Source organism: Kitasatospora albolonga, assembly GCF_039535905.1.
Lineage (GTDB): Bacteria > Actinomycetota > Actinomycetes > Streptomycetales > Streptomycetaceae > Kitasatospora > Kitasatospora albolonga.
Genome location: NZ_BAAAYB010000149.1, coordinates 115,344 through 171,515 on the forward strand (window position 1 = coordinate 115,344; position 56,172 = coordinate 171,515).

Genomic DNA, 56,172 nt, shown 5'->3' on the forward strand with positions numbered 1-56,172 from the left:
GGCCGGCCGGTTCGTGGTGGAGAGCGCCGGGACGTGGGGGCACGAGGGCGCGCCGATGGAGGCGCACGCCGCCACCGTGCTCGGTGAGTACGGGGTGGCCTCGGACAACTTCGCCGGGCGCGAGCTGCTCGACGAGCACGTGATCGACGCGGACCTGGTGCTGACCGCCACCCTGGACCACCGCGCCCAGGTGATCTCGATGGGGCACGCGGCGGGCCTGCGCACCTTCACCATCAAGGAGTTCACCCGGCTGGTGCGGCGGATCGACCCGTCCACCCTGCCGGACCCGCGCAGCGGCGCCCAGGCCACCGAGCGGGCCCGGGCGCTGGTGCGCTCGGCCGCCGCGCTGCGCGGCTGGCTGCTGGCCTCCTCCCCGGAGTCGGACGAGGTGGACGACCCGTACGGCGCGCCGATCGGGATGTTCCGCAACTGCGGCGAGGAGATATTCGACGCCCTCGACCCGGTGGTGACGGCGCTGACCGGCGTGGCCCGCTGACGCTGCCGCCGCCGCGGGGGTCCCCCGGCCGGGCGAGGCCCGGTTGGGTGCGTTGACGGGCCGTCGGGTGCGGCCCGTCCTACGCTGGTGGTGCCGCCCCACCGCGCCGCCGCCCGGGAGCACCCCATGACCGTCACCTCCGATGTGCAGCTCTCCTGGGAGGCGCCCGCCGCGCTGCGGCTGGCGGACCCTCAGATGGCCGACCTGCTGGCCGCCGAGGCCGGGCGCAGGGCCGAGACGATCCAGCTCCTGGCGGGGGAGAACCTGACCAGCCGGGCGGTGCTGGCGGCGCTGTCCGGGCCGCTGGTGGACAAGTACGCCGAGGGCTACCCGGGCCGCCGCCACCACGCCGGCTGCTCGCTGGCGGACGCCGCCGAGCTGCTCGCGGTGGACCGGGCCAAGCGGCTGTTCGGCGCCGAGCACGCCAACGTCCAGCCCCGGTCCGGCACTTCGGCGGTGCTGGCCTCGTACGCGGCGCTGCTGCGGCCCGGTGACGTGGTGCTGGCGATGTCGCTGGAGCACGGCGGGCACCTGAGCTGCGGCTCCAAGGCGAACTTCTCCGGCCGCTGGTTCGACTTCATCGGCTACGGCGTCCACGAGCAGGACCACCTGGTGGACTACGAGCAGGTGCGCGAACTGGCCCGGCTGCACCGTCCCAAGGCGATCATCGCGGGTGGCATCTCCTACCCCCGGCACCTGGACTGGCGGGCCTTCCGGGAGATCGCCGACGAGGTGGACGCCTACCTGATCGCCAACGTCTCCCAGGTCACCGGTCTGGTGGCGGCCGGCCTGGCGCCCTCGCCGGTGCCGTACGCGGACGTCACCGTGGCGGCCACCCACAAGCTGCTGCGCGGGCCGCGCGGCGGGCTGCTGCTGTGCGGGGAGGAGCTGGCCGAGCGGGTGGACCGGGCGGTCTTCCCGTTCAGCCAGGGCGGGGCGGCGATGAACGAGGTGGCGGCCAAGGCGGTGGCGTTCGCGCAGGCGGACACGCCGGAGTTCGGGGTGTACCTGCGGCGTGCGGTGGACGGTGCGCGCTCCTTGGCCCGGGAGCTGGGCCTGGCGGGGGCCGCACCGCTGACCGGCGGGACCGACACCCACCTGGTGACCGCGGACGTCGGTCCGCTCGGCCTGACCGGCCTGGAGGCCGAACGCCGCTGCGCGGCCGCCGGACTGGTGCTCGGCAAGTGCGCACTCCCGTACGACCCGGCGCCCGCCGCGGTTGGCTCCGGCATCCGGCTCGGCACCGGCGCCGCGGCGGCCCAGGGGATGGCCGTCGAGACCATGGCCGAGCTGGGCGGACTCATCGGGCGGCTGCTCACGGCGGGCCCCGATCCGGCGGTCGGGGCGCGGGTGCGGGCCATCGCCGGGGAGCTCGCGCGGAGCTGACGGGGCGCCGGATCCAGGGCGATCCGGGGCTGTTTCCCGGATCGGGCACCCGGTAAGGCGAACCGCGGTGCACACGCGGCGCGTCCGACTCAATAAGGTGTGCTCCGTGACGACGACGCACCTCGAAACCCGGGCAGCCACGGGGGTACCTTCGGTATCCGACCGTCAGACCGTCACACCGGAGGCCAGTGGTGCGTGAGTATCTGCTGGTGCTGTTCGTCACCGCGGCCGTCACCTACCTGCTGACCGGCCCGGTGCGGAAGTTCGCCATCCTGGCCGGCGCCATGCCGCCGGTCCGGGCGCGCGACGTGCACCGCGAGCCGACCCCCCGCCTCGGTGGCATCGCGATGTTCGGCGGGCTCTGCGCGGGCCTGCTGGTGGCCTCCCAACTCACCAAGCTGAGCGGCCTGTTCATCCAGGCGGCGGACATCCGGGCGCTGCTCGCCGGGGCGGGCATCATGTGGCTGCTCGGCGTGCTGGACGACAAGTGGGGCGTGGACGCCCTGGTGAAGCTCGGCGGTCAGATGATCGCGGCCGGCGTGATGGTCTGGCAGGGCGTCACGGTGATCTCGATCCCGGTGCCGGGCATCGGCCCGGTGGCGGTCACCCCCACCATGGGCATGATCATCTCGGTCACCCTGGTGGTGGTCATGGTGAACGCGGTGAACTTCATCGACGGCCTGGACGGCCTGGCGGCCGGCATGGTCTGCATCGCCGCGATGGCGTTCTTCCTCTACTCGTACCGGCTCTGGTACGGCTACGGCATCAACGATGCCGCCCCCGCGGTGCTGTTCAGCGCGGTGCTGATCGGGATGTGCCTGGGCTTCCTGCCGCACAACCTGCACCCGGCCCGGATCTTCATGGGCGACTCCGGCTCGATGATGCTCGGCCTGATGCTGGCGGTGGCCGCCATCTCCATCACCGGCCGCGTCGACCCCGACCTGATCACCGCCCAGACCGGTTCGCAGACCGCCACCGTGCACGAGCTGGTGCCGATCTACATCCCGCTGCTGCTGCCGCTGACCGTGATCGCGCTGCCGCTGGCCGACCTGCTGCTCGCGGTGGTCCGCCGCACCTGGGCGGGCAAGTCGCCGTTCGCGGCGGACAAGCAGCACCTGCACCACCGGCTGCTGCTGGTCGGCCACTCGCACAGCCGGGCCGTGCTGATCATGTACTTCTGGGCCGCCCTGATCGCCTTCGGCACCGTCGCCTTCTCCGTCCCCGGCCGCGGGCGTGCCCTGGTGCTCGGGATGGCGGGGCTCTGCCTGCTCGGCATCGTGGTGCTGCTGATGCCGCGCTTCCGGCCGCGGGCCCCGCGTGCGGTGCAGGCCTTCGTGCCGCCCCGGTACCGGAAGGCTCCCGAGCCGCAGGTCACGGAGGTTTCGGCCGAGGTGGCGCTGTCCGCGGAGGACGAGGAGCTGCTGGGCCGGCTCGGCACCGGTGCCACCGCGGTCGGCGGGGCCCGTCACGGCGGGCAGGGCTGACGACGCGTTCCCTGACGGGGCGTCAACTGCCGTCACCCGTACGGCGGCACCGTTGCTCCCTTGGTGTGACAGGTACCACACCCGCATGGTAAAGCTCTAATCAAATAGTTTGTGATACCGTTCACGAGTACCGAGTACGCGCCGAAAGACCTGACAGGTGGAGGACTTCCGTCCCTGGTCAGGCTTCCTCGACGGGCTCGCCGTCGGGCGGCCAGGTCAGCGGCTGGACGTTCTCGGTACGGTCCCACACCGCGTCCCAAGCGCCGTCCCCCGTTCTCGACATGCCGCCGGAGTTGCCGACATGCCGTCCCACGACGCCCGGATCCCCCTCCGCGGCGCCGCAATCCCCACTGCGGTCGCCGGGGCCGTCGCCACCGTGATCTCCACGGTGGTGGTGGGCAGCAAGGGGTTGATCGGTGCCCTCTTCGCGACCCTGCTGGTGCTGGCGTTCTTCGCCTTCGGCCAGGTCGCGCTGGACCGGTTGACCAGGAACAACCCGCACATGCTGATGGCCGGCGCGCTGCTGGTGTACACCACGCAGATCCTGCTGGTCGGCATCGTGCTCGCGGTGTTCAAGAACACGACGCTCTTCGACACCAAGGCGTTCGCCTTCACGCTGCTCGGCTGCGTTCTGATCTGGACAGGCTTCCAGGTCCGCGCCGGGATGAAGGCCAAGCTCTACTACGTGGAGACCAACTCCTCGGCGAAGAAGGACGACAAGCCGTGAGCCGGCCTGCCTGTCCCTCGCACGAGGGGGGCGGTGTTTATGCCCTCCTGACGGACTGCTATCGTCCGTCGCGACGAACGAGTACGGGAAGCGGCCAGGTCCCTCCGCCTGACGGACGGATCGCCCCCCGGGCTCAGACAGTCTTCAACGATCCCGCGGCTCCCGAGGATGCCGCGCCGGGTCGGCGAGATCCCCAAGTTCCAGTGCCGCACCGTGGTCGAAGGCCACGCCGACACACCGAGGTTGCCGTAACCATGCGTCATGACGAAGGAGTCTGTGGTGTCTGCTGACGTGAAGCAGCTCGCCTCTGAGGCCGGGTGCCACCTGTTCTCCGGTTGCGGCTTCCCTGCCCCGGGTCTGAACGAGTTCCAGTTCAAGCCGATCTTCACGGTCGGTGGCGTCGAGTTCAACAAGCCGATGCTGCTGGCGTTCATCTGCGCCTTCCTGGTGATCGCGTTCTTCTGGGCCGCGTTCGCCAAGCCGAAGCTGCTCCCGGGCAAGCTGCAGCTGGTCGGTGAGATCGGCTACGACTTCGTCAAGCGGTCCATCGTCCTGGAGACGATCGGCAAAAAGGGCGAGAAGTACGTCCCGATGTTGGTCTCGATGTTCTTCTTCATCTGGATCATGAACATCATGTCGATCATCCCGTTCGCGCAGTTCCCGGTGATGTCGGCGATCGCCTTCCCCGCGGGCCTGGCGGCCGTGGTCTGGTTCACCTACATGTTCCTGACCTTCAAGACCCACGGCTTCGTGGGCGGGTTCAAGAACCTCTGCTGGCCGTCGGGCATCCCCGGCTGGGTCATGTTCATCCTGGTGCCGATCGAGTTCTTCTCGAACATCTTCGTGCGCCCCTTCACGCTCGCGGTCCGAGCCTTCGCGAACATGTTCGCGGGCCACCTGCTGATCGTGATGTTCTCCATCGCCTCCTGGTACCTGCTCAGCCCGAGCATCGGCGCGCTGTACGGCTCGGTCTCCTTCGTGGTGACCATCGGCCTGACCGCCTTCGAGCTGCTGGTCCAGTTCCTGCAGGCCTACATCTTCGTGATGCTCGCCAGCAGCTACATCGCCGGTGCCCTCGAAGAGGCGCACTGAGCCCGGCAGCCGCTCGGCTGCTCACTCCCCAAGATCGCCCGGTGGCCAACCACCACCGGCTCACCACCCCGCAAAGGACATGAAATGTCGCAGCTCGCTGAGGTCTACGGTTCCGTCGCCTCCATCGGTTACGGCCTCGCCGCGATCGGCCCCGGCATCGGCGTCGGTCTCATCTTCGGCAACGGTGTGCAGGCCATGGCCCGTCAGCCCGAGGCTGCCGGCCTGATCCGCTCCAACATGTTCATCGGCTTCGCGCTGACCGAGGCGCTCGCCCTCATCGGCATCGTCATGCCGTTCGTCTTCGGCGCCGGCAAGTAATTCTCCGTAATTACCTGTCGTAGCCCTTTTCGACGAAAGGTTCAGATATGAGCGCCTCCGTGGCTCTCCTCCTCGCGGCGGAGGAGGGGGAGAAGATGAACCCCCTGCTGCCCGCGTGGCCCGAGATCGTCATCGGCCTGCTCTGCTTCTTCATCGTCTTCGGCATCCTCGGCAAGAAGCTCCTGCCCAGCATCGAGAAGGTGCTGGCGGACCGCCGGGACGCGATCGAGGGCGGCATGGAGCGCGCGGACGCTGCTCAGGCCGAGGCCCAGGCCCTGCTTGAGCAGTACCGTGCCGAGCTGTCCGAGGCGCGTCACGAGGCCGCTCGCATCACCGAGCAGGCTCGTGAGCAGGGCGCCGCCCTGATCGCCGAGATGCGCGAGGAGGGCCAGCGTCAGCGCGAGGCCATCGTCGCCGCCGGTCACGCGCAGATCGACGCGGACAAGAAGCAGGCCACCGCGGTCCTGCGTCAGGACGTCGGCTCGCTCGCCGCGCAGCTCGCCTCCCGCATCGTCGGCGAGTCCCTCGAGGACTCCGCCCGGCAGAGCGGCGTGATCGACCGCTTCCTGGACGACCTGGAGGCCAAGGCCTCTGCGGCCCAGGGTGCGTCCAAGTGATCGGCGCCAGCCGTGAGGCCCTGGCCGCCGGCCGGAAGAACCTCGAGAGCCTGACCGACGCCACCTCGGTGGACGCGGCCAAGCTGGCCGAGGAGCTCACCGCCGTGACGGCGCTGCTGGACCGCGAGGTCTCGCTGCGCCGGGTGCTGACCGACCCCTCGCGGGACGGTCAGGACAAGGCTCAGTTCGTCACCACGCTGCTCGGCGGCCAGGTGTCCGGCGAGACCGTCGACCTGCTGTCCGGCCTGGTCCGGTCCCGCTGGTCCGGCGGCCGCGACCTGGTCGACGCGGTCGAGGAGCTCGGCGCCTACGCCGAGGTCATCGCGGCCGACAAGGCCGGCCAGCTGGACGACGTCGAGGACGAGCTGTTCCGCTTCGGACGGATCGTCAGCGGCTCGCACGAGCTGCGCAGCGCCCTGACCGAGCCGAAGGCCGGCGGCGCCGCCAAGGCGGAGCTGATCAAGAAGCTGCTCGGCGGCCGGGCCAACGCGGGCACCGCCCGTCTGGTCACCGCTCTGGTCACCAACCCGCGCGGACGTAGCCTGGAGCAGGGCCTCGAGTCCTACTCGAAGCTCGCCGCCGCCCGGCGGGACCGTGTGGTGGCCCTGGTCACCACCGCCGTTCCGCTGACGGACGGTCAGAAGGACCGCCTGGCGAACTCGCTGGGTCGGCTCTACGGCCGCCAGGTGCACCTGAACATCGACGTGGACCCCACGGTCCAGGGCGGTGTGAAGGTGCAGATCGGTGACGAGATCATCGACGGCACCGTGTCGAGCCGCCTCGAAGGCGCTCGCCAGGCCCTCGAAGGCTGACGCACCAGCACCATCCGACCCTCGGTCGGGAACCGGTTCCGCAGGAGCCGGCAAAACGTACGGCCGGTTCGCACGACCCGGCCGAGAGTCGAATACTTGCGGCCCTCAATGGCGGGCCGAGGATCGCAAACTAGGAGAGCAGGGAAGCCTGATGGCGGAGCTTACGATCCGTCCGGAGGAGATCCGGGACGCGCTGGCCGGCTTTGTCCAGTCGTACCAGCCGGACGCCGCCTCGCGTGAAGAGGTCGGCACGGTCACCGAGGCCATGGACGGTATTGCCAAGGTCGAGGGCCTGCCCTCGGTCATGGCCAACGAGCTGCTGAAGTTCGAGGACGGCACCCTCGGCCTCGCGCTGAACCTCGAGGCGCGCGAGATCGGTGTCGTCGTCCTCGGTGAGTTCAGCGGCATCGAGGAGGGCCAGACGGTGCACCGCACCGGCGAGGTCCTCTCCGTCCCGGTCGGTGACGGCTACCTCGGCCGCGTCGTGGACCCGCTGGGCAACCCGATCGACGGTCTGGGCGACGTCGCCTCCACCGGCCGTCGCGCCCTGGAGCTGCAGGCCCCCGGCGTCATGGTCCGCAAGTCGGTGCACGAGCCGATGCAGACCGGCATCAAGGCCATCGACGCGATGACCCCGATCGGCCGCGGCCAGCGTCAGCTGATCATCGGCGACCGCCAGACCGGCAAGACCGCGGTGGCGATCGACACGATCATCAACCAGCGCGACAACTGGAAGTCGGGCGACCCGAAGAAGCAGGTCCGCTGCATCTACGTCGCCGTCGGCCAGAAGGGCTCCACCATCGCGTCCGTCCGCGGCGCCCTGGAGGAGGCCGGCGCGCTGGAGTACACCACCATCGTGGCTGCTCCCGCCTCCGACCCGGCCGGCTTCAAGTACCTCGCCCCGTACACCGGTTCGGCCATCGGCCAGGAGTGGATGTACGACGGCAAGCACGTCCTCATCATCTTCGACGACCTGTCGAAGCAGGCCGAGGCGTACCGCTCCGTGTCGCTGCTGCTCCGTCGTCCGCCGGGCCGCGAGGCCTACCCGGGTGACGTCTTCTACCTGCACTCGCGCCTGCTGGAGCGTTGCGCCAAGCTCTCCGACGAGCTGGGCGCCGGCTCGATGACCGGTCTGCCGATCATCGAGACCAAGGCCAACGACGTCTCGGCGTACATCCCGACCAACGTCATCTCCATCACCGACGGCCAGTGCTTCCTGGAGTCCGACCTGTTCAACGCCGGCATCCGCCCGGCCGTGAACGTCGGCATCTCGGTCTCCCGCGTCGGTGGCTCCGCCCAGATCAAGGCCATGAAGTCGGTCGCCGGCCGCCTCCGCCTGGACCTGGCCCAGTACCGCGAGCTGGAGGCGTTCGCCGCCTTCGGTTCCGACCTGGACCCGGCCTCCAAGGCGCAGCTGGAGCGCGGTGCCCGCATGGTCGAGCTGCTGAAGCAGGGCCAGTACCAGCCGTTCCCGGTCGAGGAGCAGGTCGTCTCCATCTGGGCCGGCACCACCGGCAAGCTGGACGACGTCCCGGTCGCCGACATCCGCCGCTTCGAGCGCGAGTTCCTCGACTACCTGCGCACCTCCAAGAAGGAGCTGCTGGCGGGCATCGTCGAGACCTCGAAGCTCGAGGACGGCACCATCGACGCGCTGACCGAGTCGATCGCGTCGTTCAAGCAGGGCTTCACCACCGCCGACGGCAAGCTGCTCGGCGAGCAGGCCTGAGTCCGGTAGCGAGGGAAAGGACGTAACGACCCATGGGAGCACAGCTTCGGGTCTACAAGCGCCGGATCCGCTCTGTCACCGCGACGAAGAAGATCACCAAGGCGATGGAGATGATCTCCGCGTCGCGCATCGTCAAGGCGCAGCGCGCGGTGGCCGCCTCCACTCCGTACGCCGATGAGCTCACCCGGGCGGTGACGGCGGTGGCCACCCGGTCCAACGCCAAGCACCCGCTGACCACCGAGAAGGCCGGCGCCACCCGCGCCGCCGTCCTGGTGATCACCGCGGACCGCGGTCTGGCCGGTGGCTACTCGACCAACGCCATCAAGGCCGGCGTCGCGCTCACCGCGCGGCTCAAGGCCGAGGGCAAGGACGTCGCGACGTACATCGTCGGCCGCAAGGGCGTCTCGTACTACAACTTCCGCAACCTTGAGGTCGCGGGGTCGTGGACGGGCTTCTCGGACAAGCCGACCTACGGCGACGCCAAGGCGGTCTCCGCCGACCTGATCGCGGCCTTCACGGCCGAGGTCGGTGGCGTGGACGAGCTGCACCTGGTGTCGACGAAGTTCGAGTCGATGCTGACGCAGACCGCCCAGGACGCGCGTCTCCTGCCGCTGAAGCTGGACGAGGTCAAGCTCAGCACGGAGAAGCCGGCCAAGGCCGAGATCTTCCCGCTGTACGACTTCGAGCCGTCGGCCGAGGGCGTCCTCGACGCCCTGCTGCCGCGGTACGTCGAGAGCCGGATCTACAACGCGCTGCTGCAGTCGGCCGCTTCGGAGCACGCCGCTCGCCGGCGCGCGATGAAGTCCGCGACCGACAACGCGGGAGAGCTCATCAAGTCGCTCACGCGGCTTGCCAACTCGGCCCGTCAGGCCGAGATCACCCAGGAAATCAGCGAGATCGTCGGCGGTGCCAACGCCCTCGCCGACGCTAGCCGCGGGAGCGAATGAGAATGACCACCACTGTTGAGCCGACCACGGCGACGGGCCGCGTCGCGCGGGTCATCGGCCCGGTCGTCGACGTGGAGTTCCCCGTCGACGCGATTCCGGACATGTACAACGCCCTCAAGGTCGAGGTGGACAACCCCGACGGCTCGGGCAAGAAGGTGCTGACCCTCGAGGTCGCCCAGCACCTCGGCGACGGCCTGGTCCGCGGCATCTCGATGCAGCCGACCGACGGTCTGGTCCGTGGCGCGCAGGTCTCCGACACCGGTTCGGCGATCTCCGTCCCGGTCGGCCAGATCACCAAGGGCAAGGTCTTCAACGCCCTCGGTGAGGTCCTGAACGTCGACGCGGCCGAGTTCGAGGCCCAGGTCGAGGTCAAGTGGCCGATCCACCGCAAGGCGCCGAACTTCGCGGACCTCGAGTCGAAGACCGAGATGTTCGAGACCGGCATCAAGGTCATCGACCTGCTCACCCCGTACGTCCAGGGTGGCAAGATCGGTCTGTTCGGTGGTGCCGGTGTCGGCAAGACCGTTCTGATCCAGGAGATGATCTACCGCGTCGCCGAGAACTTCGGTGGTGTGTCGGTGTTCGCCGGTGTCGGCGAGCGCACCCGTGAGGGCAACGACCTCATCCACGAGATGGTCGACTCGGGCGTTCTGGACAAGACCGCGCTGGTCTTCGGCCAGATGGACGAGCCGCCGGGCACCCGTCTGCGGGTCGCGCTCTCCGCGCTGACCATGGCGGAGTACTTCCGTGACGTCGAGCAGCAGGACGTGCTCCTGTTCATCGACAACATCTTCCGGTTCACCCAGGCCGGTTCCGAGGTGTCGACCCTGCTCGGCCGCATGCCCTCCGCGGTGGGCTACCAGCCGAACCTGGCCGACGAGATGGGCCTCCTCCAGGAGCGCATCACCTCGACCCGCGGTCACTCGATCACCTCGATGCAGGCGATCTACGTCCCCGCGGACGACCTGACCGACCCGGCCCCGGCCACCACCTTCGCCCACCTCGACGCGACGACGGTTCTGTCCCGTCCGATCTCGGAGAAGGGCATCTACCCCGCCGTCGACCCGCTGGACTCCACGTCCCGCATCCTGGACCCGCGCTACATCGCGCAGGACCACTACGACACGGCGATCCGCATCAAGGGGATCCTGCAGAAGTACAAGGACCTCCAGGACATCATCGCGATCCTCGGCATCGACGAGCTGTCCGAGGACGACAAGATCACCGTGCACCGCGCGCGTCGGATCGAGCGCTTCCTCTCGCAGAACACCTACGTGGCGAAGCAGTTCACCGGTGTCGAGGGCTCGACCGTCCCGCTGTCGGAGACCATCGAGGCCTTCAACCGCATCGCGGACGGCAAGTACGACTCCGTCCCGGAGCAGGCCTTCTTCATGTGCGGTGGCATCGAGGACCTCGAGCGCAACGCCGCCGAGCTGGCCAAGAAGTAACCAGCCCGGCCTGATGGCTGACTGACCGTGAGGGGTGGTCCCCGTCCCTGGGGGCCGCCCCTCACGGCTCAGAGCCCGCCGTGTGACCGGAGTTCCGCTGTGATCCCGGTCATCTCCGTGTCCTTGGTTTCCTGCCGGGGCCGCGGGCCCGTTATTCTTACCGCAATCGCCGGGTCATCCGGTGGTTGCAAGAGCCTAGGAGCCCACGTTGGCTGAGCTGCACGTCGAGCTGGTCGCAGCCGACCGCAAGGTGTGGTCCGGTGCGGCCACCATCGTCGTCGCCCGTACGGCCTCCGGTGACACCGGCATCATGCCGGGTCACACCCCGGTGCTGAGCGTGCTGGAGAGTGGCCCGGTCACCATCCGCACCACCGATGGCGGCACCGTCATCGCGGCCGTGCACGGCGGCTTCATCTCCTTCGCCGACAACAAGCTGTCGCTGTTGGCGGAGATCGCCGAGCTCGCGGACGAGATCGACGTCGCCCGCGCCGAGCGCGCGCTGGAGACCGCGAAGAGCGAGCTCGACGCGCACGCCGAGCGTCGCGCCGAGGTCCGCCTCGTCGCGGCCGGCCGCCGCAAGGCCGCCTGAGTTCCAGCAGTACGTACGACCGACGGTCCCGGGGACGCGAGAGCGTGACCCCGGGACTGTCGTATCAGTTGGTAGGTCAGTGCCGGGTCGTTGATACGACCGGCAAACGGGGATGCGGGTAGCGAGGAGGTCGGTGAGCATGGTCCTCGCCCTTCTGGTGTGCGCGGCGGTCGTGGCGCTCTGTGTGCTCGGATTGGTGGCCTTCGCGGTCCGCCGCCGGGTGATCCAGCGAGTAGGCGGAACGTTCGACTGCAGTTACCGCCTCAAAATGCCCGCGGACGCCTCCACGCAGCCCGATCTCGACGAGAACGGCCAGCCCACCTCGGCCCCGGTCCCCGTGACCGACGGCAAGGGGTGGGTTTTTGGTATCGGCCGCTACAGCGGTGACTCGATCGAGTGGTTCCGGGTCTTCTCCTACGCGCCGCGCCCGCGCCGGGTGCTGCCGCGCCGCGAGATCGAGGTGCTGGGCCGGCGCTACCCGGAGGGCCAGGAGGAGCTGGCGCTGCTCTCCGGTTCGGTGGTGCTGCGCTGCCTGCACAACGGCGCCCCGCTGGAGCTCGCGATGAGCGACGACGCCCTGACCGGCTTCCTGGCCTGGCTGGAGGCGGCGCCTCCCGGCCAGCGGGTCAACGTCGCCTGACGGGACCACACTGGGTGAAGGGGGGCTCTTCGGGAAGGGAGCCGACCATGTTGACCCAGGGGAACGTCTCCACCACCCTCCCGGTGGTGGACCTGGACCGGGCCAAGAGCTGGTACCAGGAGAAGCTGGGGATGACCCCGGCGAAGGAGATCGAGGGCGGCGCGATCTACGAGGTGGCCGGCAGCTCGATCCTGCTGTTCCCGACCTCGATCGCCGACCGCGGCGGGCACACCCAGGTGGCCTTCGAGGTGCCGGACCTGCGCGCGGAGATGGCCGAACTCCGGTCCCGCGGCGTGGTGTTCGAGGAGTACGACCTGCCGGACTACAAGACCGTGGACGGCGTGATCGAGTGGCCCGGCGGAGCCTCGGCCTACTGCAAGGACAGTGAGGGCAACCTGATCTGCGTCAACGAGTTCCGGGGCTGACCCGGCGGCCGGGTACTAGGCTGCGGCGCATGGTCAACCTCACGCGCATCTACACCCGGACCGGTGACGACGGCACCACCGCGCTCGGCGACATGAGCCGCACCACCAAGACGGACCCCCGGCTGGTCGCCTACGCGGACGCCAACGAGGCCAACGCCACCATCGGGGTGGCGCTGGCCGTCGGGCAGCTCCCCGAGGACGTGGCGGCGGTCCTGACGCGGGTTCAGAACGACCTCTTCGACGTCGGCGCGGACCTGGCCACCCCGGTGGTGGAGGACCCGAAGTACCCGCCGCTGCGGGTGCTCCAGTCCTACATCGACCGGCTGGAGGGGGACTGCGACCACTACCTGGAGCAGCTGGAGAAGCTGCGCAGCTTCATCCTCCCGGGCGGCACCCCCGGCGCCGCCCACCTGCACCTGGCCTGCACCGTGGTGCGGCGGGCCGAGCGGGCCACCTGGGCGGCGATCGAGGAGCACGGGGACAGCGTCAACCCGCTCACCGCGAAGTACCTCAACCGCCTCTCCGACCTGCTCTTCATCCTGGCCCGGGCGGCCAACAAGGAGCGCGGCGACGTGCTCTGGGTGCCGGGCGAGAACCGCTGACGGCTGGTCAGAGCAGGCCGGGGGACTTCTCCTTCTTCTCCTGCTTGGGCCAGATGGTGTAGCTGGCGGCGATCACCAGGTTGATGCCGGTGACCAGGCCCATCCGCTGGTACCAGGCGTTCAGCGCCCGGGTCCGCTCGGCGTCGCCGACCAGCCAGGTCACGCCGGCGATCAGGCCGACGGTGATGACGGCGGCGATCGCGGTGCGGGCGAAGATCCCCCACTCGTGCGCGGCCCTCGCGGCGCCGTACTTCGGCGGCTTCGGGGGCCGCGGTCCGCCGGCGAAGCGGTGCTGGAAGTGACCGTCGGCCCAGGTCACCATCATGTGGCCGAAGGCGATCGAGAAGCCGACGTAGCTCGCGGCCAGGCCGTGGGTCCAGCTCGCGGTGGTGCCGCCGCGCAGGTCGACCAGGGTGAGCGCCAGGATCACCAGGTCGATCAGCGGCAGGCCGAGCAGCAGCGCGGTGCTGACGGTCCGCCACCTCAGCAGGTAGCGGGCGGCCAGGGCGAGGGCGAGCAGGACCCAGAACCCGACCTCGCCGGCGACGATCAGTGTGACGATCACGGTGTACCTCCCTGGCAGTCAGCCTCCCAGGGGGCCGGGCGGCCGGTCATCGTCGGCTGCGCGGAGACCGGGGTGCACCTTTCGATGTACGGGGCTCCTCCGTACGGCGGGTCGGTGCGGGCCGGGGCGGGATGGTGAGATGGGGCGGTGCTCAACCTCGACCTCACCCCGCGGCAGGAGGACCGGGCCATCGCGCTGGGCAGCCTGCTCGGCGGGCTGGTGCTGATCGCCTTCGGCGCGTACGACCGCTCCGCCACGCTGCCGGTCTGGGCGGTGCTGCTGCCGCTGGTGGCCCTGGCGGTGCTGGAGCTGTTCCGCCGGACCCATCCGGTCTGGACGGTCAGCCTCGGCGGGCTGCTGATCGGCGTCGTGGTCTGGGCCGGCTCGCTGGCCGCCTCGCTGGTGATGTACACCGACCTGCTCTACGCGGCGGTGCTCTACGGCTCGCCCCGGATGTCCAAGGTGCTGCACCTGACCGGGATGGCCACCACGGTGGTGCTGGGCTCGCTGGCCGGGCTGTACACCACCTCGGTGGCGCAGGCGCTGCTCGCGGTGGTGGTCTGCGTGCTGGTCTTCCTCGGGCCGGTGTGGACGGCGGACCTGGTGCGCAAGCACCGGGACCGGGCCGAGACGGAGCGGCTGCGGGCCGAGCAGACCGCGCTGCTGGCGGAGCTGGACCGGCGCGAGGCGGTGGTCGCGGAGCGGGCCCGGATGGCCCGCGAGCTGCACGACGTGGTGGCCAACCACCTCTCCGCGATCGCCATCCACGCCACCGGCGCCCAGGCCCTGGCACGCCGTCAGGAACGCGACCCCGAGGACCCGCTGCTGGCCGCGATGGCGGTGATCCGGGAGAACAGCGTGCAGGGCCTCACCGAGATGCGCCGGATGATCGGCCTGCTGCGCGCCGGGGACGCCGAGGAGAGCCACGCCGCGCCCCGGTTGGAGGCGGTGGACAGCCTGGTCGCCAAGGCCGCCGAGAGCGGCCGGGCCGCGGGGCTGGGGTTCCGGCTGACCGAGCGGGGCGAGCGCGGCGAGCTGCCGGCCCCGGTCGAGCTCGCCGCCTACCGGATCGTCCAGGAGGCGCTCACCAACGCGCTCAAGCACGCCGCACCGGGTGAGGTGGAGGTCCTGCTGGCCCACGGGGCCGAGGAGTTGGAGATCCGGGTGGAGAGCCCGTACCGGGCCGGCGAGGGCCGGGGGCTGCCCGGGGCCCGGGCCGGGCTGGTCGGGATGGCCGAGCGGGCCGGGCTGCTCGGCGGCAGCTTCGTGGCGGAGCCGGTGGAGCGGAGCTGGGTGGTGCGCGCGGTGCTGCCGCGCGAGCCGGGGACGGGTGCGAGGACCGGGGGACGGGCGTGACGGACGTGGTGCGGGTGTTGGTGGCGGAGGACCAGGCGGCCGTCCGGGCGGCGCTGGTGATGATCCTGCGGACCGACCCGGGGATCGAGGTGGTCGGGGAGGCGGCGGACGGCGAGGAGGCCGTCCGGCTGGCGCTGGAGCTGCGGCCGGACGTGGTGCTGATGGACGTTCAGATGCCGCGCCTGGACGGGGTCGCGGCCACCCGCCGGGTGGTGGCGGCCGATGCCGCGCGGGTGCTGGTGCTGACCACCTTCGACCTGGACGAGTACGTCTACGGCGCGCTGCGGGCCGGGGCGGCCGGCTTCCTGCTCAAGGACCTGGAGGCGGACGCGCTGATCGAGGGCGTGCACACGGTGGCCCGCGGCGACGGGATGCTCGCCCCCTCGGTGACGCGCCGTCTGATCGCCACCTTCGCCCGGCCCGGGCGGCCCGACCAGCCCCGGGCCCGGGAGGCCGTGGCGGCGCTCACACCCCGGGAGCGGGAGGTGCTGGCCTGCCTGGGCGCCGGGCTCTCCAACGGGGAGATCGCCGGGCGGCTGGAGATGGCCGAGGCGACCACGAAGACGCACGTGAGCCGGATCCTGGCCAAGCTGGAGCTGCGCAGCCGGGTGCAGGCCGCCATCCTGGCGCAGGACTTGGGGATGGTGCCGGAGTAGGCGCGCAGGTCGGACCCACCGTGGGCACGTCAGCAGCATCACACTGCGCAATCGCACCACACGGGCTCCGTGGGCACTAGAGTCCGGCGCGTGAGCGGCGCGGCTCCGGTGGGTGATCCCTGCCCCGAGCCGCCTTCAGGAGCTTAGGGGTAGCCATGAGCAACGTAGCGGACCAGCGGATCGCCGTCATCGGCGCGGGTCTGATGGGCGCGGGCATCGCGCAGGTCTCGGCCCAGGCGGGGCACCAGGTGGTGCTGCGCGACGTGACCGACGCCGCGCTGCAGCGCGGCCTGGACGGCATCCGCGCCTCGTACGAGAAGTTCGTCTCCAAGGGCAGGCTGACCGCCGACGAGGCGGAGGCCGCGCTCGGCCGGATCACCACCACCACCGACCTCGGCGCGGTCTCCGAGGCCGACATCGTGGTCGAGGCGGTCTTCGAGCAACTCGACGTCAAGGAAGGCGTGTTCCGCGAGCTGGACAAGCTCGCCAAGGACGGCGCCGTGCTCGCCTCGAACACCTCGGCCATCCCGATCACCCGGATCGCCGCCGCCACCGGGCGCCCCGAGTCCGTGGTCGGCGTGCACTTCTTCTCGCCGGTGCCGCTGATGAAGCTGGTCGAGCTGGTCCGCGGCTACAAGACCAGCGACGAGACGCTGGCCCGGTCCCGCGCCTTCGCCGAGGGCGTCGGCAAGGAGGTCGTGGTGGTCAACCGCGACGTGGCCGGCTTCGTGACCACCCGTCTGATCACCGCCCTGGTGGTCGAGGCGGCCAAGCTGTACGAGACGGGCGTGGCCAGCGCCGAGGACATCGACACCGCCTGCCGCCTCGGCTTCGGCCACCCGATGGGCCCGCTGCAGACCGCCGACCTGACCGGCGTGGACATCCTGCTGCACGCGGCGCGCAACATCTACGCCGAGACCCAGGACGAGAAGTTCGCGGCGCCGGAGATCATGGCCCGCATGGTCACCGCGGGGGACCTCGGCCGCAAGAGCGGCCAGGGCTTCTACGACTACCAGAAGTGAGCCCCGGGCGGCGGGGGAGTGGGTGAGCTTGCTCACGACCCCGCCGCGCACGGGTGATTTGGGTGGGAATCGAGCGTGGGTGTGGGGCTCGACTGCGTATATTCCCTCTATTCCATCGGACGGGTGAAGTTGGCCCGGAACCGGCGCGGACCAGCAACCTGAACGGCTGATCCGCCGTCAGATGGGTGAGGGGGAGACGGCATTCCGATTGTCCTGACCGCTCGGGCGACCGCGGAGGAGGAGAGCGTGCACATCACCGGCGACCACCGGCGCCTGGCCATCCAGGGCCGCCTCGACGTCCGCAGCGCCGCCGACGCCCGTGCCCGCCTGCACCAGGCGGTCGACGGCGGGCACGGCGACCTGGTCCTCGACCTCGCCGGCCTGGAGTCCTGGGACGCCACCGGCCTCGGCGTCATCATGGGCACCCACCGCAGGGCGGGGCGCCTCGGGCGCCGTCTGGTGCTGCGTGCCGTCCCGGCCCAGCTGCAGCGCCTCCTGGTCGCCACCCGCCTCCACCGCATCCTCGCCGTCGAGGGCACCGTCCCCGACCCCTACGGCACCACGCTGCCCGTCGTCCTCTGACGCATGCTCCCGCCGGCCGTCGGCAGGGCAGCGCCCCAGGGGCGCGAGGAACTGCGCGCAGGGGAACGGCAACGCCTGCAACTGGCTCGCCTGCCCCGATCCAACGCTGGGCCGCCTTCCGCACTCGCGCAGTTCCCCGCGCCCCCGGTGTAGCCACTTTCGTGCCCCGGGTAGAGGCCTCGGAGACGGGTGTGCGAGAGTCTCCGGTCAGACAGTCGGCCTAGACGGGGCGGAGCGAGATCGTGAACCAGCCATCCGGTGACGTCCGGCAGGAGGCGCCGCGCCAGCGGAGCGGTGAGCTGGTCACCGGTGACTGGCTGCTGGTGGTGGGAGGGGCGGACGGGTCGGAGTTCCGGCCGTGCCCGCCGGAGTGGCGGCCGCAGCCGCGGCGGGTGGTGGCGGACAGCCACCGGCCGACCGCCGCCGCGGTGGGGCCGCTCGCCCTGGGGAGCGCCGCCGCGGACCAGCCGCTGCTGGACCGCGAGGCCGACGTGGCGCAGCTGCTGGGCCTGCTCGCGGAGGGCCGTTCGGTACGGCTGGTGGGCCAGGGCGGCTCCGGCCGGACCGCGCTGCTGGGTGCGGTGGCGGACGCCGCCGGCGAGCTGGCGCCGGACGGGGTGGTGCGCCTGACCGGGCACCGCCGGACCTCGTCCGATCTGCTCCAGGACCTGTACGCGGCCACCCACCGGTCGGCCCCGTTCCGCCCTGACCAGGACCAACTGCGCGACCTGCTGGCCCCGTTGGGCGCCGTGGTGGTGATCGACGACGTCGAGCCGAGCGGTCCCGAGCTGGAGGAGCTGCTGGCCGCCGCGCCGGACTGCGCGTTCCTGGTCTCGGTCGCCCCCGGCAGCCCCCAACTGCCGCCCGGCTCAAGGCTGCTGGACCACCTGGTGGGCGGGCTGTCCCGCCCCGCCTGTCTGAACCTGGTGAGCCGGCTGGCGGGCCGGCCGCTGGACGAGCACGAGCGGGCCTGGGCGATCGACCTCTGGTTCGAGTCCGAGGGGCTGCCGCTGCGCTTCGTGCAGGCGGCCGCCCTGCTGCGCCAGCGGGACGTCGAGGTGGACACCCTGGTCGCCGAACACGAGGACCGGGGGCGGGTGTTCGGCCTGGTCAAGGAGGTCGCCCGGCCGGAGGACCCGGCCGAGCTGGAGGGGGAGCTGCGCCGTTCGGTGCCGCTGCCCTCGGTGGCCGAATCCGCGGCGCCGACGCTGCGGCTGGCGGCCGGGCTGAGCGAGGCGGCCCGGGCGGTGCTGCTGCTGGCGGTGGCGCTCGGAGGGGAGTGCCCGACCGCCCCGCACCTGCCCGCGCTGATCGACGTGGGCCTGGGCGAGAGCGCCCTGCAGGAGCTGACCGATTGCGGTCTGGCGGTCTCGATCGGGGGCCACCACCGGCTCACCGACGGGGTGTTGGAGACCCTGGCGGAGCAGTGGGAGCCGGGCGAGGTGGCCTTCGGGGCGGCCCGGCACTTCTCCTGGTGGGTGGGGCACAGCTCGGTCAGCCCGGCCCAACTGGCCGCCGAGGCCGAGGTGGTGGTCGGTGCGCTGCTGGCCGACCGGGCGGCCGGGCGGCCGGAGGAGGTGCTCCGGCTGGCCCGTGCGGCGGCGCCGGCCTTCGCGCTGTCGCTGCGCTGGGGCGCCTGGGAGCAGGTGCTGGAGATCGGCCTGGAGGCGGCCCGCGAACTCGGCTCGCCGACCGAAGAGGCCTGGTTCCACCAGGAGTTGGGCGTGCTGGCGGCCTGCACCGGGGTGACCGGTCCGGCCATCGGGGAGCTGGAGGCGGCGCTCTCGCTGCGGGCCTCGGTGGAGGAGGCCCGGGGCACCGCCGCCGGGCGCCGGATGCTGGCGCTGCTGCGGGCCGGGTCCGGTCGGGCGATCGAGGGCGCGGGGCGTCCCGGCGGGGGGCGGCGGCCCGTGATGCGGGCGATCGCCGCCCAGGTGCCGCTGCGGTTCCGCAAGAAGATCCTCCGCGGCGGCCGCCGCCGTGCCGCGGTGGCGGCCGGGGCGGCGGTGCTCGCGGTCGGCGTGCTGGGGACGGCGGTGGGCCTGAGCCTGGCGCGGTCGGACGAGCCCGGCCGGGGCGGCCACAACGGGGTGCTGGACGAGGGCGTCTACACCGGTGACGTCAGCATCGCCCCGGGCACCACGCCCACGCCGAGTCCGACGGCCACCTCGGCAGCCCCCTCGCCGAGCGAGTCGGAGAGCCCGAGCCCGTCCGCGAGCCCGTCCAAGAGCGGTACCCGCAAGCCGAGTTCGAGCCCGAGCAAGTCCTCGACGCCGACCACTCAGCAGCCGAGCCAACCGCAGCCGACGACTCAGCCGCCCGCTACCAGTAAGCCCCCGACGACGCCTTCGGCCTCCTCGACGCCCCCGACGACGCCGTCGCCGAGCTCGACGCCTCCGACCAGTCCGTCGCCGAGTGACCCGACCACGCCGGGGTCGCCCTCGGCGTCCTAGAAGAGCTTGAGCTTGTCGTCGTCGATGCCGCGCAGCTCGTCGTAGTCGAGCACCACGCAGCCGATGCCGCGGTCGGTGGCCAGCACCCGGGCCTGCGGCTTGATCTCCTGGGCGGCGAAGACGCCCTTCACCGGGGCGAGCAGCGGGTCTCGGTTGAGCAGCTCCAGGTACCTGGTCAGCTGCTCGACGCCGTCGATCTCGCCGCGGCGCTTGATCTCGACGGCGACGGTGGCGCCGTCGGCGTCCCGGCCGAGGATGTCCACCGGGCCGATCGCGGTGGGGTACTCACGGCGGATCAGGGTCCAGCCGGTGCCGAGCACCTCCATGCGGTCGGCCAGCAGCTCCTGGAGGTGCGCCTCGACGCCGTCCTTCACCAGGCCGGGGTCCACGCCGAGCTCGTGCGAGGAGTCGTGCTGCACCTCCTCCAGGGTGATGATCAGCTTCTCGCCGGCCTTGTTGGTCACCGTCCAGACGTCGCCGTCCTGCTTCAGGGAGCAGGGGGGTGACATCCAGTTGAGGGGCTTGTAGGCCCGGTCGTCGGCGTGGATGCTGACGCTCCCGTCCGCCTTGACCAGGATCAGGCGGGTCGCGGAGGGCAGGTGGGCGGAGAGCCGACCGGCATAGTCGACGGAGCAGCGGGCAATGACGAGACGCATGGTTGACCACGCTAGCCCAGCGGGGCCAGTTGAAGCGAAACCGCGACGGACGGGTGATGAACCCGCGTGAACGGCGAAACATGGAGTCTGCACACCGCCCCGCGCCGTAGCTCCACGGGTTGTCCGGCGGGTGGGGGTCACTCAACGGGGACGGAGCACTTCGATGAACGATCCGACGGGATTCGGCCAATCTGACGGGGCACGCGGCGATTGCGGTTCGAATCGGGGGATTCCCCGGCCGTACTGACGAGCGGATGTCACTCTGTGGTGAGCGGTCGTAGCTTTCCACAACTGCACCAGCGGCACCAACGGCACCAACGGCACGACGTACGACCACCCCGGCGGTCCGCCCGGGGTGGACCGCGAGAGGAGAACCCATGTCGCTCGACGTCTCACCGGCCCTGCTGGAGAAGGCCGAGAGAGGAGAGGTCGACGAGAGGGAGTTCGTCGACTGCGTCCGAACCTCCCTGCCGTACGCCTGGGACCTGATCAGCTCGCTGGTCGCCCAGGTGCAGGTGGACGGCACCGACTTCGCCGACAACCAGGTACCGCCGCCCAGCGAGCAGGCCCGGGGCCAGCTGCTGCGGGCGATGGCCAGCGACGCGATCCGGGGTGCCCTGCAGCGGCACTTCGGCGTCCGGCTGGCGTTCCAGAACTGCCACCGGGTCGCGGTCTTCGCGCCCTCGGAGCAGAGCGACGAGCGGTACCACCGCTTCACCTCGGTCCGGGCCCAACTGCTCAACCAGTCCGATGAGTTGCGGGACTGCTGAGGCCTGACCGCCGAACTGCCGGGACGCCGGGCCGCCTGCACCAGGGCCCGGCGTCCTGACGTTCGCTCAGTCCAGCTGGGGGAGCACCTCGGTGCCCAGCCGGGCGATGTTCTCCATGGTCGCGGCGTGCTCGCCCGAGCCCTCGGCCAGCAGGGCGAAGCGGCGGATGCCGGTCCGCTCGGCGGTGGCCAGCAGCCGGTCCGCGGCCTGCCGGGGCGTGCCCACCGCGTGCAGGTCGCAGAGCAGTTCGGTGTACTCGCGCGGATCGCGCATCCGGCGCTCCCGGCCGTCCACCGTGCGGTGCGCGCCGAGCCCGTGCTCGAACCAGCCGGGCATCGCGGCCAGCAGCCGGGCCCGGGCCGTCGCCGTCCGGTCCTCGATCTGCACCACTCCGGCGGCCATGTGCTCCCGCTCCACCCGGGCCAGTTGCTCCTCGCCCCGGCCGCACTCCCGCCAGGCGGTCCGGTAGGCCTCCAGCATCAGCGACTTGTCCTCGTCGCCCGAGTGCATCCCGAGCAGCATCGGCAGCCCGCGCTCGGCCGCCGCCCGGACGCCGGCCGGCGAGGTGCAGGCGGCGATCACCGGCGGGCCGCCCTGTGCCGGGTCGGAGGTGACGGAGTGTCCGCCGATCGGCAGGGCGCCGTCCACCGCTCCGCCGCCCGGCCGCTGACGGGGGAAGCGGGTCAACGGCCTCCCGTCGAGCCAGTCGGCCAGGTCGGCCGGGCGCGGCCCGGTCGCGCGGGGCACCACGTCCACGGCCGGGAAGCTGAACTGCGGCCCCTGGGCCCCGACCCGGGTGCCGCGCAGCCAGCGCAGCAGCAGGTCGAGCCGCTCGCCGAAGCCCTCCTCGTACGCGGCCGCGCCGGTGCCGAACACCGCCAGGTCGATCCACGGCCCGCCCCGGCCCACGCCCAGCGTGAACCGGCCGTCGGAGGTCAGGTGGAGCAGCGCGGCCTTCTCGCCGAGGGCCACCGGGTGGGTGGTGGAGAGCACGCTGACCGCCGTGCCGACGCCGATCCGGCGGGTCCGGCCGAGCAGCAGGGCGGCCAGGGTGGCCGCGTCCGGGCAGACGCCGTAGGGCACGAAGTGGTGCTCGGCCAGCCAGACCGAGTCCAGGCCGGACCGTTCGGCGGTCTCGGCGGCGGCGACGGTGCGGCGCAGCACCGCACCGTGGTCCTGGCCCGGGAACTGGGCCGAGAGCAGGAAGGCGCCGACCCTGAGGGAGTCGGTCCCCGACGCGTCGCCCAGCAGCGGTGCCGGGGGCAGGTCGAGCTGAGGGGTGGTCAGTTGGTCGGTGTCGGTCATCGGATGGCCTCCTCGGGTGCCGCAGGGTCTGCGAGCCCCGCCTTGTCCCTCGTTGAGTAACCGATGTCATGTGCCATTGGCACTCGGAACGCCCCGATTCGCGGAAGATCGGGTGGATCTCCCCGGAAAGCCTGAGGCGCCGTCGGCCCGCGTGGTAGGGCTGCGGGGCGGGGTGGTGCGCCCCGTACCCTGGAGGACCAGACCGTCCGCTCCGTCCGAGAGGTGCCCGCCGTGTCGCCCCGCCGCAAGCCGCCCCGCAGTCAGGCCGCCCCGGAGGAGCCGTCAGGCGTGCCGTTCGGCGGCACGCTGCGGCGGGTCGAGGAGTTCGGCGGCGAGGACTGGGTGGTGCAGACGATCCCGGGCACCTCGGGCCGCTTCTACCGCTGCCCCGGCTGCGACCAGGAGATCCCGCCCGGTGTCGGCCACGTGGTGGCCTGGCCCGCTCACGGCGCCGGCGTGGACGACCGCCGCCACTGGCACCGCGCCTGCTGGAGCGCCCGTGAGCGCCGCAGCAGCAACGTCCAGCGCGGCAGGAACGCCCCCCGCCACTGAGGCGGAGGGCGTTCCGTGAGGGTGACGTGCCGTCAGGCGTCGCGCTTCTTGAGGACCAGGATGCCGCCGGCGATGGCGGCCACGGTCCAGGCCAGGCAGATGAAGAAGCCGGTCCAGGGCCCGTACGGCTGGCCGGACTGCTCGTAGACGGTGATCATCCGGGAACCCGCGTAGTCCGGGAAGTACCGGGCGACGTTCTTGGCGTACGGCACCGCCGACAGGATCGGCGAGAGCAGGAAGAAGAACGGCACCAGCACGCCCAGCGCCAGCGTCTGGTTGTGCAGCATGGCGGTCACGCCGGCCGCGAACAGGCAGAGCATGGTCAGGTAGAGCGCCGCCCCGATCACCGCGCGCAGCACGTTCGGCGCGCCGATCGTGGTGGAGTGGTCGCCGAGCACCGCCTGGCCGACGAAGAAGGTGATGAAGGCGGTGGCCAGCGAGACGGCCAGCGCCAGCGCGCCGAGCACCGCGGCCTTGCCGAGCAGCAGGGTCCCCCGCTGCGGGACGGCGGCCAGGCTGACCCGGATCATGCCGGTGCTGTACTCGTTGCCGACCGCCAGCACCCCGAACACGATGATGGCCAACTCGCCCAGCAGGATGCCGGAGAAGGCCGTCCCGGTGGCGTCGAAGGGGGTGCTGGAGCCCCGGGTGAACTCGTCGAAGTTCAACTTGGTGACCAGCGAGAGCAGCCCGCCGACCACCAGGGTGATCAGGAAGGTCAGGGCGAGCGTCCAGATGGTGGAGCGGACGCTGCGGATCTTGGTCCACTCGGACTGCAGGACGGCGGGGAACGACGCCATCAGCTGTTCTCCTTCCAGCCGGCGCCCCAGCCGGCGCTCTGCGGGGCGGCGGTGCGCTCGGGGGCGGCGCCGCCGCGGCCGTCACCGGCGTGGTACTGCACCGAGTCGGCGGTCATCTGCATGAAGGCTTCCTCCAGCGAGGCCTGCTGCGGGCTCAGTTCGTGCAGCGTCACCCCGTGCGAGGCGGCCAGCTCGCCGATGTGGGCGAGGTCGCCGTCCTCGATCTCGTAGGCGCCGTCCGGCCCCGGGGTGGCGTTCAGCCCGGCGCCGTGCAGCGCGGTGAGCAGCTGCTCCACGTGCGGGGTGCGGACCCGGACCGCCGAGCGGGAGTTCTGCTTGATGAACTCCGCCATCGAGAGGTTGGCCAGCAGCCGGCCGCGGCCGATCACCACGAGGTGGTCGGCGGTCAGCGCCATCTCGCTCATCAGGTGGGAGGAGACGAAGACGGTGCGGCCCTCGGCGGCCAGACCCTTCATCAGGTTCCGGATCCACAGGATGCCCTCGGGGTCGAGCCCGTTCACCGGCTCGTCGAACATCACGATCTCCGGGTCGCCGAGCAGCGCGGAGGCGATGCCGAGCCGCTGCCCCATCCCGAGCGAGAAGCCGCGCGAGCGCTTGCGGGCCACGGCGGTCAGCCCGACCAGCGCGAGCATCTCGTCCACCCGGGCGCGCGGGATGCGGTTGCTCTGGGCCAGCCAGAGCAGGTGGTCGTACGCCGTCCGGCCCGGGTGCACGGCCTTGGCCTCCAGCAGCGCGCCGATGTACTTGAGCGGCTCGCTGAGCTGCCCGTAGCGCTTGCCGTCGATGGTGACCCGGCCGCTGGTCGGGCGGTCCAGGTCGAGGATCATCCGCATGGTGGTGGACTTGCCCGCGCCGTTCGGCCCGAGGAAGCCGGTGACCACCCCCTGGGGGACCTGGAAGCTCAGCCGGTCCACGGCGACGGTGTCGCCGTAACGCTTCGTCAGCTCGTGCAATTCGATCATTTGCGCTCCCTCACTCTCCGTCAGGCTATGACAAAGCGGACAGAGCAGCGCGCTGCTGCGGCCGGTCGGTGTGCCGCCATACGGTGGGCACCATGACTCTCCCCGCTCACGGCACCCACGGCGTCGGTACGCCGCTGGTGCTCCTGCACGCCTTCCCGCTCTCGGCCCGGATGTGGCAGGCCCAGCTCGCCCCGCTCGCCGACGTCGCCACCCTGATCACCCCCGACCAGCGCGGCTTCGGCGCCACCCCCGTCGGCGACGCGCCGCCCTCGCTCGACACCGTGGCCGACGACCTGGTGGAGCTGCTGGACGAACTGGGCCTGGAGCAGGCGGTGTTCGGCGGCCTCTCGATGGGCGGCTACGTCGCGATGGCGCTGGCCCGCCGCCACCCCGAGCGGATCGCCGGACTGCTGCTGGCCGACACCAAGGCGACGGTGGACACCCCCGCCGCCAAGGCCAACCGGGAGCGGATCGCGGGGGCCGTGCTGGCCCGGGACAGCGTGGCGCTGCTGGCCGAGGAGAAGATCGAGGACGGGCTGCTCGGGCCCGGCACGGACCCCGAACTCACCTCCCACGTACGGGAGATGATCGCCGCCGCCTCGCCCGCCGGAGTGGCCTGGGCCCAGCGGGCGATGGCCGCCCGGCCCGAGTCGCTGGCCGCCCTCCGGGCCCTGGACGTGCCGGCGGCGGTGGTGGTCGGCGAGCACGACGCCCTCACCCCGCTGGCCGAGGCCCGCCTCATCGCGGAGGCCCTCCCCGGCGCCGAACTCACCGTCATCCCGGGCGTCGGCCACCTGAGCTCCCTGGAGGCCCCCGAGAGCTTCAACGCCGCCGCCCGGGCCCTCCTCCGCCGCTGCTGACCCGACAGGCCGTCAGCGGCCCTCTGACGGCCCGCCAGGCAGTGGCCTCAGGGGCGCGGGGCTCTGCTGATCGGCGGCTCCGCCGCGGGGCGCGCGGGGGAACGGCAGCACGGGCAACTGGCTCGCCTGCCCCGACCTGGCGGTGGTCCGCCTTCCGTACTCGCGCAGTTCCTCGCGCCCCTGAGCAGCTGCCCTGCCGGGCGTCGCCGCGCATGCCAAAGGGCCCGCACGACCTCCCCGGAGGGGGTGTGCGGGCCCTGAGGGTGGGTCAGCGGGACTGCTGGGCCGGGACGCCGAGGGAGTCGTCGGTCGGCAGCGAGGCGGCCGCGACGGCGGCACCCGTGAGGGTGGCGAGCATCTCGCGGACGTTGGTGAGCTGGGCGTTGATCGAGTCGCGGCGGTTGGTGAGGGCCGCGAGCTCGCGCTCGGACTCGCTGCGGATGCGGTCGGCCTTGGCGTTCGCGTCGGCCACGATGTCCTCGGACTGGCGCTGGGCCGTCTCGACGGTCTGGCGGGCGCGGCGCTCGGCGTCGGTGCGGAGCTTCTCGGCCTCCAGGCGGAGCTGCTCGGCGCGGTGCTCGATCTCGGCGAGGCGCTTCTCGGCCTTGGCCTGACGGGCCGCCAGGTCACGCTCGGACTGCTCGCGGCGCTTGGCCAGGTTGGTCTCGAACTCGAGGGCGGCCTGGGCGGCCTTGGTGCGGGTCTCCTCGAAGAGGGCGTCCGCCTCCTCGCGCTTGTTCTGAGCGTCCTTGTTGGCCTCGGCGCGCAGCTGGGCGCTGTCGCTCTTCGCCTTGTCGACGATCCGCAGACCCTCGTCCTCGGCCTTGGCCTTGCGGTCCTTGGCGTAGTTCTCCGCCTCGGTGCGGACCTGCTGAGCGGCGGCCTCGGCCAGCTCGCGGTGCTGCTCGGCGGCGCGGTGCGCCTCGTCGCGCAGGTCCTTGGCCTCCTCCTCGGCGAGGCGGAGGATCTTCTCGACCCGGGCACCCAGGCCGGCGTACGAGGGCTCCTGCTCGGAGACCGCGGCCTGCGCGCTCTGGGTCTCCAGGTGGAGCTCCTCGATGCGCTTCTCCAGCGCGCCGATCCTGGTCAGGGCGGAGTCGCGGTCGGCCACCAGCTTGGTGATCCGCTCGTCGACCTGGGCACGCTCGTACCCACGGCGCACCAGGTCGAAGCCGTGAGGGGAGTGACTGTCGCTCATGGGGTTCTGGGCTTCCTGTCGTTAACCGCTGAGGTGGTTGAGGGAATCCTGACACGTTATCGGAGTGTCTACGGCGAAACGCCGTTGCTCCACGGACAATGTCCGCTCAATCGGGTGGTGCGCTGCCGGTGCGATTGCCCCCCGAACGGGGAGAACCGACACCGGCACCGGCCTTCGCCGCCCCGTCCTTCTTGCCACTGCTTCCCCCGTTGGCCTGGGCGACCGGTGACGGCGCCTCGAAGGCCTCCAACGCGGACAGGACGTCCTGCACCCGAGAGATCTCGGTGTTGATGTCCTTGCGCCGGCGGACCAGTTCGTCCAACTCCCGGCGGCCCTCGTCGGTCACGCGCTGCGCCTCGGCCTTCGCCTCGGCCAGCATCCGCTCGGCCTCCTCGGCCGCCAGCGCGAGCTGCTCCTCGGCGGTCTCGTCGGCCCGCTTCAGCCGCTTCTCGGCCTGGTCGGAGGCGGCCTCCAGCTGCTGCTCGGCCTCCTCCTGAGCGGCCGTCAGCTTCTGCGCCGCCTCCTCCTCGGCGGCGGCCAGCGCGGCCTCCGCGTCGGTGCGCAGCCTGTCGGCCCGCTCGGTGGAGGCGGCGAGCTTCTGCTCGGCCTCCTTGAGCAGGCCCTCCGCCTTGCGGACGGCGGAGATGCGCACCTTGCCGGCCTCGGCGGAGGCCTCCGAGGTGAGCTCGGCGGCCTTCTCCTCGGCGTCGGCGACCAGCTTCGCCGCCTTCTCCTCGGCCTCGGCGACGGCCGTGGTGGCCTGCTCCTCGGCCTCGGTGAGCTGTTCCTGAGCCGCCGTCACCAGCGCGTCCACCCGCTCGCCGGCCGACTTCATGGCCTGCGCGTTCTCCTTGCGGGCCCGCTCGTGCAGGGCCTCGATCTCGGAGTCGGTGCGCTCGCGCAGCTCCTCGGCGCGCTCGCGGATGCCGGTGGCGTCCCGGCGGGCCTCGGAGAGCAGCGCGTCCGCGTCGGCGCGGGCGCGCTCCACCTCGGCCTGGCCGGCCGCCTCGCCGGCCGCGGTGAGCCGCTCGGCCTCCTTGCGGGCGGCCGCGACCATCGCGTCGGCCTGCTCCTCGGCGGCGGCGGTGGTGGCCAGGGCGGTGGCCTGGGCGTCCTCGCCGAGCGACTCGGCGTCCGCGAAGGCCTTCTCCAGCACGGACTTGGCCTGCTCGCGGGTGGCCCGGTCGAACTGCTCGGCGGCCTCGCGGGTCTCCGCGTCGTAGGCGTCGGCCCGGCCGCGGGTGGCCGACTCGTAGTCCTCGGCCAGGGTGCGGGTGGCGAGGGCGTACTCCTCGGCCTCGGCCCGCAGCGCGGCGGCGAAGTCCTCCGCCTCGGCGACGGCCGCGGCGCCCCGCTGCTCGGCCTCCGCCGTGGTCCGGCGGGCCTCCTCCTCGGCCTCGGCCCTGGTCCGCTCGCCGAACTCCAGCGCGTCCTGGCGCTCGGCGCGGGCCTCGGCGCGCAGCTGCTCGTCGTAGGCCTCGGCCTCGGCCCGGTCCCGGGCGATGGTGTCGGCGGTGCGCTCGCGGTCGGCGGCGAGCTCGGCGGCGATCCGCTCGCGCAGCGCGGCGGTCTCCTCCTCCGCGTCGGAGCGCAGCGCGGCCACCTCGGCCTCGACGGCGGCGCGCAGCGCCTGCGTCTCGGCGGCGGCCAGCTCGCGCTGCTCGGCGGTCTCCAGCTCGGCCAGCTCGCGGGTGTCGGCGGCCTCCCGCTCGGCGGCTGCGCGCAGTTCGGCGATCTGCTGGGAGGCGGCTTCGTGCAGTCCGGCCACGGACTGCCGGACCTCGGCGGCCTCGTCCTCGGCGGCCGAGACCAGCCCGGCGGCCTCCTTCTCGGCGTTGGAGCGGAGCTCGGCCAGCTCGGTGGTGGCCAGGGCCCGCAGCACGCCGACCTCGGTGACGGCGGCGGCCGCCTCCTCCTGGGCCTGCGCCAACTCCCGGGCACCCTCGGCCCGCAGCTCCTCGGCCTCCCGCCCGGCGGCGGCCAACTGCTCGGCCACCTCGGCGGCGGTGCGCTCGCGCAGCTCGGTGGTCTCGGTGCCGGCCTCGGTGCGCAGCGCGGCCACCTCGGCCTCGACCGCGGCGCGCAGGGCGTCGGTCTCGGCGGCGGTGCGCTCGCGCAGGGCGTCGGTCTCGGCGGCCGTGCGCTCGGCGAGTTCGGTGGTCTCCCGGGCGGTGCGCTCGGTGAGCTCGGCGCTCTCCCGGGCGGTGCGCTCGCGCAGCTCGGTGGTCTCCGCCTCGGCGGCGGCCCGGAGTTCGGCGGTCTCGGCGGCGGTCCGCGTGGTGAGCTCGTCCGCTTCGAGCGCGGCGGCCTCCCGGTCGGCCCGGGCGGCGGCCAACAGTTCGGCGGTCTCGGTCTGCTCGCGGTCCAGCGCGGTCTGCGCCTGGGCCCGCTCGCGGCGGCTCTCCTCGCGCAGCGCCTCGGCCTCGGTCTCGGCCTCGCCGCGGCGGCGGACCGCCCAGGCCTCGGCCTCGGCGCGGTGGCCGTCGGCCCAGTCGGAGGCCTCGGTGCGGGCGGCCTCGGCGGCGGCCCTGGTCTCGGCAGCCAGCGCCTCGGCCGCGGCCTGCGCCTCGGCCCGCACCCGCTGGTCGAACTCGACGGCCTCGCGCCGGAGTTCGGCGGTCTCCCGCTCCGCGGCGGAACGGTTCTCGGCGGCCGCCGCCTTGGCTGCGGCCAGTGCGTCCTGGCCGCGCTGCTCGGCGGTGGCGGTGACCTTGCGGGCCTCCTCGCGGGCCCGGGTCAGGGTCTGCTCGGCCCGGCCCTGGGTCTCGGCGGCCCGCTCCTCGGCCTCGGCCCGCAGCCGCTCCAGCTCGGCGGCGGCCCCGGCCCGCAGCTCGTCCGCGTCGGCCTTGGCCTTGGTGAGCAGCTCCTCGGCGGTCTTCGCGGACTCCTCGATCCGGAGCACCGCCTGGCGCCGGGCCTCGCCCTCGACCCGCTCCGCCTCGGTGGTGGCCCGTGCGTGCAGCTCCTCGGCCTCGGCGCGCAGCCGCTCGGCCTCCTGGTGCGCCCGGGTGAGCTGCTCGCGGATCGCGGCGGCGTCCTCCTGGGCGGCGTTCTGTGCCTGTTCGACGGCGGCCTGAGCCTCCGTCAGCAGCTGGTCGGCCTCCTCGGCCGCCTCGGTGCGCAGCCGCTCCGCCTCGGCGGTGCCGGCCGCGACGGCTTCGGCCGCCTCCCGGGCGGCCCGGGCGACGGCCTCCTCGGCCTGCTTGGCCGCCTTGGCCAGGTGCAGGGCCGCGTCCTTGGCGCCCTCCGCCCGGCCGGCCTCGCGGGCCTCCTCGTGCAGCCGGGCGATGGCGGCCTCGGCCTCGGCGCGCTGCTCCGCGACGGCCCGCTCGGCCTCGGCGCGCTGCTCGGCGATGGCCGCCTCGGCCTCGGAGCGCAGCTCGTTCGCGACCGACTCGGCGGCACCGCGCAGCCGCTCGCCCTCCTCGGCGGCGGCGGCCCGGGCGGCCTCGGCCTCGGCCTTGACGGTGGCGGCCTCGGCCTTGATCCGGTCGGTCTCCTTGGTGGCGGTGGCCACCATCCGGGCGATCTCGGCCTTGGCGGTCTGCGAGCGCTGGTCGGAGGCGGCCTCGCCGTCGGCGACCAGCCGCTGGACGGCGGCCTCCGCCTCGGCCAGCTGCTGCTCGGCGGCGGCCTCGGCCTGCGCCCGCAGCTCGGCGGTCTCCTGGCGGGAGCGCTCGGCCTCGGCCAGCACCTCGGCCCGCAGCCGCTCTATCTCGGCCTGGGCGGTGCCCAGCGCCTCGGTGGCGCGCTGCTGGTCCTCGGCGGCCTTCAGCTTGAGCTGGCTGATCTCGGCCTGGGCCTCGTCCAGCCGCTGCTCGGCGGCGGCCTGGGCCTCGGCCAGCCCCCGCTCGGCGGCGGCCCGGGCCTCCACCAGGCGCTGTTCGGCGGCGGCCTGGGCGCCGGCCAGCTGCTGCTGGGCCTCGCCCGCCACCGCCTCGGCCTGGGCGTTGGCCTGCTGGGCCTGCTCGGAGGCGGCCCGGAGCAGGCGCTCGGCGTCGTTCTGGGCGCGCAGCAGGGCGGCCTCGGCGGCGGCCTGGGCCTCGCCGCGGGCGGCGTCCACGTCGGCGGCGGTCTGCGCGCGGGCCTGGTCGGCCAGCGCCTCGGCCTCGGCCCGGGCGGCGGCGACCAGTCGGTCGCACTCGGCGCGGGCGTCCTGGAGCAGGCGCTGGGCCTCCTGCTCGGTGCCGGAGCGGGTCTGCTCGGCCCAGGCGACGTTCTCGTTGACGTGCCGTTCGGCGCTGTGCCGGAGCTCGGCGAGCTCCTCCTCCAGCTGGCGGCGGCGGGCGTTGTACTCCGCCTCGATGCGGGCGGTGCGCTCGGCCGCCTCGGCCATCAGCCGCTGGGTGGCCTGCTGGGACTCGTGCAGCTGGCGCTCGGCCTCGGCACGGAGCTGCTGGGCCTGCATCTCGGCGTTGCGGAGCATCTGCTCGGCCTGGCCGGAGACGGAGTCGAAGGCGCGCGGCTGGGCGAGCTGCCGACGGGATTCGTGCAGCTTGGCCCGGAGCACCTCGACCTGGTAGGCGAGGTCCTCGGCATGCTGGACGGTCTTGTCCCGCTCCTTGCGAGCCCGATCCAACTCGGCCTCGAACTGGGAGAGGTGATCGTCAGCCTCGTAGCGGTCGTAGCCCCGCACTCCGCGGTCCCATCCATCTCCTGGTCGCGTCCTCGACCCGGCCCTCGCGACCCCCGTGGCGGGGTCGTTCCGGCTGGTCCTTGCAGCCGTGGCGGGTGCCACGGTCGGAGCCCGGGGGCGTCCGGCGCGCGGTCGTTCCGCGCTCCGCCGTCCGGGTGGACTCCTGAGCGAACTCTTGCCTGTGGAGAATGGTGACAGATCCGAACTGCGACCGTGTCGTCGCGCCCGGTTGGTGGACTCCCCTTGAGCCGGGACCAGCCTCGGCTGCCCCCGTCATCGGCCGTGCCCGCAGGACCGGTCCTCCCCGGAGCTCCGCGCACCCGGGCATTGTAGTGGGACGGCCTGCGGAGGGAATGGCCCCGGTGCGCTTTTCGGAGGTTACTGACGGGTCGCCACCCGGTGGACGGTGCGGGGCCGTACGGGCACGACCCCGCCCCGGGCTCAGTGGGCCTCGTGCGCGCCGCCCTCGGCGGAGGTGACCAGCTCGGTCAGCACGCCGCCGCAGTCCTTGGGGTGCAGGAAGGTGATCCGGGAGCCCATCGAGCCGATCCGCGGCTCCTCGTAGAGCACCCGGACGCCCTTGGCCTTGATGTCGGCCGCGTCGCCGTCCACGTCGGCGGTGCCGAAGGCGATGTGGTGCACGCCCTCGCCGTTCTTCGCGAGCCACTTGGCGACGGTGGAGTCCTCGCGGGTCGGCTCCAGCAGCTGGAGGTAGGACGCGCCGCCGTCCGAGGTGTCGTTGATCTTGAGCATGGCCTCGCGGACGCCCTGCTCCTCGTTGACCTCGCTGTGGAAGACCTCGAAGCCGTAGGTGGCGCGGTAGAACTCGACCGTCTTGTCGAGGTCGAAGCAGGCGATCCCGATGTGGTCGATGCGGGTCAGCACGGCTGGCCTCCGGGGGAGAGAGTGAGGGGTTTGGAAGGTGGGTACCAGTGCAGCGCACCGAGTTGACGCAGCGCCAGCACGTCACGTGCGAGCCTGCTCACAATTCACCGGCCCGTGCTGACACAGTGTTGACCGATGGGTGACACGTGCCGCTGATCACACCTCGGCTCCGGTGACGCCCGGGTTACGGCTCAGTACATTGAGGCGGCATCCCCACACCCTCATGCCTGACGCGCGAAGGGGCTCGTCTCATGACTACTTCAGTGATCGTCGCCGGTGCCCGGACCCCCATGGGGCGGCTGCTCGGTTCGCTCAAGGGCTTCTCCGGCGCCGATCTCGGCGGCTTCGCGATCAAGGCCGCGGTGGAGCGTGCGGGCCTGACCCCGGACCAGGTCCAGTACGTGATCATGGGCCAGGTGCTCCAGGCCGGCGCCGGCCAGATCCCGGCCCGCCAGGCCGCCGTCAAGGCCGGCATCCCGATGAACGTCCCGGCGCTGACCGTCAACAAGGTCTGCCTCTCCGGCCTGGACGCCATCGCGCTGGCCGACCAGCTGATCCGCGCGGGCGAGTTCGACATCGTGGTGGCCGGCGGCCAGGAGTCCATGACCAACGCCCCGCACCTGCTCCCGAAGTCCCGCGAGGGCTTCAAGTACGGCGCGATCGAGATGCTCGACTCGATGGCCCACGACGGCCTGACCGACGCCTACGAGTCCATCCCGATGGGCGAGTCCACCGAGAAGCACAACACCCGTCTGGGCATCGAGCGCGAGGTCCAGGACCGGCTCTCCGCGCAGTCCCACCAGCGCGCCGCCGCCGCCCAGAAGAACGGCGTCTTCGAGGCCGAGATCGTCCCGGTCGAGATCCCGCAGCGCAAGGGCGACCCGGTGCTGTTCTCCCAGGACGAGGGCATCCGCGCGGACACCACCGTCGAGGGCCTCGCCAAGCTCCGCCCGGCCTTCACCAGGGACGGCACCATCACGGCCGGCTCCGCCTCGCAGATCTCCGACGGCGCCGCCGCGGTGATCGTGATGAGCAAGGCCAAGGCCGAGGAGCTGGGCCTGAGCTGGATCGCCGAGATCGGCGCCCACGGCAACGTCGCGGGCCCGGACAACTCGCTGCAGTCGCAGCCGTCCAACGCGATCAACCACGCCCTGTCCAAGGAGGGCATCGGCGTCGAGGACCTCGACCTGATCGAGATCAACGAGGCCTTCGCCGCCGTCGCGTACCAGTCGATGCTGGACCTCGGCGTCTCCGAGGAGAAGGTCAACGTCAACGGCGGCGCGATCGCGCTGGGCCACCCGATCGGGATGTCCGGCGCCCGCCTGGTGCTCCACCTGGCGCTGGAGCTCCAGCGCCGCGGCGGCGGCACCGGCGCGGCCGCCCTCTGCGGCGGCGGCGGCCAGGGCGACGCCCTGATCGTCCGGGTGCCGCGGCAGAGCTGAGCGTAGGTGGTCATCCCGGGGGCGCGGGGAACTGCGCGCAGGGGAACGGCAGCACCGGCAACTGGCTGATGGAGCCTCAGTTGCAGGTGAGTGGCCTTCCGCCTCGCGCAGTTCCTCGCGCCCCCGGGCGTAACCACGTACGTTCCCTGCGCCCTGCGGGGCGTGACCACGATCGAGGAGTGCGAAATGGTCGACGTTGCGGCGCTGGTCGAGCAGGCCCGGGAGGGCCGGCCGCGGGCCGTGGCGCGGTTGATCTCCCTGGTGGAGAACGCCGCGCCGCAGCTGCGCGAGGCGATGGCGGCCCTGGCGCCGTACACCGGGCGGGCGTACACGGTGGGGCTGACCGGGTCGCCGGGGGTGGGGAAGTCGACCTCCACCTCGGCGCTGGTGACGGCGTACCGCAAGCTCGGCAAGCGGGTCGGCGTGCTCGCGGTGGACCCGTCCTCGCCGTTCTCCGGCGGGGCGCTGCTGGGCGACCGGGTGCGGATGCAGGACCACGCGACCGACCCGGACGTGTTCATCCGCTCGATGGCCACCCGGGGGCACCTGGGCGGGCTCTCCTGGGCCGCTCCGCAGGCGCTGCGGGTGCTGGACGGGGCGGGCTGCGAGGTGATCCTGGTGGAGACCGTCGGGGTCGGGCAGTCCGAGGTGGAGATCGCCGCGCAGGCGGACACCTCGGTGGTGCTGCTGGCCCCGGGGATGGGCGACGGGATCCAGGCGGCCAAGGCCGGGATCCTGGAGATCGGTGACGTCTTCGTGGTGAACAAGGCGGACCGGGACGGCGCGGACGCCACCGCCCGGGAGCTGAACCACATGCTGGGCCTGGGCGAGGCCCGGGCGGCGGGGGACTGGCGGCCGCCGATCGTGAAGACCGTGGCGGCCCGCGGCGAGGGCATCGACGAGGTGGTCGAGGCGCTGGAGAAGCACCGCGCCTGGCTGGCGGAGAGCGGTGAGCTGACGGTCCGCCGGCGGCGCCGCGCGGCGGACGAGGTCGAGGCGATCGCGCTGTCCGCGCTGCGGGCGAGGATCGGCGACCTGCGCGGGGACCGGCACCTGTCCGCACTGGCGGAGCGCGTGGCGGCCGGCGAGCTGGATCCGTACGGTGCGGCCGACGAGCTGGTCGCCGGGCTCACCGAGGCCTGAGACGCGCGTCGGCCGGACACCCGGGGGTGTCCGGCCGACGGTGCGTCAGGCGCCGGTCAGCTGCGGCCCTTGAGGCCGCGCAGGTGCTCCGCGACCGGGGCGAGGGCGGCGAACAGGGCGTCGATCTGCTCCGGGGTGAAGCGGTCGATGAAGTGGTGCCGGACGGAGCGCACGTGGTCGGGGGCGACCTTGCGCAGGATGTCCCAGCCGTGCTCGGTGAGGTGGGCGAAGAGGCCGCGCCGGTCGCCCGGACACTCCTGACGGAGCACCAGGCCGGCCGACTCCATCCGGGTGATCTGGTGCGAGAGCCGGCTCTTGGACTGCAGCGTGGCGGTGGCCAGGTCGGTCATCCGCATCCGCCGGTCGGGGGATTCGGAGAGCACGACCAGGATCTCGTAGTCGTTGTTGGCCAGCCCGTGGGGCTGCAGTTCGCGGCCGAGCTGGTACTCGAGCAGGTGGCTGACCTCCAGGTGGGCGCGCCAGAACTGCTGCTCCTTGGCGGTGAGCCAGGGGGTCTCCTCCTCCGCCACCGGCGGGGAGGAGACCTCTGCGGGGGTGTCGGTAGAGGCGTCCATGGCAGACAGCATACCGAGATAGTTCAAAGTTCTACAATCGTACGGCGGGCCCTAGAGTCCGAACCGCCGCCCGAGATCGCCCAGGTTGCCCAGCCCCGGGACGTTGATGTTGGGCAGCTGCTGCCCGCCGTGCCCCGCCTGGTGGGGTACACCGTACCCGCCGCCGGGGACGCCGGCCTCGGCGTGCACCACGCCGACCGAGCGCTCGGCCATCAGGGTCTCGCTGGACTGGATCAGCACCGTTCCGGCCCCGATGAACTCGAACTGGTGCTCCTCGCCGGAGGCGCCGCCGATCCCGGTCAGCTGGCGCAGCCCGCCGAGCAGGCCGGTCATGTAGCCGTGGTCGTAGTGGTGGCAGGGGGCCGGGCAGTCGGCCCAGCCGACCAGCGCCTGCGGGTCCACCTTGATCGGCGGCTCGACGAAGTGCACCGGGCCGTTGGAGGCGGCCACGAACTTGCCGGTGCCGATCAGGGTGAGGAAGCCCGGGATGATCGACTGCTTGAGCTGGAGGGTCGGCTCGAAGGCCAGCAGGTTCCCCGAACGGACCGTCAGGTTGCCGTTCTCCAAGTCGTAGGAGTTCAGGTCGAAGGCGCGGTCGGCGAGCAGCAGCTTGCCCCGGCCCTCGGCCACCACCCAGTCGGAGGCGTGCAGCGGGGAGTTGAAGTTGCGCCCCAGTGCGCGGTCGATCGAGCCGTGGCCCACACCCGTGAAGCGGACGTCGCCGTAGTAGGCGATCATCTTCCCCTTCTGCAGGTAGTAGGGGCCGTTCAGCTCGACCGAGAAGCAGTACGGGTTGACGTTGTCGTTCACCGGCAGGCTGTGCACGTCGTGCACCGGCGGCGGCTCGGGCATGCCCTGGCCGGGCTGCGGCATGTGCTGGGTGGGCGCCTGCGGCGGGTACCCGGGCTGCTGCTGGGGGTAGCCCGGCTGCTGCCCGTACGGCTGCTGGGGCGGCGGCGGGTAGCCCGGCTGCTGGCCGTAGGGCTGCTGCGGGGGGTACGGCTGCTGCGGCGGGTAGGACATCAGAGCTTCTCCTCGCTCGCCTGGACGTACACCACACCGTGGCCCGAGAGCTCCAGCTGGAACGCCTCGCCGGAGCCGCGGCCCACCATGTCGCGCCACCCCAGCGAGGTGGACAGCTTGTTCTGCACCTGGCCGCGGTGCGCCACGTAGGCCTGCGGGTCCACGTGCACCGGCTGGCCCGGCTGGATCTGCAGCTCGACGAAGCCGCCGTGCGCCATCACCGCGACCGAACCCTGGCCGCTGAGCTGGGTGGTGAACAGGCCCTGGCCGCTCATCTGGCCGCGCACCATGCCCATCACCCCGCCCTGCGAGCCGAGGAAGACGGTGGACTGCTGGAGCGTGCCGTCGAAGGCGAGCAGCCGGTCGGCCTCCACCAGCAGGGTGTCGCCGGTGAGTTCGATGATCTGGATGTGGTGGCCGCCGTGGCCGAAGAGCACCGAGCCCTGGCCCTCGACGTTCATCAGCGGGGTGTCCTCGTTCGCCACCCGGCGACCGATCATGCCCATCACACCGCCCTGACCGCCCATCACGTTGGGGGTGAAGGAGACCTCGCCGGTGTAGGCGATCATCGAGCCGCGCTGGCTGAGGATGCGCTGGCCGGGGAAGACCTTGGCCTCGATCAGCTTGGAGTTGACCTTGGTGAACGGCATCAGACGTCGCCCCCGATGGTGAGCCGCTCGGAGGGCTGGACGTAGACCAGGCCCTCGCCGTTGAACTCGACCTGCACGGCCTCGCCGCCGCCCTCGCCGATCAGGTTGGCGGTCCAGCCGCCGCCCGACTTCAGCGCCCGGTTGAGGTTCCCGGTGTGCGCGATGTACGCGCCCGGGTCCACCCGCAGCGGCAGCCCCTGGGAGACCCGCAGGATGACCGCCGGGCCCTTCGAGGTGACGGCCGCCCAGCCGTGGCCCTCCACCTTGGTGGTGAACAGGCCGGTGCCGGAGGCCATCCCGTTGAGGCCGGTGAAGCTGGTGCCGGTGCTGAGGCTCGCCTCGGTGCAGAGGAGGTTGTCCGCCTCCACGTAGAGGGTCTCGCCGTTCAGCCGGACGAGGTTGATCTCGGTGGCCCGGTCGGCGAAGTAGCAGGTGCCCTGCCCCTTCACCTCCATGACCTCCATCTGTTCGCCCGTCAGCCGGCGGGTGACCATGCCGCGCAGGCCGTCACCACCGCCACTGAGCTTCTTGAAGTTCATCTGTCCGGTGTACGCGACCATGCAACCGTTGCGGGCCTTGACCGAGTCGCCCGCCAGGTCGACGGCGAGCACTTTGGAGCCCTGGAGTCGAAACTGTGCCACGCGCTGAAGATAGCGGTCCGGTTCGCGCCGGGGGAGGGGCCCCGGGGCCACTGGTACAGATCCGGTACACGAGGGCCCCCGCCGTCCGGGTGAAGGTAAAGGGCGGGTCATAATGGCGGGGCCGGTTTGTGCGCCGGTTCACAAGCCCGCCGACGTTACGAGGTACCCACCGTGAAGAGCAGTGCCGTCCACCGCCTGCGCCTGGTCTCCGCCCCCGAGGGCCTGTCCTTCATCCTGCTGCTGATCTGTTCGCTGCTGAAGCGGACGACCGACTTCAACGCGGTGCCCGTGATGGGCATGGTGCACGGCGTGCTCTTCGTCCTCTACGTGGTCTTCCTCGCGCTGGCCTGGCAGAAGCAGCGCTGGGACGCCAAGCGCGGCATCGTGCTGTTCGTGCTCTCCGTGCTGCCCTTCGGCGGCTTCGCGGCCGAGCGGATGCTGGCCAAGGAGGAGCGCGGCGAGTACCCGGCCGCCGGGCAGCCCGCCGCGGCCTGACCGCCCGGAACGACACGAAGGCCCGGTCCTCCCCTCCGGAGGGACCGGGCCTTCGCGCGTTCAGGCGGTACTAGCGGTGCTGACGGGACGTCACTTGACGTTGACGCCGGTCCAGGCGGCCGCCACCGCGTTGTACTCGGCGCTGCCGGTGCCGTAGAGGTCCGCCGCCGCCTTGAGGGTGCCGGTGCGGGCGCCCGCGTAGTTGGTGGTGGAGGTCCAGTACACGGTCAGCGCGCGGTACCAGATGGCCGCGGCCTTGGTCCGGCCGATGCCGGTCAGGGTCGAGCCGTTGGCGGTCGGGCTGTTGTAGCTGACGCCGTTGACGGTCTTGGCGCCGCTGCCCTCGGAGAGCAGGTAGAAGAAGTGGTTGGCCACGCCCGAGGAGTAGTGGACGTCCAGGTTGCCGACGCCGGAGGACCAGTAGTCGGCCGAGCCGCCGTCCTTGGAGGGCTTGTCCATGTAACGGAGCGGGGTGCCGTCACCGTTGATGTTGATCAGCTCGCCGATCAGGTAGTCGCCCTTGTCGGCGGCGATGTTCGCGGTGAACTCGACCATGGTGCCGAAGATGTCCGAGGTGGCCTCGTTCAGGCCGCCGGACTCGCCCGCGTAGTTGAGGCCCGCGGTGTTGGAGGTGACGCCGTGGGTCATCTCGTGGCCGGCCACGTCCAGCTCGGTGAGCGGGTGGGTGTTGGAGGCGCCGTCGCCGTAGGTCATGCAGAAGCAGCCGTCGTCCCAGAACGCGTTGACGTAGTTGCGGCCGTAGTGCACGCGGCTGTAGGCGCCGACGCCGTCGTTGCGGATGCCGAGGCGGCCGAACGAGTTCTTGTAGTAGTCCCAGGTGGCCGCGGCGCCGAACTGGGCGTCCACGGCGGCGGACTGGGCGCTGGAGACGGTGCCGGTGCCCCAGACGTTGTCCGCGTCGGTCAGCAGGGTGCCGTTGCCCGAGGTCTTGTTGTTGAGCGTGGTGGTGTACATGTTGCCGCGGCTCGGGTCCTTCAGCTGGTACGTCGAGCCGGAGGTGTTGGTGGTCAGGGTGACCGAGCCGACGAAGACGCCCTTGCCCGAGCCGGTGGCCGCGGCGGCCAGGTACTGCTCGTGGGTGGAGAGCACCTCGCCGGTGGCGGCGTCGGTGACCAGCTTCTGCGCGGACGGGATGTCGTTCTCGCGCACGCCCTCGACCACGGTCTCGTAGGCGAGGCGCGGGGTGCCCGAGGTGGCCCAGACGATCAGCTTGGCGGCGGAGGTGCCGGTGACCTGCTTGATCGGGGCCTCGTCCTTGTCCACCGTCAGGCCGACGGTGGCCTGCACGGCGCCCTTGGCCTGCTTGGCGGCGTTGTCGGCCGGGACGGCCGGGGTCAGGCTGGGCAGCGCGATGGCGGCCTCGGTGGCCTTGTCCACGGAGAGGACCTTGCCCTTGGCGCTCAGGTGGGCGACCAGGTCGCCACCGAGCACCGACAGGCCGGCGTAGGTGCGCTCGAAGCGCAGGTGCCGGGCACCGTCGGCGTCCACCACGGCGTCCTTGGCGACCAGGGTCTCGTCCTTGCCCAGGCCGAGGGCCTTGGCGACGGCCGGCGCGTACGACTGGGCCAGCGCCTTGAGCTCGGCGCGCTGGGCGGTGACGGCGCCCTTGCTGCTCGCCGGAACGGGGGCGGCCTGCGCGACGGCGCTGACCTGGATGGCACTGGCGAGGATCACCGAGGCGGAGAGAGCGGCTCCGACAGTCAGCGTGCGCTTCATGTGCGGGTTCCTTCCGAAGTTCAACCGCGTGTGCGCGGTCGCACCTCGCTCCGGGGCGCCGGGGTTGGCGGCCTGTGGGGCGGAACGGGTGCTGACGTGCTGCTCCGTGCGGTCACGCGGCACGGCCGGATGTGGTGGGGCGGCCGTGCCGTACGGGGCTGGCGAGAAGCATGACTAATGCAGGTGCTGAAATGACAGGTCTCAGTCGAGAGTTGGCCAGCACCCGCCAGTTCCGCACGCTCCGTGATGGCCGGATCGACGCCCTGACATGACGGACATGTCGGTCAAATAGGGGCAGCGGTACGGAGTTTCGACCCGAACGGAAGCTGAACGGCCGTCGAAATCCGGCAACTGTCCAGACCAATCCCCGTGTTGCGGACACATTGCGGGTAATCGGGACTCTGGTACGTACCAGAAGTGCCAGTGGCGGGACTTCGCCACCGCGGGCATCTTGTCGCTTTGACGGTGTACCTGCTAAATGCCGGACGGCCGGCCCCCGGAGAGGGGGCCGGCCGTCGGAGTGCCGTTGAGGGGACGTCAGTTGACGCCCACCGCCGACCAGGCGGCGGCGACGGTCTTGTACTCGGTGCTGCTGGCCCCGTAGAGGGAGGAGGCCGCACTCAGGGTCGCGGTGCGGGCGCCCTTGTAGTTGGTGGTGGAGGTCATGTAGGTGGTCAACGCCTTGTACCAGATCGCGGCGGCCTTGGTCCGGCCGATGCCGACGATGGTGGAGCCGTTGGAGGTCGGGCTGTTGTAGCTGACGCCGTTGATCACCTTGGCGCCGCTGCCCTCGGCCAGCAGGAAGAAGAAGTGGTTGGCGACGCCCGAGGAGTAGTGGACGTCGATCGAGCCGATGCCCGAGTACCAGGTGTCCTTGGACTTGCCGTCCTGGGAGGGCTTGTCCATGTAGCGCAGCGGCTTGCCGTTGCCGAAGATGTTGATCTTCTCGCCGATCAGGTAGTCACCCGGGTCGACGGACAGGCCGGCGGACCACTCGACCATGGTGCCGAAGATGTCCGAGGTGGCCTCGTTCAGGCCGCCGGACTCGCCGGAGTAGACCAGGCCGGCCGTGTTGGAGGTGACGCCGTGGGTCATCTCGTGGCCGGAGACGTCGAGCGCGGTCAGCGGGTTGGTGTTGCCGGTGCCGTCGCCGTAGGTCATGCAGAAGCAGCTGTCGCTCCAGAACGCGTTGACGTACGCGTTGCCGTAGTGCACCCGGCTCAGCGCGCCGACGCCGTCGTTGCGGATGCCGAGGCGGTTGAAGCTGTTCTTGTAGTAGTCCCAGGTGGCCACCGCGCCGTACTGGGCGTCCACGGCGGCGGACTGCGCGTTGGAGGCCGAGCCGGTGCCCCAGACGTTGTCGGCGTCGGTGAACAGGGTGCCGTTGCCCGAGGTGCCGCCGGCCAGGCCGGAGGTCCGGGTGTTGCCCCGGGTCGGGTCCTTCAACTCGTAGGTGGAGCCGGTGTAGTTGGTGGTCAGGGTGACCGAGCCGACGTGCACGCCCTTGCCCGAGCCGGTGGCGGCGGCCGCCACGTACTGCTCGTGGGTGGAGAGCACCTCGCCGGTGGCGGCGTCGGTGATCAGCAGCTGGGCGGAGGGGATGCCGCCCTCGCGCACGCCCTCGACCACGGTCTCGTAGGCGAGGCGCGGGGCACCGGAGACGGCCCAGACCGTCAGCTTGGCGGCGGAGGTGCCGGTGACCGACTTCAGCGGGGCCTCGTCCGCGTCGATGGTCTGGCCGACGGTGGCCTGCACGGCGCCCTTGGCCTGCTTGGCGGCGCTGTCGGCCGCGACGGCCGGGGTCAGGCTGGGCAGCGCGATGGCCGATTCGGTGGCCTTGTCCACGGAGACGACCTTGCCCTTGGCGCTCAGGTGGGCGACCAGGTCACCGCCGTGCACGGCGAGGCCGGCGTAGGTCCGGTCGAAGCGCAGGTGCTTGCTGCCGTCGGCCTCCAGCACGGCGTCCTTGGCGACCAGCGCCTCCGAGGAGCCGAGGCCCAGCGCCTTGGCCACCACGGGGGCGTACGACTGGGCCAGTGCCTTGAGTTCGGCGCGCTGGAGGGTCGAACCCTTGCTGCTCACGGAGACCGGCGCGGCCTGGGCGACGGCGCTGACCTGGATGGCACTGGCGAGGATCGCGGTGGCGGAGAGAGCGGCGCCGACCGTCAGCATTCGCTTCACGTACGGGTTCCTTCCGTGGGGGCCGACCGCGGTCGCGGTCGCGGGCGGCACCGGCCATGAGGGTGGGGTGGCGGTGCCGTACGGGATGGCCAGAAGCATGACAATCCATCAGGTGAAATGACAGGTCTTCGCCGGGTATTGGCCGGGTCCCGCCAGTGCGCCCCCGCCGTGCGGTGGCCGGATCGCTGCGCCGGGCACAAGGGGCATAGCGGGACGGAACCTCCGTGCTCGCGGGCAGAGCCGCGACGCGGCCCGCCACCGGGCCGTGAGAATCGGCAACTCCCGTTCCCCTGCCGGTAGTTGCTCACCGTAGCGATCGGCTGCACGCTCGGTGGCGATCCGGCGGCCCCGCTGGCGGGACCCCGCCAGGTGTGACCCTTGTCCACCATCGTGGACAGCCGCTACCCAAGGGCCGACTCGCGGGTACGGTGGGGCGATGCCCAAGCCGCTAGCTCTCGACTTCGACCCGATCGCCCGCGCCGAGGCGCACTGGACCGACCGGTGGGGCGGTGCGCCCGCGATGCCGGCGATCACCTCGGTGATGCGGGCCCACCAGATCCTGCTCGGCCGGGTGGACGCGGTGGTCAAGCCGTACGGGCTGACCTTCGCCCGGTACGAGGCACTGGTGCTGCTGACCTTCAGCCGGACCGGCGAACTCTCGCTCTCCAAGATCGGCGAGCGGCTGATGGTCCATCCGACCAGCGTGACCAACACCGTGGACCGGCTGGAGCGGGCCGGCCTGGTGGCCCGCCGCCCCAATCCGCTGGACGGCCGCGGCGTGCTGGCCTCGATCACCGACCGGGGCCGCGAGGTGGTCGAGCAGGCCACCCGGGAGCTGATGGCGATGGACTTCGGCCTGGAGGGCTACAGCGAGGAGCAGTGCCGGAAGATCTTCGAGGTGCTGCTCCCGCTGCGGGTCGCGGCCGGCGACTTCCAGGGCTGAGCGCCCGGGCCGACCCCCGCGGATCGGTGCCCGTGAGGGCGGCTACCCTCGATGCCATGAAGCAGAGTGTGCTGACCCGCTACCGGGCCCTGGCCTACGTCACCGGCGTCCTCCTGATCCTGCTGACCCTCGGCATGGTCGGGAAGTACGCGCTGGACAGCTCCGCCGCGGCCTCGTTCACCTCGGTGGTCAGCATCGCGCACGGGTGGCTCTACGTGGTCTACCTGGTGTTCGCCTTCGACCTGGGCTCCAAGGCCAAGTGGCCGATGGGCAAGCTGGCCTGGGTGCTGCTGGCCGGGACCATCCCGACCGCCGCCTTCTTCGTCGAGCGCAAGGTCTCGCGCGAGATCGCCCCGCTGATCGTGACCGAGCAGCCCGCGCAGGCCTGACCCGACACAGCCCGGCCCCGCTCATCGGCAGCCATCGACATTTACTAGGACGTCCGAGTAAATTGTCGGGACAAGCCGAAGCTGTGCCCTGCCCCACAAGGGCGGCGGCCGTGAGTTGAGTGGAGTCCTGACGTGGACGCCGAGGACATCGAGGCAGGCCGGCAGCGCTGGCAGCAGCGCTACGACAAGGCCCGGAAGCGGGACGCGGACTTCACCACGCTCAGCGGTGACCAGGTCGAGCCGGTCTACGGCCCGGCCCCCGGCCAGCCCGTGGAGGGCTTCGAGCGGATCGGCTGGCCGGGCGAGTACCCGTTCACCCGTGGCCTGCACGCCACCGGCTACCGCGGCCGCACCTGGACGATCCGTCAGTTCGCCGGCTTCGGGAACGCGCAGCAGACCAACGAGCGCTACCGGATGATCCTGGAGGCCGGCGGCGGCGGGCTCTCGGTCGCCTTCGACATGCCGACCCTGATGGGCTACGACTCCGACGACGCCAAGTCGCTCGGCGAGGTCGGCCACTGCGGCGTGGCGATCGACTCGGCCGCCGACATGGAGGTGCTGTTCGACGGCATCCCGCTCGGCGACGTCACCACCTCGATGACCATCAGCGGCCCGGCCGTGCCGGTCTTCTGCATGTACCTGGTGGCGGCCGAGCGCCAGGGCGTCGACCCCTCGGTGCTCAACGGCACGCTGCAGACCGACATCTTCAAGGAGTACATCGCCCAGAAGGAGTGGCTCTTCGCGCCCGAGCCGCACCTGCGCCTGATCGGCGACCTGATGGAGTACTGCGCCACCGGCATCCCGGCCTACAAGCCGCTCTCGGTCTCCGGCTACCACATCCGCGAGGCCGGGGCGACGGCGGCGCAGGAGCTCGCCTACACCCTGGCCGACGGCTTCGGCTACGTCGAGCTCGGCCTCTCCCGGGGCCTGGACGTGGACGTCTTCGCCCCCGGCCTGTCGTTCTTCTTCGACGCGCACCTGGACTTCTTCGAGGAGATCGCCAAGTTCCGCGCCGCGCGCCGGATCTGGGCCCGGTGGATGCGCGACCGCTACGGCGCGAAGACCGAGAAGGCGCAGTGGCTGCGCTTCCACACCCAGACGGCGGGCGTCTCGCTGACCGCCCAGCAGCCGTACAACAACGTGGTGCGCACCGCCGTCGAGGCGCTCTCCGCCGTGCTCGGCGGCACCCAGTCGCTGCACACCAACGCGCTGGACGAGACGCTGGCGCTGCCCAGCGAGCAGGCCGCCGAGATCGCGCTGCGCACCCAGCAGGTGCTGATGGAGGAGACCGGCGTCGCCAACGTGGCCGACCCGCTGGGCGGTTCCTGGTACGTCGAGGCGCTGACCGACCGGATCGAGGCGCAGGCGGAGGAGATCTTCCAGCGCATCCTGGACAAGGGGACGGCCGACCACCCGATCGGGCCGATCACCTCCGGCATCCTGCGCGGCATCGAGGACGGCTGGTTCACCGGCGAGATCGCCGAGGCCGCCTTCCAGTACCAGCAGTCGCTGGAGAAGGGCGACAAGCGCGTGGTCGGCGTCAACTGCCACCCGCGCAGCGTCACCCCCGAGCTGGAGATCCTCCGGGTCAGCCACGAGGTCGAGCGCGAGCAGGTCCGGGTGCTCGGCGCCCGCAAGGACGCGCGTGACGAGGCCGCGGTGCGGGCCGGGCTGGACGCCATGCTGGCGGCCGCCCGTTCCGGGGAGAACATGATCCCGCCGATGCTCGACGCGATCCGGGCCGAGGCCACCCTGGGCGAGATCTGCAACGCGCTGCGCGGCGAGTGGGGCATCTACCAGGAGACCGCGCGGTTCTGACGGACCCTCATCCGGGCCCCCGGCGGCCGAGGCGCACGCGGAAGAGCGCGCCGCCGCCGGGGGCCCGCTCCGCGTCCAGCTCCAGGCCGTGGGCCCGGGCGATCTGCCGGGCCATCGCCAGGCCGAGGCCCGAGCCGGGCAGGGCGCGGGCGGACGGGGCCCGGTAGAAGCGGTCGAAGACGTGCGGGAGGTCCTCCGGGGAGATCCCCGGGCCGTGGTCCCGCACCGTCAACTCCCGCTCGGTGAGCGTCACTTCGACCGGTCCGCCGGGCGGGCTGAACTTGGCCGCGTTGTCCAGCAGGTTCCCCGCCAGCCGCACCAGCCGGGCCGGGACGCCCGGGATCGTCACGTCGGCGGCCAGGGCGGCCTCGAAGCGCACCGCGGGCCAGTGGCCCCGGGCGGTCTCCACGCAGTGCGCCACCAGCAGGTCGAGGCGGACGGTCTCCACCAGGGCCTGCGGTTCCTCGTCCCTGGCCAGCTCGATCAGGTCGTTCACCAGCCCGGTCACCTCCCGCAGCTGCCGCTGCAGCCCGGCGGCCGCCCGCTCCCGCTGCTCGGGCGTCAACCGCTCGACCCGGCCCAGCAGTTCGGCGTTGGTGCGCAGTGCCGTGAGCGGGGTGCGCAGCTCGTGCGAGGCGTCCGCGACCAGCCGCCGCCGGGCCGTCACCGACTGCTCCAACTCGCCCAGCATGGTGTTGAACGCCCGGGCCAGCCGGGTGACTTCGTCCTCGCCGCGGCCCTCGGGCAGCTCGATCCGGACGGTGGCGTCCCGGGTGGCGGCGATCCGCTCGGCGGTCGAGGTCAGCCGGGCCACCGGGGCCAGCCCGGTCCGGGCCACCGCGTAGCCGAGCCCACCGGCCAGCAGCACCCCGGCCCCGGCCACCGCCGCGAGCAGCTCCCCGGCCTGGCGCACGCCCTGCTCCACCGTGTCCGAGCGCAGCGCCACCTGGACGGCCCGGCCCGGCTCGGCCTCGTAGGGCGTGGTGAGCATCCGCGCCGGGTGCCCGTCCACGGTGACGGCGGTGAAGTACGCCGCCCGCCGCCCCGCCGCCACCTGCCGGGTCGCCCCGGTGACCGGCAGCAGCCAGGGCGCCGACGGGTCCCGGCCCGGGTCGGCCGGGACGATCTGGGTGCAGGGCGGGGCGGCCAGGTAGCCGCACTCGCCGTGCAGCACCTGCGGGGGCTGCCCGCGCTGCTGCTGCTTCACCAGGGTGGCGTGCTGGGTGAGCGTCAGGTCCAGTTGGTGCACCAGCTCGTAGCGGATCACCACGAAGGCGGCGGCGCACACGCCCAGCGCGACCAGGGCCACCGCCGCCGAGGTGGCCAGCGCCAGCCGGGTGCGCAGCGGGCGGCGGCTGCGCCAGCGGGCGTGCTCGCTCATGTGTCACCGAGGCGGTAGCCGACCCCGTGGACGGTGTGCACGAGTCTCGGCTCGCCGCCCGCCTCCAGCTTCCGGCGCAGGTAACCGACGTACACCGCCAGGGAGTTGGAATCCGGCCCGAAGTCCGCGCCCCAGACCCGCTCCATCACCAGCTCGCGCGGCAGGGCCTGGCCCGGGTGGAGCAGCAGCAGCTCCAGCAGGGCCGACTCGGTGCGGGTGAACTCCAGCGGCCGCCCCCCGCGCCGGCCGGTCCGGCTCACCGGATCCAGTGCCAGGTCGCCGTGGGTCAGCGCCCCGTCCGTCGCCTCCGGGGCGGCCCGGCGCAGCAGCGCGCGCAGCCGGGCGGTCAGCTCGTCGAGCGCGAAGGGCTTGGCCAGGTAGTCGTCGGCGCCCGCGTCCAGCCCGTCCACCCGGTCGCTGACCGAGTCCTTCGCGGTGAGCACCAGGATCGGCGTCCGGTCGCCGAGGGCGCGCAGCCGCCGGCAGACCGCCAGGCCGTCCAGCCCGGGCATCATCACGTCCAGCACCAGCGCGTCCGGCTCCCAGCCGCCCAGCTCGGCCAGGGCGGCCAGGCCGTCCGGTGCGCCCCGGGTGGTGTACCCGGCCACCGCGAGACCGTCCTCGACGGCGGCCCGCACCTCCGGGTCGTCGTCCACCACCAGGATCCTCGGGCTGCTGCTCATGGGGACAAGCATGGCAAACCGGGCTATTAGAACTCTCTTACGACGCCCCGTCAGGCTCCTCGGCCATGACAGAACAGAGCTTGTCGGTGGTGATCGGAGCGGGCGGCACGGGTGGCCACATCTACCCGGGCCTGGCGCTCGCCGAGGCGCTGCGCCGGGCCAGGCCGGAGGCGGAGATCTCCTTCGTCGGCACCGAGCGCGGCCTGGAGACCACCCTGATCCCCGCCGCCGGGTACCGGCTGCACACGGTGGACATGATCCCCTTCGACGCCTCGCTCGGACTGCGCCGCTACCTGCTCCCGGCCGCTCTGCTGCGCTCCGGCGCGCAGTGCCGGGAGATCCTGCGCGCCCAGGGCGCGCAGATCGCGGTGGGCATGGGCGGCTACCCGAGTGCGCCGGTGATCCTCGGGGCCCGGATGGCCGGACTGCCCAGCGTGGTGCACGAGTCCAACGCCGTGCCCGGCCGGGCCAACCGCTTCGCCGCCCGGCTCACCCCGCACCTGGCCCTGGCCTTCGACCGCACCCGGGCCCACCTGCCGGCCGGGGTGGAGGCGGAGACCGTGGGCATGCCGATGGTCTCCGCGGTGGCCGGGATGGACCGGGCCGCGCTGCGACCGGAGGCGCGGGCCCGGCTCGGCGTGCCGCCCGGTGCCCGGTTGGTGGTCTTCAACGGCGGCAGCCTCGGCGCGGCCCGGCTCACCGAGGCGGCGCTCGGCCTGGCCGAGCTCTGGCGCGGCCGGGACGACGTCCGACTGCTCGTCAAGACCGGCCCGGCGGCGCTGGCCCGGGCCCGTTCGAGCCTGGCGGGGAACCCGGTCGCGGAGGCCGTCCCGTACCTGGACCGGATGGACCTCGCCTACGCCGCCGCCGACCTGGTGGTCTGCCGGGCCGGCTCGGCCACCGTGGCGGAGCTGGCCGGCACCGGCGTCCCGGCCGTGCTGGTGCCCTACCCGCACGCTCCGCACGACCACCAGACCCACAACGCCCGGGTGCTCACCGCCGCCGGGGCCGGCCTGCTGCTGCCCGACGCCGAGTGCACCGCCGGGCGGCTGGCCGAGCTGGCCGGCCCGCTGCTGGCCGATCCGGCCCGGCTGGCCGCGATGGGCCGGGCCGCCGACCCGGGGACGCACGCCGAGGCGGCGGACCTGCTGGCGGCCAAGGTGCTGCGGACCGTCCGCGGACACCACCGAGACCTGAGGAGGGTCGCATGAACGACTGGACGGACTGGACCGGACGGCGTGTGCTGGTCACCGGCGCCGAGGGCTTCATCGGCTCGACGCTGGTCGACCTGCTGGTGGCGCGCGGTGCGTCGGTGCGGGCGCTGGTGCACTACAAGCCGTACGCCGAACGCGGCTACCTGGCGCGCCACCTGAGCGGTGGTCAGGTGGAGATGCTCGCCGGGGACGTCCGCGACCCGGGGCGGGTGCAGGACGTGGTGGCGGGCTGCGACACCGTCTTCCACCTGGCCGCGCTGATCGGCATCCCGTACAGCTACCAGGCGCCCGAGGCGTACGTGCAGACCAACGTGGTCGGCACCCAGAACGTCGCGGCGGCCTGCCTGCGGCACGGGGCCCGGCTGGTGCACACCTCCACCAGCGAGGTGTACGGCACGGCGCGGACGGTGCCGATCACCGAGGAGCACCCGCTGCAGCCGCAGTCGCCGTACTCCGCCTCGAAGATCGGCGCCGACATGGCGGCGCTCGCGCACTGGCACTCCTTCGAGCTGCCGGTGGTGGTGGTCCGGCCGTTCAACACCTACGGTCCGCGGCAGTCCGCCCGGGCGGTGATCCCCACCATCCTGGCCCAGCTCCACTCCGGCGCGCGGCAGATCAGGCTCGGCTCGACCACCCCGACCCGGGACTTCACCTTCGCCACCGACACCGCGGAGGGCTTCCTGGCGGCGGCGCGGTCCGAGGCGGCGCTGGGCCGGGTGCTCAACCTCGGCACCGGTCGGGAGATCTCCATCGGCGACCTCGCCCACCGGCTGATCGCCGCCTCGGGCCGCGAGGCCGAGGTGGTCACCGATCCGGGCCGGCTGCGGCCGGGCGGCAGCGAGGTCGAGCGGCTGCTCTCCGACAACCGCCTGGCCCGCGAACTCACCGGCTGGCAGCCCCGGGTGACCCTCGACCAAGGTCTGCGGGAGACCTCCGCCTGGGTCGCCGCCCACCTCGACGCCTTCGCCCCGGGCCGCTACCAGGTCTGACCCGCCGCCGGGCCGAGCCGTTTCCGGGCCGAGCCGCCGTCACGTCCGAGCCGCCGTCAGCAGGGCGGCCGCCGGGGCGCGGTCGCTCAGCCCAGCCGGGAGTCCAGCGCGCGCTGCCCGCGCCGGATCCACCGCAGCGGCCAGCGCGCAAGCACGTAGAGGCAGGCGGCCCAGCCGAGGGCGTGCACCGCCCAGACGCCGGCCATCGTCGGCCCGCCCCAGGCCTGGTGGTAGTCGGTGTCCCCGTACCAGAGCGGGTACCCGAAGTTCCGCACGGTGTTGAAGACCGCGTAGGCGACCAGGACCAGGGCCGTCAGGTCCAGCGGCAGCCCGAGCACGCTCCGCGCCAGGGGCCGGCCGGCTCCCCGCCCGGCCCGGGCGGTCCGGAGCAGCCCGGTGGGCAGCGCGAGGCCGGCCCGGAGGGCGTCGGTGGCGAGGTGGCGGGGGTGGGCGAGGGTCGTGGACGGCATCGTGGGCACCTTCTCGGTCGGTCCGGCTGACGGGCCCCACCCTGCCCGGCGACCACCTGACCCGTCGTCATACCGGGGAGCCGACCGCGGGGTCGTACCACGGTATGACCGGCGGCCCGGGTGCCCCGGGCGTCCTCGGCGCCGCCGCCTCAGCCGCCCAGCAGGCCCGGGAGGGGGTTGAGGAGCAGGGTGGTGAAGCGGTGCACCCAGTCCGGGGTGACGGGTTCGCCGCTGACCAGCATGCGGTGTTCGACGGTGCCGGCGATGGTGTCGAAGATGATGGCGATCTCCTCGCAGGCGGTGGCCTCGTCCAGGTCCGGTCCGAGTTCGCCGCGGCGCTGGGCGTTGAGCCGGCCCTGCTGGACCAGGTGCTTCTGCGGGTCGACGATCCGCTCGCGGATGCGCCGCCGCAGCAGCGGGTCGCGGGTGCCCTCGGCGAACAGGGCGAGCAGGGCGGCCTGGGTCTCGGGGCGGGCGAGGAGCTCGGCGAAGCGGAAGACCACCGCCTCGATGTCGGCCCGCAGGCTGCCGAGGTCGGCGACCTCCAGGTCGTCGAAGAGGCTGGCGACGGCGTCGACCACCAGTTCGTTCTTGGAGGGCCAGCGCCGGTAGAGGGTGGTCTTGGCGACGCCGGCCCGGGCCGCCACGTGGCCCATGGTGAGCCCGCCCCAGCCGAGCTCGGCGAGGGCGGCCCTGGTCGCGTCGAGGATGGCGGTGTCGGCGGCGGCGCTGCGCGGCCGCCCCTTGCCGCGCGGGTGCGCGGGAGCGGGGGCGAGGGCCGGAGCGTTGTCCGCGGTGAGGGCCGCGTCCGGTTCCGGGGCGGGCTGCCGGGTGGTGGGGGCCACCGAGCCTCCTACGGTTTACCTGCAAGTAACTTGGCCTGCACACGGTAGCGACAGACTGGCCGGAGCGGCATCCGCAGGCCGGGGGAAAGTGGGGCAGCTCACGTCCCCACCGGCCCGGAAGGGCTTGCGGCACCGGCCCGGTGAGCAGATACGCTACGACTCGTAGCGAATAGAGCGACAACCACGCGTCCGGCCCAGGGATCGGGCGGACGCGGGGCGCGGGTGGGGATCCGCGCCGGCCCTCCTTCGACTACGCCGGGAGGCGACTCCCGCCGACGCCGGGGGGACCGCCCGGCGGTGCCGGGCGACCGGCAGTTCCACCGGGCCTTTTCCCGGCGGTTGGCACACGTCGGGGGCGCGGACGGGGGAGGATGGTGCCATGCAGTCACCGAATTCGCGTCTCAACAGCTCCGCCCTGCGTGGTGCGGTCGACCTCGCCGCAGTGAAGGCGGCCGGTGAGGCCGCCCAGAAGGCCGAGCAGGTCCGGGCCGAGCGGGCCCGCCAAGCGGCGGCCGGGGGTGCGGACGACTCCGCCTCCGCCTCCGCCGCCTACCCGCTGGTCATCGACGTCAGCGAGGACACCTTCGAGGCCGAGGTGGTGCAGCGCTCCGCCGAGGTCCCGGTGGTGGTGGACTTCTGGGCCGAGTGGTGCGGGCCGTGCAAGCAGCTCAGCCCGATCCTGGAGCGCCTGGCCGAGGAGTACGCCGGCCGGATCGTGCTCGCCAAGATCGACGTCGACGCCAACCAGCTGATCGCCCAGCAGTTCGGCATCCAGGGCATCCCGGCCGTGATGGCCGTGGTGGCGGGCCAGTTGGTGCCGCTCTTCCAGGGCGCCGAGAACGAGGCCAACGTCCGCAAGGTTCTGGACCAGCTGATCGCCGTCGCCGAGCAGCGCTTCGGCATCGTCGGCGGCGCGGTCTCCGCGGACGGCGCCCCCGTCGCGCCGGTCCGCCCGGAGGACCCGGCGCTGTCCGCCGCGCACGACGCGCTGGACCGCGGTGATCTGGGCGGCGCGATCCAGGCGTACAAGAACGTGCTGACCGACCAGCCGGGGAACACCGAGGCCAAGCTCGGCCTGGCACAGGCCGAACTCCTGCACCGGGTCGAGAAGTTGGACCCGCAGGTGGTCCGCACGGCGGCCGCCGCCGGCCCCAAGGACGTGGCGGCCCAGCTGGACGCGGCCGACCTGGACCTGGTCGGCGGTCACGTCGAGGACGCCTTCGGGCGTCTGGTGGACACCGTGGGCCGCACCTTCGGCGAGGACCGGGACACCGCCCGGCTCCGGCTGCTGGAGCTGTTCGAGGTGATCGGCGCCGAGGACGAGAGGGTCGTCAGGGCGCGTACCGCGCTGGCCCGGGTGCTGTTCTGAGCACGACCCTGGCACGGCGTGTGACCTGCGGTGCCGTGGGAGATTTGGCGACATTGCGCAGGAATCCACAGGCGTTTATCAAATCTTGACCACACCCCCCACTCGTCACCTCCGGTGACGATGGGGGGTGTTTCGTCCCTGTTTCCACTGGATGAAGCCCCCGGTCGGGCGGGCTGGTGTCACTGTCCGTGATGGTGCCTTGGATTCCATGATCAACGGGTGCTGATGTTGGATTACCCGTCAGTAACGCACCTCTTGTACTTCGCCTGGGATTCAAGCACGATCGGCGACGCCCGGTCCTCTCTCCAGAGGTCCCCGCCGGGCCGCCGCCGGTCCCCGCCGGCGGTCGGAGGGCAGGGGGGTATCCGCAGATCCCACACGCGGTTCCTGTCCTTCTTCGGCTGCACATCCGTGCGGTCGTTGGTTGTCGCCGCTACCGAGGACGCAGCTCTCTCCCATCCCAGGTCGGCGCCGGGCACGGGTGGCCCGGCACGGCCAGGAGATGTGCGTCCCAGAAGGAGGACACGCATGTCCCAGACTTTCGGCAAGACCCGCTGGAAGCGCTTCGCGCTCGTGATGGTCCCCAGCATCGCGGCCACCGCCGCGATCGGCGTGGGCATCGCCAACAGTGCCCTCGCGGCCTCGTTCGCCGTCTCCGGGCAGCGCTTCAAGGTCACCGTCGACGAGCTGAACGGTGAGAAGTTCGCCCAGTTCGGTTCCTTCGACGCCGAGGTCAACGGCAAGGTCCACCCGGTCGCCATCTCGGCGTTCGACAAGGCCCGCCTCAAGAACATGTGCCAGTCGGTGGTCACCACCCCGAGCCTGCTCGGTCTGAAGCTGCCCGAGGTCACCATGCGCCTCGAGGCCGGCAACAGCGACGACGTGAACCGTCAGGTCGAGGCCGAGAACCTGCTGATCGACCTGGACAGCCTGCGTGGTGACGCGGAGTTCGGGAACATCAACATCGGCCAGGACGCCTCCACCCTCGACGGCACCGCCACCAAGGACTGGAAGAGCGCGCTCGGCACCGGCAAGCCGGCCGGCGCGATCGGCTTCTCGCAGGCCGCCAAGACCGCCAAGCTCACCAACGTGAAGCAGACCGCCTACGCCACCTCGGCCGGCACCTTCAAGCTTCGCGGCCTGTCGCTCGACCTGTTCCTGGGCAGCAACGGCAAGGGCAAGGAGTGCTTCTACGAGGAGCCGAAGACCGGTTCCGTGCTGGACCCGAACGCGGCCGCGCAGTAGTCGGACGGACCGTCGCACGACGGTCCACCAGGCCGGGGCCGGCCTTCGCCGACCCCGGCCGCACCATCTCGCTCTTCCACCTCGTAGATCCCGTCGAGGAGTTGCATCGTGTCCAGCGCAACTGCCCAGTCCTGGCCGGAGGCCGGGAGCCCGTTCAACCGTGCACGGACCGGGTTCCGCAACTGGCGCCGCTCCAGGCCCTTCTGGGGCGGTCTGCTGGCCATGATCGCCGGTGTGCCGATCCTGTACCTGCCGTACCACAGCCTCAACCTCAACGGGATGACGGTGCAGATGGCCACCACGGCCGGCGCCGGCTCGCTGGTCATCGGCCTGCTGATGATCGCGCTCGGCCTCACCGGCTGGTTCCAGCCGGTCGTCCGGGTGTTCGCCGGGGTCGCCACCACCATCCTCGCGCTGGTCTCCATCCCGATGTCCAACCTGGGCGGCTTCGGGCTCGGCCTGATCCTCGGCCTGGTGGCCGGCGGCCTGCTGGTCTCCTGGGCGCCGAACGAGGCCGAACCGCCGGTGATCGGCGCCGAGTTCACGGAGTACCCGGCCGACGGGCAGCAGGTCGCGCAGTTCCAGGCCGCTCCCGGGCAGACCGACCAGACCGACCAGGCCGCGCAGACCGAGGCGCTCCCCGTCCAGCGCACCGCCGAGGAGCAGCCGGCGCAGCCCGAGCAGGGGGAGCAGCGGTGACCGACGCAGTCGAGCCGGGCGCGGCCAAGGTGCCCGGCCCCCGGCACGCCGCGCCACGCCGCACCGGGCGGCTGCGGGGCCGCGCGTTCGCGCTGGCCGCGGTGCCGACCGCGCTGCTGATGGGCGCGATCCCGACCCTGGCGCAGGCCGAGCCGAAGACCTCCTGCGGTGCGGCCACCGCGCCGGACGCCATCCTGGAGGAGACCCCGGTCCCGAAGAGCGAGCTGACCCCGCTCCCCGGCCCGGGTCTGCCCAGCACGGTGCCCTCCGCGCCCGCGAGCCCGTCGGCCCCGTCCGCTCCGTCCACTCCGTCCGCCTCGCCGACCGCGGCGAGCCTCACGGGCGGCGGACGGACCGTCAGCAACGCGGTCGCGCTGGGCGGTTCCGGCACCGCGAAGGTGTCCCAGGCCGGGCTGATCGACGACCTGCTCGGCGTCTTCACGCCGAAGTCGCCGAGCCCGACCCCGACCCCGGCGCAGCCCCCGAAGCCGGCCCAGGCCACGCCGACCCCGGCGACCGGCCCGGGTCAGCCGGCCACGCCGACCCCGACCGCCGGGACGCCGCAGTCGCGCACCGGCACGAGCGCGGCCCCGCAGTCCCCGGCCGCGCAGCCCTCCTCGGCCCCCTCGGCCAAGGCGGCGGCGAGCCCGTCCGCGAAGTCCGCCGAGAAGGCCAAGCCCGGTGCCGCGCCGAGCGGTTCGGCGAGCCCCTCGGCCGACCCCAACTGCGCGGTGGACACCCGTTCGGCGAAGGCGCTGGCGGCCGGCCCCGGGCACGTGGTGCCGGAGCAGAACTGGACGCTGCGCTCCACCCTGCTGGCCCTGCACGGCTCGGTCTTCAACGGCGTCTACGACGTCCGGACGCCGACCGGCACCAAGCGGGTGCTCAAGTTCACCACCGCCTCCGTGGACATCGAGAACCTCGACATGTCGACGATCGAGGTGCCGGGCTACACCTTCCACGTGAAGGGCGGGCCGGGGACCACCTCGACGATGCGCCAGGGCCCGATCACCATGTACGTGGAGAGCCTGTCCGGCCACCTCACCGAGGTGATCGGCCTGCCGATCCCGATCGACCTGGGCGAGATCACCCTCACTCCGGACACCCTGCCGCGCTGGCTCTGGGACATGCTCAGCACCGTCCCGATCCCGCTGGACCTCAAGCTGAAGGACGCCAAGGCCGTGCAGGCCGGGCAGTTCGGCGGCACGCTGAAGATCCCCGGCATGCGGCTCTACAACGACCAGACGCCTTACTAGGACGCGAAGCGAACGGGCCGTCACCTCCGAGGAGGTGACGGCCCGTTCGGCGTTCCCGCAGGGTCAGGAGCGGGTGCCCAGGTGGTGGACCTGGACCATGTTGGTGTTGCCGGGGATGCCGGGCGGGGAGCCGGCGGTGACGATGACGGTGTCGCCCTCGTTCAGCCGGCTCAGGGCGAGCAGCTCCTGGTCGACCTGGGCGACCATCGCGTCGGTGGTGTCCACCTGCTCGGTGACGTACGCCTCGACGCCCCAGCTCAGCGAGAGCTGGGCGCGGGTCGCGGCGTCCGGGGTGAAGGCGATCACCGGGATCGGCGAGCGGTAGCGGGACAGGCGGCGGGCGGTGTCACCGGACTTGGTGAACGCGACCAGCGCCTTGGCGTTGAGGAAGTCGCC

54 protein-coding genes (2 of these 54 running past the window's edge) are annotated in these 56,172 nt (G+C 72.3%); 35 read left to right on the forward strand and 19 right to left on the reverse strand.

All coding sequences use genetic code 11. The features are described 5' to 3' along the window. From ABD946_RS36960 to ABD946_RS37030, 15 genes are all read left to right on the forward strand, one after another. Positions 1–496, forward strand: the 3' portion of a protein-coding gene (locus tag ABD946_RS36960; RefSeq protein ID WP_345290250.1) for an arsenate reductase/protein-tyrosine-phosphatase family protein. The gene continues 146 nt to the left of window position 1, outside the view; 496 of the gene's 642 nt are visible here — the last part of the coding sequence; its start codon lies off the left edge, out of view; its stop codon occupies positions 494–496. Between the two features lie 126 nt (positions 497–622). After that, positions 623–1,882, forward strand: coding sequence for a serine hydroxymethyltransferase (locus ABD946_RS36965; protein WP_345290103.1), 1,260 nt, complete (start codon positions 623–625; stop codon positions 1,880–1,882). A 191-nt stretch (positions 1,883–2,073) separates the two neighbouring features. After that, positions 2,074–3,366 carry an MraY family glycosyltransferase gene (locus tag ABD946_RS36970; RefSeq protein ID WP_345290104.1) on the forward strand — a complete coding sequence of 431 codons (1,293 nt, stop codon included), beginning with the start codon at positions 2,074–2,076 and terminating at the stop codon, positions 3,364–3,366. A gap of 301 nt (positions 3,367–3,667) precedes the next feature. Further along, entirely contained in the window at positions 3,668–4,093 is a 426-nt protein-coding gene (locus ABD946_RS36975) for a Cg1360 family ATP-synthase-associated protein (RefSeq protein ID WP_345290105.1), read from the forward strand. Positions 4,094–4,354: 261 nt separating this feature from the next. Further along, the gene (gene atpB / locus ABD946_RS36980; protein ID WP_345290107.1) at positions 4,355–5,185 is read left to right on the forward strand and encodes a F0F1 ATP synthase subunit A; all 831 of its coding nucleotides are present in this window, start codon (positions 4,355–4,357) and stop codon (positions 5,183–5,185) included. 84 nt (positions 5,186–5,269) lie between these two features. After that, positions 5,270–5,503: an ATP synthase F0 subunit C gene (gene atpE, locus ABD946_RS36985; protein ID WP_345290108.1), complete on the forward strand. Its 234-nt coding sequence runs from the start codon at positions 5,270–5,272 to the stop codon at positions 5,501–5,503. 47 nt (positions 5,504–5,550) lie between these two features. Beyond that, positions 5,551–6,120 carry a F0F1 ATP synthase subunit B gene (locus ABD946_RS36990; protein ID WP_345290109.1) on the forward strand — a complete coding sequence of 190 codons (570 nt, stop codon included), beginning with the start codon at positions 5,551–5,553 and terminating at the stop codon, positions 6,118–6,120. Beyond that, positions 6,117–6,932 carry a F0F1 ATP synthase subunit delta gene (locus tag ABD946_RS36995; protein ID WP_345290110.1) on the forward strand — a complete coding sequence of 272 codons (816 nt, stop codon included), beginning with the start codon at positions 6,117–6,119 and terminating at the stop codon, positions 6,930–6,932. The genes ABD946_RS36990 and ABD946_RS36995 overlap by 4 nt, the downstream gene beginning before the upstream one ends. A gap of 151 nt (positions 6,933–7,083) precedes the next feature. After that, a complete protein-coding gene (gene atpA / locus ABD946_RS37000) occupies positions 7,084–8,658 on the forward strand; it encodes a F0F1 ATP synthase subunit alpha (protein WP_345290111.1) in 1,575 nt (524 codons plus the stop codon). A gap of 32 nt (positions 8,659–8,690) precedes the next feature. Continuing rightward, the gene (locus ABD946_RS37005) at positions 8,691–9,605 is read left to right on the forward strand and encodes a F0F1 ATP synthase subunit gamma (RefSeq protein WP_345290113.1); all 915 of its coding nucleotides are present in this window, start codon (positions 8,691–8,693) and stop codon (positions 9,603–9,605) included. Between the two features lie 2 nt (positions 9,606–9,607). Further along, positions 9,608–11,053, forward strand: a complete 1,446-nt coding sequence (gene atpD / locus ABD946_RS37010) for a F0F1 ATP synthase subunit beta (protein WP_345290114.1) — start codon at positions 9,608–9,610, stop codon at positions 11,051–11,053. Between the two features lie 208 nt (positions 11,054–11,261). Continuing rightward, a complete protein-coding gene (locus tag ABD946_RS37015) occupies positions 11,262–11,642 on the forward strand; it encodes a F0F1 ATP synthase subunit epsilon (protein ID WP_104818316.1) in 381 nt (126 codons plus the stop codon). 139 nt (positions 11,643–11,781) lie between these two features. Next, positions 11,782–12,282, forward strand: a complete 501-nt coding sequence (locus tag ABD946_RS37020) for a DUF2550 domain-containing protein (RefSeq protein ID WP_345290116.1) — start codon at positions 11,782–11,784, stop codon at positions 12,280–12,282. 47 nt (positions 12,283–12,329) lie between these two features. Further along, positions 12,330–12,707 carry a VOC family protein gene (locus ABD946_RS37025; protein ID WP_345290117.1) on the forward strand — a complete coding sequence of 126 codons (378 nt, stop codon included), beginning with the start codon at positions 12,330–12,332 and terminating at the stop codon, positions 12,705–12,707. Positions 12,708–12,736: 29 nt separating this feature from the next. Continuing rightward, positions 12,737–13,309, forward strand: coding sequence for a cob(I)yrinic acid a,c-diamide adenosyltransferase (locus tag ABD946_RS37030; RefSeq protein ID WP_345290119.1), 573 nt, complete (start codon positions 12,737–12,739; stop codon positions 13,307–13,309). Between the two features lie 7 nt (positions 13,310–13,316). Here ABD946_RS37030 and ABD946_RS37035 read toward each other — a convergent pair whose 3' ends face one another. Next, positions 13,317–13,874 carry a hypothetical protein gene (locus tag ABD946_RS37035; protein WP_345290120.1) on the reverse strand — a complete coding sequence of 186 codons (558 nt, stop codon included), beginning with the start codon at positions 13,872–13,874 and terminating at the stop codon, positions 13,317–13,319. A gap of 147 nt (positions 13,875–14,021) precedes the next feature. Between ABD946_RS37035 and ABD946_RS37040 the strand changes: the two genes are divergently transcribed. The 5 genes from ABD946_RS37040 (at position 14,022) to ABD946_RS37060 (ending at position 19,943) form a co-directional block, all read left to right on the forward strand. Then, entirely contained in the window at positions 14,022–15,230 is a 1,209-nt protein-coding gene (locus tag ABD946_RS37040; RefSeq protein ID WP_345290122.1) for a sensor histidine kinase, read from the forward strand. Positions 15,231–15,235: 5 nt separating this feature from the next. Continuing rightward, entirely contained in the window at positions 15,236–15,886 is a 651-nt protein-coding gene (locus ABD946_RS37045; RefSeq protein WP_345290251.1) for a response regulator, read from the forward strand. Between the two features lie 155 nt (positions 15,887–16,041). Further along, positions 16,042–16,908, forward strand: coding sequence for a 3-hydroxyacyl-CoA dehydrogenase family protein (locus ABD946_RS37050; RefSeq protein ID WP_345290123.1), 867 nt, complete (start codon positions 16,042–16,044; stop codon positions 16,906–16,908). A 246-nt stretch (positions 16,909–17,154) separates the two neighbouring features. Then, entirely contained in the window at positions 17,155–17,490 is a 336-nt protein-coding gene (locus tag ABD946_RS37055) for an STAS domain-containing protein (protein ID WP_345290124.1), read from the forward strand. Between the two features lie 242 nt (positions 17,491–17,732). After that, positions 17,733–19,943 (forward strand): ATP-binding protein, encoded by a 2,211-nt coding sequence (locus tag ABD946_RS37060; protein WP_345290125.1) that lies wholly within the window; start codon positions 17,733–17,735, stop codon positions 19,941–19,943. Here the strand turns inward: ABD946_RS37060 and nucS are convergent. Beyond that, positions 19,940–20,599 carry an endonuclease NucS gene (nucS, locus tag ABD946_RS37065; protein WP_345290126.1) on the reverse strand — a complete coding sequence of 220 codons (660 nt, stop codon included), beginning with the start codon at positions 20,597–20,599 and terminating at the stop codon, positions 19,940–19,942. The genes ABD946_RS37060 and nucS overlap by 4 nt on opposite strands. A gap of 377 nt (positions 20,600–20,976) precedes the next feature. Between nucS and ABD946_RS37070 the strand changes: the two genes are divergently transcribed. After that, positions 20,977–21,369 (forward strand): SCO5389 family protein, encoded by a 393-nt coding sequence (locus ABD946_RS37070; protein WP_345290128.1) that lies wholly within the window; start codon positions 20,977–20,979, stop codon positions 21,367–21,369. Between the two features lie 66 nt (positions 21,370–21,435). Here the strand turns inward: ABD946_RS37070 and ABD946_RS37075 are convergent, their stop codons facing one another. Then, positions 21,436–22,674, reverse strand: coding sequence for an LLM class flavin-dependent oxidoreductase (locus tag ABD946_RS37075; RefSeq protein WP_345290129.1), 1,239 nt, complete (start codon positions 22,672–22,674; stop codon positions 21,436–21,438). Positions 22,675–22,905: 231 nt separating this feature from the next. Here ABD946_RS37075 and ABD946_RS37080 point away from each other — a divergent pair, with 231 nt between their 5' ends. Beyond that, the gene (locus tag ABD946_RS37080) at positions 22,906–23,226 is read left to right on the forward strand and encodes an ATP/GTP-binding protein (protein WP_345290130.1); all 321 of its coding nucleotides are present in this window, start codon (positions 22,906–22,908) and stop codon (positions 23,224–23,226) included. A 32-nt stretch (positions 23,227–23,258) separates the two neighbouring features. On the opposite strand, the gene ABD946_RS37085 is transcribed toward ABD946_RS37080, so the two are convergent. Both ABD946_RS37085 and ABD946_RS37090 read right to left on the reverse strand, forming a co-directional pair. Further along, positions 23,259–24,026, reverse strand: coding sequence for an ABC transporter permease (locus ABD946_RS37085; protein ID WP_345290132.1), 768 nt, complete (start codon positions 24,024–24,026; stop codon positions 23,259–23,261). Then, a complete protein-coding gene (locus ABD946_RS37090; protein WP_345290133.1) occupies positions 24,026–25,009 on the reverse strand; it encodes an ABC transporter ATP-binding protein in 984 nt (327 codons plus the stop codon). Before ABD946_RS37090 ends, ABD946_RS37085 begins: the two co-directional genes overlap by 1 nt. Positions 25,010–25,101: 92 nt before the next feature. On the opposite strand from ABD946_RS37090, the gene ABD946_RS37095 reads away from it, so the two are divergent. After that, positions 25,102–25,869 (forward strand): alpha/beta fold hydrolase, encoded by a 768-nt coding sequence (locus ABD946_RS37095; protein WP_345290134.1) that lies wholly within the window; start codon positions 25,102–25,104, stop codon positions 25,867–25,869. Between the two features lie 268 nt (positions 25,870–26,137). Here the strand turns inward: ABD946_RS37095 and ABD946_RS37100 are convergent, their stop codons facing one another. The 3 genes from ABD946_RS37100 to mce all read right to left on the reverse strand — a co-directional run bounded on the left by ABD946_RS37100 (position 26,138) and on the right by mce (position 32,588). Further along, positions 26,138–27,067 carry a coiled-coil domain-containing protein gene (locus ABD946_RS37100; RefSeq protein WP_345290136.1) on the reverse strand — a complete coding sequence of 310 codons (930 nt, stop codon included), beginning with the start codon at positions 27,065–27,067 and terminating at the stop codon, positions 26,138–26,140. Positions 27,068–27,173: 106 nt separating this feature from the next. After that, positions 27,174–31,703: a hypothetical protein gene (locus ABD946_RS37105; RefSeq protein WP_345290137.1), complete on the reverse strand. Its 4,530-nt coding sequence runs from the start codon at positions 31,701–31,703 to the stop codon at positions 27,174–27,176. A gap of 441 nt (positions 31,704–32,144) precedes the next feature. Next, positions 32,145–32,588 carry a methylmalonyl-CoA epimerase gene (mce, locus tag ABD946_RS37110; protein ID WP_345290138.1) on the reverse strand — a complete coding sequence of 148 codons (444 nt, stop codon included), beginning with the start codon at positions 32,586–32,588 and terminating at the stop codon, positions 32,145–32,147. 251 nt (positions 32,589–32,839) lie between these two features. Here mce and ABD946_RS37115 point away from each other — a divergent pair, with 251 nt between their 5' ends. Then, positions 32,840–34,030 (forward strand): acetyl-CoA C-acetyltransferase, encoded by a 1,191-nt coding sequence (locus ABD946_RS37115; RefSeq protein ID WP_345290139.1) that lies wholly within the window; start codon positions 32,840–32,842, stop codon positions 34,028–34,030. A gap of 186 nt (positions 34,031–34,216) precedes the next feature. Then, the gene (meaB, locus tag ABD946_RS37120) at positions 34,217–35,173 is read left to right on the forward strand and encodes a methylmalonyl Co-A mutase-associated GTPase MeaB (RefSeq protein ID WP_345290141.1); all 957 of its coding nucleotides are present in this window, start codon (positions 34,217–34,219) and stop codon (positions 35,171–35,173) included. Between the two features lie 56 nt (positions 35,174–35,229). On the opposite strand, the gene ABD946_RS37125 is transcribed toward meaB, so the two are convergent. The 4 genes from ABD946_RS37125 to ABD946_RS37140 all read right to left on the reverse strand — a co-directional run bounded on the left by ABD946_RS37125 (position 35,230) and on the right by ABD946_RS37140 (position 38,062). Then, complete coding sequence (locus ABD946_RS37125; RefSeq protein WP_345290142.1) at positions 35,230–35,748, reverse strand: MarR family winged helix-turn-helix transcriptional regulator; 519 nt, start codon at positions 35,746–35,748, stop codon at positions 35,230–35,232. A gap of 51 nt (positions 35,749–35,799) precedes the next feature. Further along, on the reverse strand, positions 35,800–36,621 hold the full coding sequence (locus ABD946_RS37130) for an AIM24 family protein (protein ID WP_345290252.1): 822 nt from the start codon (positions 36,619–36,621) through the stop codon (positions 35,800–35,802). Between the two features lie 149 nt (positions 36,622–36,770). Further along, a complete protein-coding gene (locus ABD946_RS37135; protein ID WP_345290143.1) occupies positions 36,771–37,421 on the reverse strand; it encodes an AIM24 family protein in 651 nt (216 codons plus the stop codon). Beyond that, positions 37,421–38,062 (reverse strand): AIM24 family protein, encoded by a 642-nt coding sequence (locus ABD946_RS37140; RefSeq protein ID WP_345290144.1) that lies wholly within the window; start codon positions 38,060–38,062, stop codon positions 37,421–37,423. The genes ABD946_RS37135 and ABD946_RS37140 overlap by 1 nt, the downstream gene beginning before the upstream one ends. 171 nt (positions 38,063–38,233) lie before the next feature. On the opposite strand from ABD946_RS37140, the gene ABD946_RS37145 reads away from it, so the two are divergent. Then, entirely contained in the window at positions 38,234–38,557 is a 324-nt protein-coding gene (locus ABD946_RS37145; protein ID WP_345290145.1) for a DUF3817 domain-containing protein, read from the forward strand. Between the two features lie 90 nt (positions 38,558–38,647). Here the strand turns inward: ABD946_RS37145 and ABD946_RS37150 are convergent, their stop codons facing one another. Further along, positions 38,648–40,294 carry a M4 family metallopeptidase gene (locus tag ABD946_RS37150; protein WP_345290146.1) on the reverse strand — a complete coding sequence of 549 codons (1,647 nt, stop codon included), beginning with the start codon at positions 40,292–40,294 and terminating at the stop codon, positions 38,648–38,650. Positions 40,295–40,831: 537 nt separating this feature from the next. Next, complete coding sequence (locus ABD946_RS37155) at positions 40,832–42,466, reverse strand: M4 family metallopeptidase (RefSeq protein ID WP_345290253.1); 1,635 nt, start codon at positions 42,464–42,466, stop codon at positions 40,832–40,834. Positions 42,467–42,911: 445 nt separating this feature from the next. Between ABD946_RS37155 and ABD946_RS37160 the strand changes: the two genes are divergently transcribed. The 3 genes from ABD946_RS37160 (at position 42,912) to icmA (ending at position 45,625) form a co-directional block, all read left to right on the forward strand. Then, positions 42,912–43,418 carry a MarR family transcriptional regulator gene (locus ABD946_RS37160; protein ID WP_345290148.1) on the forward strand — a complete coding sequence of 169 codons (507 nt, stop codon included), beginning with the start codon at positions 42,912–42,914 and terminating at the stop codon, positions 43,416–43,418. Between the two features lie 56 nt (positions 43,419–43,474). Further along, positions 43,475–43,807, forward strand: a complete 333-nt coding sequence (locus ABD946_RS37165; protein ID WP_345290149.1) for a DUF3817 domain-containing protein — start codon at positions 43,475–43,477, stop codon at positions 43,805–43,807. A 132-nt stretch (positions 43,808–43,939) separates the two neighbouring features. Beyond that, complete coding sequence (icmA, locus tag ABD946_RS37170) at positions 43,940–45,625, forward strand: coenzyme B12-dependent isobutyryl-CoA mutase large subunit (protein WP_345290150.1); 1,686 nt, start codon at positions 43,940–43,942, stop codon at positions 45,623–45,625. Positions 45,626–45,632: 7 nt separating this feature from the next. On the opposite strand, the gene ABD946_RS37175 is transcribed toward icmA, so the two are convergent. Continuing rightward, positions 45,633–47,006, reverse strand: coding sequence for a sensor histidine kinase (locus ABD946_RS37175; RefSeq protein WP_345290151.1), 1,374 nt, complete (start codon positions 47,004–47,006; stop codon positions 45,633–45,635). Further along, positions 47,003–47,689 (reverse strand): response regulator transcription factor, encoded by a 687-nt coding sequence (locus ABD946_RS37180; RefSeq protein ID WP_345290153.1) that lies wholly within the window; start codon positions 47,687–47,689, stop codon positions 47,003–47,005. Before ABD946_RS37180 ends, ABD946_RS37175 begins: the two co-directional genes overlap by 4 nt. 65 nt (positions 47,690–47,754) lie before the next feature. Between ABD946_RS37180 and ABD946_RS37185 the strand changes: the two genes are divergently transcribed. Continuing rightward, the gene (locus ABD946_RS37185; protein ID WP_345290154.1) at positions 47,755–48,900 is read left to right on the forward strand and encodes a UDP-N-acetylglucosamine--N-acetylmuramyl-(pentapeptide) pyrophosphoryl-undecaprenol N-acetylglucosamine transferase; all 1,146 of its coding nucleotides are present in this window, start codon (positions 47,755–47,757) and stop codon (positions 48,898–48,900) included. After that, a complete protein-coding gene (locus ABD946_RS37190; RefSeq protein ID WP_345290155.1) occupies positions 48,897–49,892 on the forward strand; it encodes an SDR family NAD(P)-dependent oxidoreductase in 996 nt (331 codons plus the stop codon). Before ABD946_RS37185 ends, ABD946_RS37190 begins: the two co-directional genes overlap by 4 nt. Before the next feature lie 86 nt (positions 49,893–49,978). Here ABD946_RS37190 and ABD946_RS37195 read toward each other — a convergent pair whose 3' ends face one another. Both ABD946_RS37195 and ABD946_RS37200 read right to left on the reverse strand, forming a co-directional pair. Beyond that, positions 49,979–50,362 (reverse strand): hypothetical protein, encoded by a 384-nt coding sequence (locus ABD946_RS37195; protein WP_345283605.1) that lies wholly within the window; start codon positions 50,360–50,362, stop codon positions 49,979–49,981. Positions 50,363–50,511: 149 nt separating this feature from the next. After that, positions 50,512–51,207 (reverse strand): TetR/AcrR family transcriptional regulator, encoded by a 696-nt coding sequence (locus tag ABD946_RS37200; protein WP_380150121.1) that lies wholly within the window; start codon positions 51,205–51,207, stop codon positions 50,512–50,514. Positions 51,208–51,586: 379 nt separating this feature from the next. Between ABD946_RS37200 and trxA the strand changes: the two genes are divergently transcribed. The 4 genes from trxA (at position 51,587) to ABD946_RS37220 (ending at position 55,776) form a co-directional block, all read left to right on the forward strand. Beyond that, positions 51,587–52,576 carry a thioredoxin gene (gene trxA / locus ABD946_RS37205; RefSeq protein ID WP_345290156.1) on the forward strand — a complete coding sequence of 330 codons (990 nt, stop codon included), beginning with the start codon at positions 51,587–51,589 and terminating at the stop codon, positions 52,574–52,576. A gap of 528 nt (positions 52,577–53,104) precedes the next feature. Continuing rightward, positions 53,105–53,821, forward strand: a complete 717-nt coding sequence (locus ABD946_RS37210) for a DUF6230 family protein (RefSeq protein WP_345290158.1) — start codon at positions 53,105–53,107, stop codon at positions 53,819–53,821. 108 nt (positions 53,822–53,929) lie between these two features. Beyond that, positions 53,930–54,520: a DUF6114 domain-containing protein gene (locus ABD946_RS37215; RefSeq protein ID WP_345290159.1), complete on the forward strand. Its 591-nt coding sequence runs from the start codon at positions 53,930–53,932 to the stop codon at positions 54,518–54,520. Beyond that, entirely contained in the window at positions 54,517–55,776 is a 1,260-nt protein-coding gene (locus ABD946_RS37220) for a hypothetical protein (protein ID WP_345290161.1), read from the forward strand. The genes ABD946_RS37215 and ABD946_RS37220 overlap by 4 nt, the downstream gene beginning before the upstream one ends. 63 nt (positions 55,777–55,839) lie before the next feature. On the opposite strand, the gene pyk is transcribed toward ABD946_RS37220, so the two are convergent. Beyond that, positions 55,840–56,172 carry the 3' portion of a pyruvate kinase gene (gene pyk / locus ABD946_RS37225; protein ID WP_345290162.1) on the reverse strand. 1,092 nt of this gene lie beyond the right edge of the window, so 333 of the gene's 1,425 nt are visible here — the last part of the coding sequence; the start codon falls outside the window, past its right edge — the gene reads right to left on this strand; the stop codon is at positions 55,840–55,842.

Coding starts and splice junctions, on each gene's coding strand:
- ABD946_RS37115 (WP_345290139.1), top strand. CDS start 32,840: ATGACTACTTCAGTGATCGTCGCCGGTGCCCGGACCCCCATGGGGCGG.
- ABD946_RS37135 (WP_345290143.1), bottom strand. CDS start 37,421: ATGCCGTTCACCAAGGTCAACTCCAAGCTGATCGAGGCCAAGGTCTTC.
- ABD946_RS37150 (WP_345290146.1), bottom strand. CDS start 40,294: ATGAAGCGCACGCTGACTGTCGGAGCCGCTCTCTCCGCCTCGGTGATC.
- ABD946_RS37070 (WP_345290128.1), top strand. CDS start 20,977: ATGTCGCTCGACGTCTCACCGGCCCTGCTGGAGAAGGCCGAGAGAGGA.
- ABD946_RS37075 (WP_345290129.1), bottom strand. CDS start 22,674: ATGACCGACACCGACCAACTGACCACCCCTCAGCTCGACCTGCCCCCG.
- ABD946_RS37160 (WP_345290148.1), top strand. CDS start 42,912: ATGCCCAAGCCGCTAGCTCTCGACTTCGACCCGATCGCCCGCGCCGAG.
- ABD946_RS37050 (WP_345290123.1), top strand. CDS start 16,042: ATGAGCAACGTAGCGGACCAGCGGATCGCCGTCATCGGCGCGGGTCTG.
- ABD946_RS37095 (WP_345290134.1), top strand. CDS start 25,102: ATGACTCTCCCCGCTCACGGCACCCACGGCGTCGGTACGCCGCTGGTG.
- ABD946_RS37155 (WP_345290253.1), bottom strand. CDS start 42,466: ATGCTGACGGTCGGCGCCGCTCTCTCCGCCACCGCGATCCTCGCCAGT.
- nucS (WP_345290126.1), bottom strand. CDS start 20,599: ATGCGTCTCGTCATTGCCCGCTGCTCCGTCGACTATGCCGGTCGGCTC.
- ABD946_RS37210 (WP_345290158.1), top strand. CDS start 53,105: ATGTCCCAGACTTTCGGCAAGACCCGCTGGAAGCGCTTCGCGCTCGTG.
- ABD946_RS37100 (WP_345290136.1), bottom strand. CDS start 27,067: ATGAGCGACAGTCACTCCCCTCACGGCTTCGACCTGGTGCGCCGTGGG.
- meaB (WP_345290141.1), top strand. CDS start 34,217: ATGGTCGACGTTGCGGCGCTGGTCGAGCAGGCCCGGGAGGGCCGGCCG.
- ABD946_RS37190 (WP_345290155.1), top strand. CDS start 48,897: ATGAACGACTGGACGGACTGGACCGGACGGCGTGTGCTGGTCACCGGC.
- ABD946_RS37175 (WP_345290151.1), bottom strand. CDS start 47,006: ATGAGCGAGCACGCCCGCTGGCGCAGCCGCCGCCCGCTGCGCACCCGG.
- ABD946_RS37005 (WP_345290113.1), top strand. CDS start 8,691: ATGGGAGCACAGCTTCGGGTCTACAAGCGCCGGATCCGCTCTGTCACC.
- ABD946_RS37030 (WP_345290119.1), top strand. CDS start 12,737: ATGGTCAACCTCACGCGCATCTACACCCGGACCGGTGACGACGGCACC.
- trxA (WP_345290156.1), top strand. CDS start 51,587: ATGCAGTCACCGAATTCGCGTCTCAACAGCTCCGCCCTGCGTGGTGCG.
- ABD946_RS37130 (WP_345290252.1), bottom strand. CDS start 36,621: ATGCCGCAGCCCGGCCAGGGCATGCCCGAGCCGCCGCCGGTGCACGAC.
- atpB (WP_345290107.1), top strand. CDS start 4,355: ATGACGAAGGAGTCTGTGGTGTCTGCTGACGTGAAGCAGCTCGCCTCT.
- ABD946_RS37090 (WP_345290133.1), bottom strand. CDS start 25,009: ATGATCGAATTGCACGAGCTGACGAAGCGTTACGGCGACACCGTCGCC.
- atpA (WP_345290111.1), top strand. CDS start 7,084: ATGGCGGAGCTTACGATCCGTCCGGAGGAGATCCGGGACGCGCTGGCC.
- ABD946_RS37020 (WP_345290116.1), top strand. CDS start 11,782: ATGGTCCTCGCCCTTCTGGTGTGCGCGGCGGTCGTGGCGCTCTGTGTG.
- ABD946_RS37180 (WP_345290153.1), bottom strand. CDS start 47,689: ATGAGCAGCAGCCCGAGGATCCTGGTGGTGGACGACGACCCGGAGGTG.
- ABD946_RS37195 (WP_345283605.1), bottom strand. CDS start 50,362: ATGCCGTCCACGACCCTCGCCCACCCCCGCCACCTCGCCACCGACGCC.
- ABD946_RS36990 (WP_345290109.1), top strand. CDS start 5,551: ATGAGCGCCTCCGTGGCTCTCCTCCTCGCGGCGGAGGAGGGGGAGAAG.
- ABD946_RS36975 (WP_345290105.1), top strand. CDS start 3,668: ATGCCGTCCCACGACGCCCGGATCCCCCTCCGCGGCGCCGCAATCCCC.
- ABD946_RS37165 (WP_345290149.1), top strand. CDS start 43,475: ATGAAGCAGAGTGTGCTGACCCGCTACCGGGCCCTGGCCTACGTCACC.
- atpD (WP_345290114.1), top strand. CDS start 9,608: ATGACCACCACTGTTGAGCCGACCACGGCGACGGGCCGCGTCGCGCGG.
- ABD946_RS37025 (WP_345290117.1), top strand. CDS start 12,330: ATGTTGACCCAGGGGAACGTCTCCACCACCCTCCCGGTGGTGGACCTG.
- ABD946_RS37185 (WP_345290154.1), top strand. CDS start 47,755: ATGACAGAACAGAGCTTGTCGGTGGTGATCGGAGCGGGCGGCACGGGT.
- ABD946_RS36965 (WP_345290103.1), top strand. CDS start 623: ATGACCGTCACCTCCGATGTGCAGCTCTCCTGGGAGGCGCCCGCCGCG.
- ABD946_RS37125 (WP_345290142.1), bottom strand. CDS start 35,748: ATGGACGCCTCTACCGACACCCCCGCAGAGGTCTCCTCCCCGCCGGTG.
- ABD946_RS37085 (WP_345290132.1), bottom strand. CDS start 24,026: ATGGCGTCGTTCCCCGCCGTCCTGCAGTCCGAGTGGACCAAGATCCGC.
- atpE (WP_345290108.1), top strand. CDS start 5,270: ATGTCGCAGCTCGCTGAGGTCTACGGTTCCGTCGCCTCCATCGGTTAC.